The following is a 57,671-nucleotide window of genomic DNA, read 5'->3' on the forward strand; positions in this document are numbered from 1 at the left end:
ATTCATTTTTATAATCATTATCGCTACCAGAAACGATTAAACGGCTTGAGTCCTTTAGAATTCAGGGCTCAAGCCGCTTAATACATTTTTTATTATTTCCACTGTCTACTTGACGGGGTGCAGTTCATTTTAAAGTGAGTACCTGGTCTTTTTTTGGTTATTCGTCTATTAACTCTGGACTTTGAATAAAATGACTCTTTTATAAATTAGGATTTTCCCTGTGAAGTTGCCAATAAAGTTGAACTAGTTGGGTTTCATACATAAAATGCTAATTGTAAAAATACATACGTCTTTCTGGATCAATATGTATAGTATTTAGCTAAAGTACCATATAAACTTACCTTTTGAAGTAATTGTGCTAAGCGTGAATCCATTAATTTCCGCCTTTCTTTGCCATGTAGAAATAACATATGCTAATTAAATAGGTTTGGTATAGGAAGTGTTTTGCAAAAGGCTGAAACCTTTGGTAACACAGGGAGAGGACCTTTCAGTACCTTAATATTTAATATTACTCTTTTAATTTCAAGTTTGTCATAGGGCCCAAACTGCTTGTGTTTACATTGACTTCAACTTTTATCTCTAACTCGGGAAATATCGATGACATCTTTAATGTTTTTCCATGCTTTGTAATCTTCACGGTGAAGCACATCACTAAATCCTACAATATCTGCTTGATAATTCTTTTGAATTGTATTAAGTGTTTTTCAATCGCGCCGTTAATGGAACAACTAAGGTTACCTTTGCTGTATTTTCCTAAAAGTAATTACCTTACGCCCAGTTCAAAAATATTGTATTAGTTGAATGTATTTTTGAGAGTGAAGGGCAGAGAAAAGCATGTCCCCCAAACTTAACAGGCTACTGAGATGAACGAGAAAGATATGATTATTAAACAAGGGCTTAATGGTGAACAAGAACCCATTAAAAGAATCCAACTGGATGTTGGGTTCTCATAAATGCTATTAAATTTTATATAACCTTTTTCCCTAACCAATGAGCAGTTAACACAACTGGGAAAAATAAAATACCGAAAGGTAAACTTATTAAGATAATTTTCCAAGTAATGATTTCCTGAATAAACAATGATTTATATAAAACAAAACTGTATGGGAGTATGATTATTACCGATGTGATTGCTCCAGGAGTAATAGATCGAAATAATATAGATTGCCCGATATGGGAAAATGCATGGATGAAAAAAACTAATGTTATGGCTGTGAAAAAATAGATATTGATAGCTATCCCATTAATTAAATACTGGTTGGCCATAATCGTAGAGAGACTTACAAATAAAAAGATGAATAATACTGCAACAGCAAATTGTGCTGTAGACATGGAAAATTGCTTTACTATTCTATCAGCTATTTTTGCGGGCAATCTTTCATACAGTTTATTACGATTCTTCGTTAACCATTTTTCTACCATAATAATCTCCTCGAAGTCATGGATAATAAAAAAAATGGGAAACAACCAAATAAGTGTGTGAACATTGAATGACATTTCCATAGTTATACCTCGTTTTTGTTATTTCTTTTCATCTTTTTTTACTTCTAAATAGCAGTGTTACCACGAAAATAAAAATTACTAACCATAAAGAATAGAGAAAATTATTGAGCAGAGCCCAATTTCCATTTCTGAAATACTCCCAAGCTGTTGTAAATAAAAACAGGGTTACAAAGAAAGCAATATATATGTATTTTCCGAATAATGTCATTTTAAGCACCTCGATATGTATGTTTGTAAATTATAGTTGCAGTGATGTCACACGATACGCCGTTGAATGGCCAGTAGTTTAGTAAAAGTAGAATACTGAACAATCTGTGGTTTGCGTCAGAAAAATTTTGTGTAGCAAGAGACGCTTATTTTTTACTTGGAGAGCTGAAGTATTTGGAGCTGTAGTTAACAGCTCCTTTAATAATGAATTCTCTGCCCTCGTTTAAAATTCAAGACGCATAGTATGACTCGTATCTTTGAACCCATGTTTTTCATATAAAGCTATAGCGCCGGTGTTTTCAGACAATACGTTCAACTCCAAGTAATCCAAATTGCGTTTTTCTGCCCATTTTTTCGCTTCTAATAGTAAAGCTGAACCGATTCCTTGATTTTGATATTGGCTTCCAACAATTACATCAATAATAAAGGCATAATTATGATCGATCAGACATGAATATGGTGGAGTCGTTGATTCTTGAATTAACAAAAAGCCTACTACTCGGTTATTTATATCAGCTATTAAAATATCTGATTTTTTTTCATTAATTGTATTCTTAATAAACACTACATCTTGTTTGGCGGGTTTCAAATATTTTGGTTGTAGGGCTGACATTTCAAAAAAAGCTCTTCATATAAAACCTCGATTTGTTGAATGTCATCTAGAGTGGCAATCTTTATTTTCATTGTATACCTCCTAAGTGTTTTTATCGTAAAAAGAGTGAATTGCGCCATCAAGTAATATTTTACATTATTGGTTGATTTATAGATATGATACTTTGAATTTACTTCTTAATTGTTTGAGTTGAAAGTACTGAACAATTTGTGGAACGTAAGTATAAAAAACTAAAATCGGTTCTGATTTGAAAGTATAAATACATGGTAAATTATTAATAATATATTCTTTTGTGCATTTATTATAAAATATAGTAATATTTTCTATAAATGAAATTTTATTTATGATATACTATTTTTGTTTTACTTCGAAATTGGTAGCAATCAGTTGATGAATGAGGAGGGGAATGAACATCTTCATAAGGTGTGATATGTATGAGTAAACTGAAACATTTTTTTGGAAAGTTAAATCAGATTGATATGTTTTCACCGTATTTCTTTTTACCTTTTATATTAGTGCTATATTTTTTTACTAGCTTATTTGATTGGCATAAATTTGAACAGTATAGTGTTCGTGTATCCATATGGCCAGTCGTTATTTTAGCACTTGTCTGTTATTACATAGGTGTATATTTAATCGATAAACTCCAATGGACCATTCCAACATTTGGTCTGTCGTTCTTAGGGAAATATGTAATTCATTTTATAGTTGTATTAACATTGCTTGGGTTAGTCTCCTATTTAATGATGCTATTTAGTGGTAACTTAGGGATTACCGATGAAGCCAACCGCCGTAACCTGGACCCAAAATTAAACTTCTTTAGCCAATTATTATGGTTCGGGACTTTATTGCTCTTGTCTTATAAAATGATTTTGGAAAAGAATATGACATGGAAAAGGGCAATCGTCTATGGTTCGATTTTCGCTGTAGTGATGTTCCTGTTCTTATTAATGGGCTATCGAACACCATTAATCATTATGTTATTTACGGGTATCATTATTTTCCACTATGTGGTGAAACGGGTGAAGTTAACGTGGTTCTTAACAGCATTAGTCGTTATTGGGGTATCTTTCTCTATGTTCGGATTTATCCGTGTCCTAACAGAGGATTTATCAAAGGATTTTAATAATCGTGAACAGCCAAATGTGGAATTGTCAGCAGAAGAGGAAGAGAAGCTATTAACGGCTGAACAAAAGGTAAACATGACACCTAGTTGGATGCGTGCCATCAACGCGGAAAGTGTCACAAGTCATATCGTTTTGAGTAAGATTATCGAATATACACAAGATGAAGGGTACTTAAAAGGTGAAATGCATCAGGGGATTTTTAGTACGATTTTACCTGGCGAACAAATCTCACCTCGCATGAAGGTAACGGAGGTCGTAAACTCTATTAGTGTAAAAGGCGGTATATTTATTACGCGTGAAGGACGAACAACAACCCCAACCTTTATTGGACAATTGTTCTTAGATGGTGGTTATTTATTAGTAGCAATCGGCTTCTTGTTGTATGGTGTGTTAATTTCATTAATCTATAATAAAGTGAAGCAGGAAGGGATTCGCAGTTTCCACTCTGTCGCATACGCATTTACAATTACGTTGTTTACCGTATCGATGCATACTGGTTTACTGGATTTAATCTTTATTTTAATGCTGGGTTTCGTGATTATCGCATCTTCCATCATTAAAACAGATAATCGAAAACTTCAATACTAATGCACATGGGCTGTCCTAAAGTTGGTTAACACCTGCTTTTGGTGATAGTCCATTTTTTATAGAAAAAGATAAAGTAATATTTCAAAATATGTAAATATATTGAAACTTTTAGCTGGTTTAACCGTATATGTGAGTAAAGAAGCGAGGTGGAAACACATGCTCAAGCTCATAGTATTTAGTGTCATCATGTTTAGTGTATGGTTGTTAATCGATAAGTACTTATACAAGCGTTTTCAAATTCAAAAGCAAGCAAACATGATGGATAAAACGGTTCATCGTTTACAAATAATAGTTGAAATTGTGATTCTTTTGCTATTTATAATTGGCCTAATAGGCTATTTCTATTTTACAGAAGTAAGGGAATTTCCAATAGGCTCTTTCATCTTCTTAAGTGTGGCTATCTATGGATTTCGAGCAATTATGGAGTGGCAATTTAATCGTGCGTCGAAGCGGTACATTGTAATGTTGAGCACACTTGCTTATTTTGTTAGTTATCTAAGTATTTTGTCTGTATTCATGCAATCCTAATTTAGAATAAGAAGACTGGAGAAGGGTGATAAATGATAAGAAATTGGTATTATTTTAAGATAGCCATAGTTCTGTTATTCGTAGCTATATTGCTTGCGATACCCTATCCTGATGCTTTAAATAATATCAGTGATGTGGTCCTGCTCAATGTTCCGATTGTTACACTCGAAGCTTTTCAACTAAAGAGCATACTCGCTATCATTTTCCTTATCGGATGTTTTTATTGCATTAGAAGGTCATTAAAGAAACATTTCTTATTGATGTATATAACTGCGATTTTAAGCTTTGTCTTTATTCCATCTTTCTTTGTTTGTGTCTACCAGTATACATGGGCAACAGGCATTCAGGCGATATCGTTTGATGCCTATCGCAGTGAATGTACATATGACAAGTTGGATGAAGACACTTTACAAGGGGTTTGCCAATTGACGCTACGAAATTTAAGTAAGGAAGTTGTTACGTTTCAAGTAGAATTTAATGATGCCATCTACAAGGAAGAGATGATTTTCATGAATAATAATGCACCGTATGAGGTTACGCTTCACGGACAACAAAAAAAGGTAGTGAAAATTAGGAGCGTTTTGGATATGACACAAATGGAAAATCACATTTATGACGGTAAAATAGCCAATCTCAGTATTAAGATTTCAGCAGGTCATCAACAACGGAGGATATAACAGAGGACTGTATAGGAATAGATATTCAATAAGCTATACAAAACATTACATAGCGAAAGAGAAAACGAGGGCATAAGCGCTTATTATAATTGAACTTTCTAAAATGACTAATGATGCTTGGCGTGTATGCAAGAGTCATATCCCCGATGGATTTCAATAACTGGGCCAAATTAAAAGCCTTCTCCAAATTGTGGAGAAGGCCCATTTTTTATTGCGTGATACGATTGAAAAACGCATTTACTTTTTGCATATCTGATACATGCTGGTTACATTTGTCGCTATCCGCACAAATGTAATTACTATGGTTGGTAAATGTGCCAACGATTTGACCTTTAACAGAAGTTGTAAAGAGGCCAACATCAGAGTGACGGTTGCAAATAGCGCAAATACCACGAATCGTATTGTTTGCAAAAATTCCTTTAATGGCTTTTAGTTGCTCGTCTTGCTCAATGATTACATATTTTCGATGTGTACCAGGATCATCCCAAGCTAAATAGCAAATTTGCTGAAAATCCATATCATCCAAACTTGGTAACTTTAACTTTTTTTCTTTTTTGAACAAGCTTTTAATTGTACTAGCAGTGACAGGTTTGAACGGGATGACATAGACCTTTAAACTTTCTAAATAATCTTCACCTTGTTTACGGTCTGTTACGGAAAATAGCTGCTCAATCAGCTGAGCTTCGGCAGCAGTCATTGTCACCTTTGTTGTAATTTCTGTTTCTACAATACCGCGAACGGCAAGTATAACATTCTTATCCTGAGTTGTAGCAAGTGCCTGTAAGATTTTATTCATTTGTTGCTCGAGTAAATGATAGTTGGCAACCGATAAAAACGGCTGGTTTGTTTGTTTTTCCATGTGAAATCACTCCATTTAATATAGGCTTTTTGGTTGTGGCCTAAAGAGATCATCCATTTTGTGTTATCGAAGTTAACTTAATCTAGATCTCTTTGACCTGCAAAGATGTCGTTCTAGAGCAAGCATTACAAAAGAATGCGACCATTTCGATTCCTCCTAGTAAAGAAAACTACAATTATCTTAACATTTTAAGGAAACGAAATAAAGAAAGGAGTACTTGTATATGCGATTTTTGCGAAAAAATAAATATCTATCATTTTTTATCATTTTGTTTTTCACTCAGTTAGGTGGCAAGTATTATCAAACACAAGAGGTTTATCTCGTATCGAGCTTAGGAATGGCGCTGTGGATTATCGTGGTTTATGCCTTTGTAGATTGGGCATGGGATAGTAAGGATTATACAAAAAAACAAAAAGACATCAGTCGATAAAAATAAAAAATTGGGTGATAAATCATAAAAGATGGGTGATAAAACCAATAAATTGGGCGATAAATCCAAAATCTAAAGGGATTGTCAAAACATTATAAAAAAACCTTTTAATATATCGTTATATACGATATAATCGCTCTTGACGATATATTAAAGGAGTAATAAACAATGATACAAGATATTAATAACTATTTTACAACCATTTTCTATCATCTTCACACTACCCATGAGGATGTTATTTCGCATCAGAGCGTGCGCATATTACAAATGATTCAGAAGGAAGAGGAAGTGACAGTTCGACAAATTGCAGAGCTGTTGAATATTTCACAAAATACAGCGTCTGAGCATATAAAAAAACTAGAGCGCAATGGTTGGGTGCAAAAGGAGCGGGCAGTCGATGATCAGCGTAAGGTGAATCTTCACCTAACAGCAGATGGCCTAAATGTTGTAAAGAAAAACACTGAATTAGATGATAAGAAACTGCAACATGCACTTAATCATTTATCAGCTAGTGAACAACAAACAATCTTACAGGCATTTCGTTTATTAAGTGAGGTGTCGAAATAATGTATACACTGTTAAAAATTCTTAGCTCAGCGGCAATCATTGGCATCGTGACAGAGGTTGCAAGGAGATTCCCAACTTACGGAGGTATAATTGCAGCACTACCGCTTGTTAGTATTTTAAGTATTATTTGGCTTACCGTTCAAAGTGAATCAAGTGACCATATCCAGCGATTTACGGTTGGTGTTTTGGTCGGTCTCCCGGCAACGATGGTCATGCTTTTTGTTATTTACATGGCAATGAAGTCATCTGTTCATATTGTGTTCGCTATTGGACTTGGCATCGTTTCTTGGGCAGTGTTTTTAGGTATACAAAAAGCCATTGCAGGTGTCTTTCATATTTCAATTTAGAGTAGGAGATTATATATGACAGTTGTTGCTATTTGGCAGTTGGCTCAAAATAAAGTGTTACAGTTTTTTACGGATCATTGGGGGAGCACAGAGATGGTCATATCCAGTGGCATCTATGACTGTAGTAAGTTAGATGGCTTTGCTTACGTTAATGAGGATCAGATGATGATGGGACTAGTCACCTACAAGATGCGCGGGGAGGCATGTGAAATTATTTCACTTGATAGTATCGATGGTGGAAAAGGTATTGGTTCATTACTAGTACAAGCAGTAGAAAATATTGCGATCCAAAATGACTGTACAATGATGACACTTATAACGACCAACGATAACTTACATGCCTTAAGGTTCTATCAAAAAAGAGGATATCATTTAGTTGAGATCATACAAAATGCAGTAGAGCTAGCAAGGGCTTATAAACCAGAAATCCCAGTGGTTGGCGAACACGGAATTCCGATACGTGATGAAATACTATTAAAAAAAATATTGTAAACTGCTATAGCTATAACTGATTAGACAAGGAAAATTCAATTCCACTGGCAATGATTTGCCGCTATACTTGTTGTGAAGCAAGAAAGTGAGGAATTGAATGAAAAAAATACTATTTGTGTTGTTTTTTAGTTTGTTTGTGGTGGGTGCTATTTTAATCGTCTATCTAAAAAGTAATCCACCACTTGTCATCAATGGCTATACAAGCATTGATGACAACTCAACTGTTCGATTGATTGAAATTGAAAATAAGGGTATGCGGGAAATTCAGTTACAGAGTATTGTTGTAAATGAAAAGCTCCCAGAAAGTGTTGAATTGGTTATAAGTAAGTCTGAGCCATTTGAAGCGGAAACTAAAATAGAAGGCAACCCAAACTTTACATTTCATAAATTAAAACAAGTGAAGCTTTTTCCTAGTCAATACATAGATAGACAGGCAATCGGCAAGCAGCCACAGCACTATGCTTTAAAGCTTAATACTTCTGACATCCAAAAGATATCCATTCAGTATGAATATTTAAAAATGCCGTTTACAGTTACTGCTGAATTACAAGCTACCAAATAACAATACATGAATAAGCACTTTCATACAGCTGCTTTGAATCGCTACGATTTCTCCATTTGATGGATGACTATTGTTATGCTTTCTTCTTAAGTAAGGTATCTCGTTTTTTGTCACATCATTTATGGCCATGTCATATCTTAAGATTGTTTGGTGAAACAATACCATTATACCCAAAACATGGTAATCTATTGGTAATAGTAAATGGGATTATAGGAGGGGTCTAATGGCAATAGTCATTGTTGGCGTTGCGCTAATCATTTGTATTTTTGTTACGATTTTAGTTATTGTATTTAAGCTCTCAAAAGAGGACATTAAACTGCAAGTAGTAGCTACGTGTGAAGGAAAAAATGAGTTGGAACAGGCTGTTATAAAGATATATTTTACGTTTTCAATTGGAAAACTCGTCAGTCGAAAAAAAGAAATACTTGGAAGTATTGACTGGTCAGAAGGATGGATGCCAGTGAGCTATAATTTGAAAGAGCAGGGCGTCTATCAAGAGGAAAGATTACTCGTTTCGAAGGATGAAGATACGTATGCTACTTTTGAATTTGATGCCACTAACGCTGTAGATGCACAAGGGCAAGGTGAGGGTTATGTCGTTTTAGTATTAGAAAATCCTACAAATGTTACGAGCTTTCGAGCAGGCATTGTGCTCGCTGTAACCGCCAATATGGTGACCTACCAACTTTCTGAGTCTACCAGTTGGAACCACGAGTTTGTAGTAAATCATTAAGAGAGCAAAAATGCTATTCACAGGCTGAACCTTGTGAATAGCATTTTTCTTTATCGGAATAAAATGTAAAATATAGTTTTCTACGGAACTTATTAACACCGATTTCGTAGAATATACTAAAGAAAGGACTGTGTATCGCAAATTTATACGATATTTTAAAGCACAGAATTGGCAAATAGAAAACCCTAACGTAGGATTTAGAAAACAAGCGCTTGCTGAAAAGAAGGAAAAAGAATTTGGACATATTGACGGAAAAGCTAATCATAATCTCTTTATTCATCTTAATCATACATGCCATTGAAACACTAGCATATGCAGTGCGTTTATCTGGAGCTCGTGTGAAGTTATTGGCTTCTGCACTATCACTGTTTAATGTCATGGTAATGGTATCAAGGTTAGCGAATATGATGCAACAACCCTTTACAGGGAGTTTGATAGATAAAGCACCCGAGGAAAACACGTTTGCGTTTGTAGAGCAGCAATTTCGCATTATTATAGGCTCTGCTTCACTTGGAACTCTACTAGGTATTCTGTTGTTGCCGACGTTTGTAGCTATTTTTTCAAGGGCAATTATTCATTTGTCAGAGGAAAGAGGATCAATTCCTGCACTCATGAAAAAGGGCTTTAGTATAGAATATTTTAAGCGAGGCATAAAGCATATTCGTATTCCTAGTTTTTCATACGTAAAGGGAATGAGTTGGCGCGATATCCCGTTGAAATTATTTGTCATTAATATAGTGATTACAGCCATTTATACAATCGGGGTTTTATCAGCACTGTATGCTTCTTTATTGGTGCCTGAAAGAGAGACAACGGCGGTGATGGCTTCGGGGCTTATCAATGGGGTGGCAACGATGTTATTAATAGTATTCATTGACCCGAAAATTTCAATTCTTGCAGATGATGTAATCAATGAAAGAGGCAGTTATCTTAGTCTAAAAAGAGTTTCAGTAATGATGATGGGCTCTCGTTTGTTAGGAACGATGCTAGCACAAGTTTTATTTATTCCAGGTGCCAAGTATGTAGCATGGTTGACGCAATTTATGGTGTAAATCATAGTTTTTGATGATTCAATTTAAGGAGAAGTGACATGAACCAAGAATCTGATAACCGTCCAACAAATCATTATGATGAGCAGCTTCTCGCTATTGATGAACAAATGATTCGAAAGAGAATAATGGTGAAGGGAAATAATAACATATAGGGGTGTTCAAGAAAGAAGAAAGAAGTGAAAATCAAATGAAGAAATACTACTTCCTGCTTTTGATGATGTTTATTTTATCTGCATGTAGCGGGGTTCCTCAAGAGGTCCATTATGTGGCAAAAAGTGAGCATTGGAAAGCGATATATCACAGTAATACAAATGAAGGCTTACAGCTCATATATCTTGGCGATGGACAAGGACTTGGAGATTTACATATTAATATCGAAGCAGCAAACGAGGCTTTGGATCTTTCAGATACGCGTGTAAATCGCGATGGTAAAGTGATAATTCCTAAAAAAGATACTGCTAAACTTTTCAATGATAGTGCCTCCGAAACAATGATTCAAATTAGTTGGCAATCATATGAAGAAATTTTAGATATTCAAGAATAAATCGTGGGATTTATGCGAATCATGGTGAGAACATGAAACGACTTGAGATTGAGATTATTAGCTTTATAAATAAAGAAAAAAGTAGCTCAAAATGCAAGTACACTTTATTGACCATGAATTCTTTGATACTTATTTTTGTGTCTAAAGGCCTAAGTTTTTATTACCAAATAATAAGAATAACTAAATTGCTTTTTAAATACGCTATTACGAAACGATGCTGCTAAGAAAAAGTTTTTAATATAAGGGAAAATTCCAAAAAACTTAGCGTTACCAAAAAATAACAGATTTTTTGTTGCCATAAAAATAATTTTCAATTATTGACAAGTAATGGAGTGTCCGCTATAGTAAATATCAATTTCACGAAACATTGAAATCAGCGATGATAAGGACATGAGTTTTGATTGAACGATTCACAGAGAGGGAAGTCTAGGCTGAGAACTTCCTATTGCCGCATCAAACCTTACTACCTTGGAGCAGTGCTAGGAAACTTGCACCGTATTATGCGACGTTACAAGCATAGTCAATGAGCCACTAGCTAGCGTATCTAGTGGAAATTTGGGTGGAACCACGGGTAATCAACACATACTCGTCCCTTTGTGGGACGGATATGTGTTTTTTTATTTTATCTTTATTCAGCAAAAAAACATCACCTCTGCAAGTAAGAGATGAATAAAGATGAAACTTTTGTTCCACTGGTGTATAAATTTTTGCTGAACGACGATTAAAGCCTTGGGGCAATGTCACAATATCTTTTGTGCGCGAAAGCGAAGCGGCAGCTTGCAATTACGCCAAGGCAAATTAAAGAGAAAAGGAGAAAGAACATGTCAAATCAATCAATTAACATTCAGTTTCCAGATGGTCATCAACTACTATTTACTAAAGGTGTTACACTAACCGATATTGCACAAGCGATTAGTCCAGGACTACGTAAAAAAGCAATAGCAGGGAGAGTAAATGGAACCATTGTTGATTTGACGTGCCCGATATTGGAAGATGCACAAATCACACTATACGATGCTAGCTCAAAAGAAGGAATTGAGGTTATTCGTCACTCAACAGCTCATTTATTAGCACAGGCTTTTAAGCGTTTATTTCCAACAGCACAATTTGGTGTAGGGCCAGTCATCGAAAATGGGTTTTATTATGATATTAACATTGCCCATTCTCTTGTACCTAGTGATTTACAACAAATTGAAAAAATGATGAAGCAAATTGTCCAAGAAAATATGCAAATACATCGAAAAGAAGTTACGCGAGAAGAAGCGAAACGATTATTTGCGCATGATAAGTTAAAGCTGGAGCTTTTGGAGGATATTCCTGAAAACGACATCATATCGGTTTATGAACAAGGAGACTTTTATGATTTATGTCGTGGGCCCCATGTACCTTCAACAGGTAAATTACAACACTTTAAATTAATGCATGTTTCAGGTGCATATTGGCGTGGGGACAGCCAAAATCAAATGTTACAACGTATTTATGGCGTAGCGTTTGCTACAAAAGAGGAGATGAAGGATTACTTTGTTTTCTTAGAAGAAGCAGAAAAACGCAATCATCGTAAATTAGGAAAAGAACTCGAATTGTTTATGTTTTCGGAAGAAGCACCTGGTATGCCGTTTTACTTAGCCAATGGCCAAATCATTCGCAATGAATTGGAGTCCTTTTTACGCAATCTACAAACGATATATGACTATAAAGAAGTGCGTACACCATTGATGTTGAATCAGCGCTTATGGGAACAATCAGGACATTGGGATCACTATAAAGAAAATATGTATTTTACACAGGTAGATGAGCAAAGCTTTGCTTTAAAACCAATGAATTGTCCAGGACATATGCTGATTTTTAAAAATGACCGACATTCCTACAGAGATTTACCGATTCGTATGGCTGAATTTGGTCAGGTTCATCGACACGAGTTTAGTGGTGCTTTAAATGGACTTCTACGCGTACGATCATTCTGCCAAGACGATGCGCATATTTTTGTTACACCTCAACAAATAGAAGATGAAATAGCGCTTGCTCTTAAAATTATTGATCATGTCTATCAAGTATTTGGATTTCAATACGAAATTGAACTGTCGACGCGTCCAGATGACTTTATGGGCGATATAAAACTTTGGGATCAAGCTGAAGCGGCATTAGAAAATGTACTACATCACTTAGGATATCCTTTTAACGTAAATAAAGGGGACGGGGCATTTTATGGACCAAAAATTGATATTCATATTAAAGATGCCATTAAGCGAAGTCATCAATGCGCAACGGTACAACTAGATTTTCAAATGCCAGAAAAGTTTGATCTAACATATATTAATGAACAAAATGCAAAAGTACGACCGGTCGTTATTCATCGTGCTGTCTTTGGCTCAATTGATCGTTTTTTAGGTATTTTGATTGAACATTTTGGAGGTGCCTTCCCAACGTGGTTAGCACCCCAGCAAGTCAAAATAATCGGTGTAGCGGATTCGCATCAAGATTATGTACAACAAGTAATGAGAGCCTTACAACAGGAACAAATACGTGTTAGTGTAGATAATCGTCAAGAAAAACTTGGGAAAAAGATACGTGATGCGCAGATGAAGAAGATACCGCACATTCTAGTGCTTGGTGACAAAGAATGTAGCAATGAAAGTGTAACAGTCCGAAAATACGGTCAGTCAGATTTAGTTAATATCCCACTTCGGCAGTTCATAGCGGAGGTAAAGCAAGAAATTGTGCAAAAAGAGTTGCCTGGTCGTGATGAAGAATGACTCTGATAATCTATTTCAATCATAATACTTCTAGAAACACTTTTAAATGCATATTATAAACTATAGCGATTACAAGCTACCCACTTTTCATGGTCTACTTAGCATGTAAATAGGGATTATCCTAATGATGATAGTGGCTACCGCCAAGAAGTAAAGTGTTTGTTTCGGCATCTATGACAACAAATTTATGGAATTCTTCTTGGTCATGTTGATAAAAAGAGGCTAAAAAATATACTTGTCGATTCGGATGAATAAATGTGTGATTGGAAAGATCCATTCTATCATTTGCATGATTCGTTTTCATATGAAAAGCATGCGCCACATCCGGTACGTCTTTGAATAGTATTTTTTGTCGAATACTAAACGCAGCATGGTTATATTCCTCGTAGATGGTTCTATCTAATTGGTTATAAAAATCGTCTTCTTCAAGAAATGATTTAGTTTGGTTGACAGGATATTGTAAAGTTGGACTAGATGTTTCAACAGGTGCACAAATATTGTCTGTTGAAACTTCTGGTGTAGTTTGAGGTTGAAAAAACAAGTTCGAAACGACAACCAATGTTAGAAATATTACCTGCATGATTGTACCTCCTGTTTTAGCGTTAACAGTAGGTTTCCCTAATTCTTGTTATGTATACATTGATTTACATACTTGTATATGAGGGAAGTTGTTGGCTAGGAGGCTCTATAGTAGCCGTGTAAAAAATCGAATATTGTGATAATAAAACCAGCCATGCGAACGTATATTGTGACTGGTTTTATTGTAAATAAGTATGCAAAATTAAAGTTATTTATAAAAACTCCTCCTTTTACTTACGATGCTTGCTTTAAATATCTATTCAGTAATACATCTAATTCTTGACTATAATCAACAACCTTTGGATGAGTAAATCCTAAATCCTTTGCCTTTTTGTACATAATTCTTCTTTTAATTTCAATTTCAACCTTCAAGAATTGTTTAAGTAAAAAATTTACAAACATAATTTCCTCCTATGTTTTTCTCCATATTCATGAAATAAATTCTAGTGGCCTCGATTCAACTTTTTCATTGTATATCACTTAAATTAAAAAAAATGTCATATTGTGTATCGGAATAGAAATTCGTAAATTAGTCACATATAAGCGGCTTAATTCTTAGTAGGGAATAAAAATCAATAGAATACAATTAGTTCTTTTTAATTAATATATTTCTTTTTTAATGGTATTTTTTTATATTTTTTTAACTGATACTACTGTTTTTTAGCCTTTTAAGAATGAGGAGTTTTAGAAAACATTAAGAATACAATATGTAGAATTAATTACTTTTTTCCTATGTTTAATGTTAACTAAAAAAATGTTGAAAGTTAACAAAATTTATTCTGCTACATATCTTGTCAGAATTTATCAAATAACCTTTTATGTTGTTTATTGATTGAAAAACTTCTCTGTTTTGAGAGCGAAATTTTAAAAAGTAGATACAAGATTGTATATTTCTGTAATAAATGGGTTATAACAGGTTTTGGTCGATGTTGAATAATGCAAGGTGTAACGTATAGACATAGTGTTTGTGGATCGAGAACAATGTAACTCAATTTTTTCGCGATAAAACGATTCATGCTGTTTACGCAAGTCCTTATAGAGAGCTATTCAGAGGTTGAAGAAAAAGCGAAAGAGCATAATGGAACGTATACTAGCGGAAGGACAAATCAGTGATTTCGACGATGACATTTTCAGTTATATAGCAATCCTGCATATGCATTTGCAGGGGAGTCGAATAATATGGCAAAAGGATAAGCTGTGAATGGTTGGAACAAGTGATTTTAGCGCAACCAATTGAGCACATAGTTTTAGCATCACATAGCAATTATTATGGTTCTAATGATGTAATATATTGATTCGCATTTTGGTTATAAATTAGGAAAGAATTTGGGAGGGAGGCAGCTTGAAGTGGATATAGAACTGAAAGAACAAATTTTAAAACTTGAAGAACAATTAATGTATGCTAGAAAAAACGATTTTGAAAACATACTGTCCGATTATTATGTGGAGTTTGGTAGTTCAGGTATGAAGTATGATAAGGCTTTTTTAGATGAAAATCAGGCTTACATAAATTACTGTATTTAATTACAGATTTTACTGTTATACAATTAGCACCGAATATTATCCATTCCACCTATGGTACGAAGACAATTGCAAATGGTAAAAAATTTTAAGAAGTTCCATTTGGCTGTTCGAAAATGCTAGGGAATGATATAAAAATAAAACTAGGGATGTTGCATACGTGAGCTTATAATTTTTACATAGATAACGCACGCATTCAATTAGTTTTGAATGCGTGCGCTGTTGTTTCATCTACTTAATTCAGACCACTCTTCACGTAATAGACCAAATAACACAATATCATGAAATTTGCCGAAGCGGAAAAGCTCATGACGTAGGACGCCTTCTTTTGTAAAGCCGCATTTTTCGTAGGAGCGTATGGCTGATCCGTTAAAGCTGAATACTTGGAGTTTAATTTTGTTTATCGCGATGTAATCAAAGATAAATGTGATAAGGGTCCGCATAGCATCTGTCCCAAATCCTTTTCCTTGCCATCCTTCACCTATTGAAATCCCCACAAAACAAGTACTGTTTTTCCAATTAATTGCATAGACACCGCAGGAACCAATAAGCTGTTGAGAAGTTTTTTCAAAAATACCAAAGATGAATTCTTCTTTTTTGCCACTAATGCTTTGAAAGAATGAAGCATGGTCTTCAAATGTATTTGGAAATGGCATCTCATCGTTAGCAAGTAACAAAGTGCTATTTTCGCTCTCGATTTTTACAAATGTCTCAAGGTCAGACGAAGTCATTTGCTTTAAAGTAATCAATTGACCTTCAAGAAAATCCTTTAAATATTGTTCCATTGTATATTTTCCCTTGTTCAAGGGTTGCAGTAAAATTACATCCCTTGGATAATTTGATTGACAAAACAAACATCTACTGCACTTTTCACAATCATATTCACAACTCCTTAAAATAGCATAAACAAATACTAGCATATATAGAATTTTTTGAAAATATTATTATAGTTGAAATAGAAGCTAATAAAATAGGGAACTATTTTAAGTTTATTGCGTATAACAAATAAGAAGGAATTTTTATGTAAAAACCATTGAAAGGGATTCACCAGAAAAAGGAGGGTTTGAAATAGATTTTGTGAGAAACATGATGAACTTTGGCATTCGAATGATCAATGAATGTGATAAACACTGGATGGTATTTTTAATAGAAATTACTGTTTGTTACAACATAAAGAAGGGGATATAAAATGCGACAGTTTAATCGATATTTTAGTGAATTAATGCATTATTTACCAGAAAATGAACAGCTTCAATTACAACACACGACAGGAGCAAATGAAAAACAAATTAGCACCTTACTTGAAGTATTTCCACAATGTCCACAGGCGCTTATCAGTCTATTAAATGATGTGAACGGAACGTATTACTGTAAGCATGGCGAGCATACGATTTGTGTACTAGTCTTGGGCTCCGATTTATATGAATATCCTTATTATTTAAAGTCAATAGAGCAAATTATGAATGATTACCAAGTAGACAATCAGGATAGTATTTTAGATCGTTATAGTGAGTTTATAGATCAGATTGAAGTTGATGAACGTATCAATATTCATGTGCCTTTAAGAGAGCGATTATGTTTTTCAGATTGTATGAATAATGGCGGTACGTCGAGTTTATACATCGACTTTACTCCAAATGAAGGCGGAAAAGTGGGGCAAATAATTCGCTATGTACATGACCCTGATAGTTATGAGGTCATCGCACCTTCTTTTGACGTTTATCTACAGCAACTCATGGATGGGGCATACGAATTCACTGCTTTTTATGAGGACGAGCTTTGAGTAAATGTTCTGTGTTGAACAAAAATTAAAATGAATTACAGTATCTGATTGAAAAATAGATGCAATTTATTCTTAGAAAGAAGGGCTATAATGCAACTGAAATTTTATGAAGACACGGATAAGCAAATGATAGAACAGTACACGATTACCGAACAACAGCTTCGTTATACGAAGTCCCCTCAAGCTAGCATTGAACTAGCAAAAAACGAAACAAGCCGTCATGCAGTTTTAGCGATGAAAGAAGGAAAGCTCGTTACCTTTTTGGTGCTCCATGAAAAGGAAGGGGTAGTACCGTATTCGGCAAATACAGGTGCTATTTTAATCCGCTCATTTTCGACAGACTTTCATGAACAGGGGAAGGGCTACGCCAAAGAGGCATTACAATTATTACCTACTTTTGTACGAAAGTATTTTCCTGCTATAAATGAGCTTGTATTAGGCGTAGACTTGCCGAACATTGCGGCACAGGAATTGTATAAAAAATGTGGTTTTGTGGATGAGGGTGTACGCACCAAGAGTTTCGATGACGAGCTTATAGTAATGAGCTACAACCTTGGCGAAAAACAAAGTTGACTAAACATGAGGATGTTATGTGCAGGACTTCTTTTGGCTGTTATGCTGATAAAACATCAGTCGTTTGGTTTCGGCTATTAAGTAGGAGCCATGTTAGCTGGAACAGAATATTTTTAGCTTTTAAATTGTCCAAAGTGAGTAAGTATTAGTAGGATTGGAAGTGATAGACAATGAGACATCTGATGTATGCGACTATGGAGGATTTAGACGAATTAGTCACCATTGATCAACAGGTCATTGGTAGTACTAGTAGACGTGATTTCATACAAAAAGCGATTGCAGAAGGACGATGCATCATTCAAAAGACGCAACGTGCGATAGTTGGTTTTCTAATTTTCTCCACTGATTTTTTTGACTGTAGTTTTATTAATTTAGTGATTGTAAAACCCACTGAGCGGCGAAAAGGCATAGCAACCTCTTTATTAGCGTATTACGTCGAGAGGGCATCAACGCAAAAAGTATTTTCTTCCACAAATCAATCGAATACGACTATGCAAAAAGTATTTGCAACAGCAGGATTTATTAGGAGTGGCTATGTAGAAAATTTAGATGAAGATGACCCGGAAATTATCTACTTCAAATTAAGGTAGTGTAGAGTTATCAATAATAATGCTTCATCTAGAGTAGGTTTTAACCTTAAGTGGCAACCGCAAGCCCCACAGATGCAAAAAGCATCAGTGAAGCCTGCTTGGCACGCTACTAACGCTGATAAGAGAATATGGAAAATCAATTGTTCCGGTAGCAATCATGCACGGCATGATGAATGTATTTTATTTAAGTGCAGGGCAATTGTCCTTGTCCATGGATAGCCAAGAAGTGTTAAAAGCTACTGGACTATTGTTGGCTCTACTAGTATGTAGTTACTTTGTACGCCATAAATATGTCACAATTAACAATAAATATAAGGAATTATAGTTAAAAAATGGCACCTGTTTTAGCTGGTCGACGTTCCTGTTATAGGCGAAGTGATTGACAGCTTCTCCTATAAAAAGAATGTTGGGGGAATTTAATTGAGTACAGAACAGATTTTAAGTTTAAGTAGCAATGCGTTGTTTCTTGCATTTATCTTGCTATTAATTGCTATTTTACCGTTAGGGCTTGCTGTGAAATCGAAGGGTAAAATGTTTAAGCGTCTAGGACTTGTTCTTACATATATCGCTTTTGCTTTACAATTAAGCTATTTCATTTTAAGGTGGAATGCTGTCGAGCATGCACCAGTCAGTAATATGTATGAGTTTATGACGTTTTTTGGCATTATGCTTACTGGTAGTTTCTTAATCATTCATTATTTGTATAAACAAAGCGTTGTAGGTTTGTTTACCATTCCAGTTTCGTTAATCATTATTGGCTATGGGAGTGTGTTTGCCAAAGAGGTGACACCACTTGTACCTTCACTTCAAAGTCACTGGTTAACAATTCATGTTATGACCGTTGCATTTTCTAGTGCGATTTTATCTATCTCCTTTGCAACAGGCATCATTTACTTATTGAGAACGTTGGATGTTACCAAGAAATCAATCAGTACCTATGCATTAGAATTTGTGATGTATTGTTTAGTTGTTGTGATTGGCTTTATTGGCGTCTCCACGGTGTTCAACTTAACGACTGATGCAGTCAATATTCACTTTGAAAATGCGCAAGGGGACGGTGAAAAAGCAATTTATACAATGATGCCGCTTATCGTCAGTAAAGGTGCTACGACAGAAAGCGGGGAATCAATCGGCATGTTTAAGATCACAAATACTGTTGATGCGAAAAAGCTGAATTCCATCGTCTGGGCATTTATTGTAGGTACTATTTTATATAGTATTATTCGACTCGTCTCGAGAAAACCAATTTCGGTATTAATCAAACCATTAACAAACCGTGTGCAGCCGAATTTGATGGATGAAATTTCATATAGAGCGGTTGTCATTGGATTTCCCTTGTTTGCTCTTGGGGGACTATTATTTGCCATGATTTGGGCACAAATCGCTTGGAGTCGATACTGGGGCTGGGACCCGAAAGAGGTTTGGGCACTCATCACATTTTTATACTACGCAGCCTTTCTACATTTCCGACTCTCGAAGGGTTGGGAAGGAGAAAAAACGGCTTGGCTTGCGATTATCGGCTTTGGCATTATAGTCTTTAACCAAGTGTTTGTTAATTTAGTTATCGCTGGTTTGCATTCCTATGCGTAAAAGTTGCAGGAGGTATAGGGATGCGCTATTTTTAAAAGCTGAATGTGGTAAGCTCTCTTAGGTTTTTTGTTCTGTACGTCAATAGAATTACAATTGAATTATTATCGTATATTACGATTAACAAGGCTGGGACAGCAAAAATGTAGACACCCTCTTGGTGATCGTTCACATCATGGGTCTAGCTGCTGTAAGCTTGCTACTTGTATGTATAGACATGTAAATGGCTAGGGGATAGGAAAGCGAATGATTGGACAATGATTCTTTGGTTACCTTATTCACTATTATTAATCATCCTATTCGTCACTGCTTTTCAAGATAACAGATCAGAGAGATAGGCCAGCACCTGTACAAGGACTATTAGTAATGGCTCAACTCATATGCTACCCTGTCTATATTTGTATATTTTGAATATTCTGAGTGATGGTTCTAAGACTGATGTAGTACAGGGAGAAAAAAGTTAAAAGAGACATCCATATTTGGATGTCTCTTGGATTTTAAACTGTTAATTCTTTAAGGAGAATTAAAGTTTCACAACGTTAGTAGCTTGAGGGCCACGGTTGCCTTCTTCAACGCCGAATTCTACTTTTTGACCTTCTTCTAGTGTTTTGAAACCTTCAGATTGGATAGCAGAGAAGTGTACGAATACATCGTTTCCACCTTCTACTTCGATGAAGCCAAAACCTTTTTCTGCGTTAAACCATTTTACTGTACCTTGTGTCATTTGAAAAACCTCCAAAAATAAATTCAACAATCATATTCCTTCACACTGTAAAAAAAACACATAACCAAAGATCGCATGAAAACGTCACTTTCGCCTGCATGATTTCATTGTTTACGATGAAGCAATTTAATTATTGCTTTTATTATATAACAGATTTATACATTTATCCAGCATATTCCGTTTTTTAGTAAGAAAAATTTACATGGGATTGTTTACAAGTATAATATTGATAAAACATCCTGAAAAACAGGGTATTATTGTTACGTTTTCCTTCTTTCGAGCTAGTAAAAGATAACATTGTTTTCATGTCATTAGTCAATCCACGCCTTTTCCTTAGCGACAATTACGGCTTCAGCTCGTGATTCAACATGAAGTCTTACAAACAGTTTCGATAAATAATTTTCAACCGTCCGTTGTGTGACACCTAGTGCGGAGGCAATAGCTTTATTGGTGTATCCTTGTGCCACAAGCTGTAAAATCTCTTGTTCTTTGTCACTCAGTAAAACTTCCTGCCGCCTATTTGGTTGGTGTGAGCGACGCTGCACAAAGTCTAAAAAGTCAGCTGACAGTAAAATTTCCCCTCGAAGTGCAGCTTGAATGGTTTGAATAACTTGTTCTTTTGTAGCAAGTTTCGATAAAAGTCCATCCACTTTTTTTTCGACGAGTAGCTCGTAATAATCAGTCAGTTCGTAACCTGTATAGAGCAAAATTATCGCTTCGGGTTGCTTTTTTTTAATCATCTCTGAAAGGTGGATGCCATTGAGAGGCTTCATATTAATATCAATTAAAAAGAGCTGGAATGTTTGCATGTCCATTCTTGAAAGCACGGCAGCACTGTCTTGTTCTGTTTCGATTTGTACATTTACTAAATCCTGTAATAATGTTTTTGTGCCATCTAAAACAACAGGATGATCATCTACAATTAGGATGTTAATCATTTATTTTTTCGCCTTCCTCTTGTATTTTGATATTTATATGCATGCCTTCATTTGGTTTGGAGGTTATGGATATGTGACCGTTAAAGGCGCGAACACGTTCACGAATACCGTTGATACCCATGGAAGCTGAAGATTTCATTAAATCTTCGATATCACAGCCTATGCCGTTATCATCATAGTGCAGTTCAAAGCCATGCTCTATTGCAACAAGTCTCAGGGAAACTTCTGTAGCTTCCGCATGTTTAATAGCGTTATTGAGTAGTTCTTGAACAAGACGATAGACGACTAAGTGTAATGATAAATCTTGAAAATGGACACGTTCTATCTGTGTACTCAGTAAAAAGTTTGCCCGAATATTTACCTTTTGTACAAGTTTTTTTAGCGCAATTTGTAAACCAAAAGTATCGAGTAGGGGAGGGCTTAAATTTTCACAATACTCTCGTAAATCTTTGGTCGCATTCAGAAGTTGCTCTCGAATAGCTCGCACCTTCTCTCCTTGAATGGTTGATGAACCTGCGAGTACATCAAGCTCTCGGGCCAAATGGAGTTGCTCTTGTAAAATAGTGTCGTGTAATTCCTGTGCTAAAATGCTCTTTTCTTTTTCGATAATATTCCATAATAATTTATCTAACCAAGGTAACTGTGTTTCATTGGTCACTTTCATATGTTGAATATCAAGCACTAAATCCTCGATCAGCTTCAAACTATCCATAAACATAGAAACGTAAAGAGCGAGTAATTCTAACCAAAGCAGCTCTTCTTTTTGCAATGTATGGCTAATCAATAACACAATTTTTTCATCCGCTGTATCATATAAAAGTAGCTGTGTCGTCTGATTCCTTGTATTAATTTCACCGCGTGATAAAGGAACATGTTGTGAAATAGTTTCAATGGAAAATGCTGTTGTGCCAAGTTTTTCAGTTATTTCATATGTGAAGCGGGCCAGTAATTCCTGCTGATTTTTCGCCTTGCCCATTCTGTTCACCGCGGCATATAAATTATGTACATAATCGCCATTGGATGAAAATATAACTTTTCGATGTTTAAAATCAAGTTGCTCTTTTACATAGAAGCTTGCAAGATTTACTAAAAAAATGAGGGCAAAAATCGCCGTTAGCAAAGTGAATGAAAGTTGTTCCACTAAGAAAATAGAGATGCCAAGTGTCAAGATAAGCGCACTAAAAAATGCCAGTGCACAGTAATATCTGAATCGGGATAATTGGTACTCAATATCAAATAAACGCTCATTTACTTGAATGAAAATAAAAGAAAAAGGTATGAATAGTAAAAATAATGCAGTGAATTCTGCTGGTAAAATCGGCGGATAGTGTAAAATTTCTGGAACTACAAATAACAGTAAAAACGGTAGGAAAGGAATGATTAATGCGATGGCTATTAATCGTATTTTTACTGATTGTGTTCGGATATAGCTAGTGATTAATATAGCAAGTGCATAAAGAACAAGTATACCAAACAAACCTAGAATCACAATTGGTGTGATTTGATTAAAACGAGAATCAACGAATTCCATAAGATAACAGCATGTTAGTAATATGGGTAGTAAATAGAGCCATTTCGAATGGAAAGAGGGCCATTTTATATGGAGATAGTAGAAATAATGTTGCAAAAAATGAATGAACAGCACTAAGCAAAATACGATGCAATAGCCTATGACCATCTTGCCAATTATATCTCCTCTGCTAGAGGCACCAATACTTGTGTAAGCTAAAGAACACGTTAATAAAAATAGTGTAAGTAGGTTAGTGATTTGATTTTCTTTAGGACGTTTCCATAAAAAGATGGCCACGCCAAAGGACAGCAAAAAATATAACAGGGGAAAAACAATATGTACAAACAGCTCTTCTGGTATATCTGTATGCTTGATTTTAATGGAATGGATGACTCCATTTGCCTTTTTAATGGATAATTCTTTTGCGCTTCTAAAAATATGTGGTTTTCCCTCCATTATTTTTTCTTCAGCAAGTTGGCCATCGATGGTAAGTAAGATGTCCCCTTTTTCAATATTTTGTTGCTGTGCCCAATCCGTATAATAAGATTTTACAATGACTGGTTGACCGTTTGCTGTATCTACTAAAATTCCGATGAAGGGGGTTTGGATAGCAATTACAAGCACATAGATACCAAGGAGTAAGTAGGTGATAAAAATACTGCAGGTTAATTTGCTCATGTACATCTCTCTTTAATGTTTAATAAATTCATGTTCATTTCTCATTTCTCTAAAATTGTATGCTATATATTATGCGTAATTTTTGATAATTATGGAAGACCGAAAAGGCGATTTTCGGAAAACCACTAACAGTTTTTCGGAAAAGCGAAATGGTGTTTTCGGTCAAGTATATGCTAGTGTGTACATAGCAAACGTGACGGGAAGGGGGCGTAGTGTGAAAAAATATCGAATGTCATTTATTCTGTTTTTCCTCGTTGCTTTACTAGCGTATCCTACGATGACAACAGCCGAAACAAAGAAAATAGATGCTGTAGAAGTGGATATTTGCATTATTGGTGGTGACAATCATTTTGTCTACAAGATTCCCAAGCATTTACATAATGATACGACTTATTTTGAAATGAAGGATTACATAGAAACCTCCTTATCCAGCCATTGGAAGGTTGAGGATGCCCATTATGAAACAAATCAATCGAATGTGGCATATACATTTTTTATTGAGGATTTATTTCAAGAGAGACAAAATGGTCAACTAAAGATATCGATACCATACAGTATCTTAGTGGGAATGTTTGGTGAAGATGAAGGCATCCAATTACGCATTATGGCAAGTAAATTAACAAATTGGAAGGTCAATGCAAAAGAATGGACTTCGCTCGGTTTTGTTCAACCATTTACATTTTTAAGTGAACGTGAATATGTCTTTGAAGGTGCCGTCAACGAGCTATTACAACAGCGAGTGGGTCATTTAGATGGGTCCTTCGCGAAAGGACAAATGATACTCTATAGTGTTATCTATTTTAGTTTCATTCTTGTGCAAGTGGCAAGTTGTCTGTTTTTAGCAAGACGCTTAAAAAATCGAATCCTTCAGTTTCCCGAGGAGATTCAGCATTTTAGAAAGCTTAATTATATGTACCAGATAATACCGTTGATGATCATAACTGCGCAAATTGTATTTCTTCTAATGTCTGGATTATTGACAGCGTTTGGGCTCTACTTTAACCCAGGAATTGATTTGTTATTTATTGTTGGACCAGTTTTACTTAATATTATTGTGTTACCTATGTTTTTTGTGACGACAGAGCGTGAAATTTCCAAGGAACTGCGCAATAATTCGGTAGGCACGGGTATGTAATGAAAAAATTTTAACACAAGTTATTATGGCAAAAAAAAAATGCAGTTGGATGCACCTGACTTTTCCAATTCTAACAGGTGAAAGTTGCACACCGATTTTCCTTTTTTGGCGTTCAAATGAAGTTTTTGATGGTATAATGGTCAACAGCATATTTGAAGGAGCTGTTGACAATCATGACGCATCCAGAAACTGCGTATTTAGATTTATTACAACATATATTAGAGAATGGTGTAACAAAGGAAGATCGTACGGGAACCGGTACATACAGTGTATTTGGCTATCAAATGCGCTTTGATTTAAGTAAAGGCTTTCCACTTTTAACGACAAAGCGTGTGCCGTTTAAACTTGTTGCAAGTGAGCTACTGTGGTTCATTAAAGGGGATACTAATATCCGCTATCTATTACAACATAACAATCACATTTGGGATGAATGGGCTTTTAAAAAATGGGTACAATCAGATGAATACTCGGGCCCTGATATGACAGATTTCGGTCGTCGTTGCTTAGTTGATGAGGCGTTTAACGCTAGTTATCAAGCTGAACTAGCATCATTTTGTGAACGAGTACTAACTGATGATGATTTTGCTAGTAAATACGGGGAACTTGGCAATGTTTATGGCAAGCAGTGGCGTCATTGGACAACGTCAACTGGAGAAGACTTAGACCAACTGCAGGATGTGATTCATCAGATTAAGCATAATCCAGATTCACGTCGTATTATTGTGAATGCTTGGAATCCAGAGGATGTTATTAATGCTGGAACTAAGGGGAGTAAAGCTGCGTTGCCTCCTTGTCATGTCATGTTCCAATTTTATGTCGCAAATGGGAAGTTGAGTTGTCAGTTAATGCAACGTAGTCTTGATACATTGCTAGGCTGTCCGTTCAATATTGCTTCCTACGCATTACTTACGCATTTAATTGCTCATGAATGTGGGCTTGAAGTTGGCGAATTTATTCATAGTATTGGCGATGCACATATTTATGCAAATCATGTGGAGCAAGTGAAAGAACAGCTGTCACGTGAGCCAAAGGACCTACCAACCTTAAATATAAATTCAAATAAAACGTCAATTTTTGATATAGAACTTGAAGATCTTTCTATCGAGGGCTATGATCCACATCCAGCAATTAAAGCACCAATTGCCGTATAACTAAAAGCAGCAGCCCTGAAGGTTGCTGCTTTTTTGTAAACAGAATTTTTCTGTTTTAAAGTATTACATAAAGAAATACTAGGTCAAAATTATCCTTTTCTAAAATAGGCTAGTTGGCCGATGTTATGCAAAATGATTGACCTTAATATTAGATGTGGTATTTATAGGTTATTTTTCCAACTAAATGTGCAGAGGTGATTGTGGTGAGAAAAATTTTAAAGTGCCCCAAAGAAAAGAGGGGAGGGGGACAGAAACTGAGGGAAAAGACAGCTGAAGAACCTCCCTACGAAAAATTGGATATTTCACACAAACAATCTAACTTACCACACATTTCAACGAAACTATCGCAAGAGCAGGTACAAAAAATGATGCAGGTAGTTGAGGAGATTCGCCTTCACCGCCTAAAATAAACGCTATAAAAATAGGCACCTTCTAAGCTATAATAGCTATGGAGGTGTTTTTTTGATGAATGTGGTATTTGTTGAAACGTTATCAGGCACAGAGCTTTTACAGATGGTGTCACATGATATGGCTGGACTATTGGCTGCGGCACAAGGAGAGAGCGTGACGTTTCCGTTGGGGCATTTTAAATATGAATTTCATAATCTAGATTTTTATGAAGAAAACGGTGAAATAAGACAAGAACTAGTTATTTACGTTTCGAAAATATAAATGCAGCAAACCTAAAATTTCCGCAAGGTCACAAGGTATGTGCTAGTTGACAGTATATAAAAGTTTAATTTTGTACAGGCTTAGGAAGCAAAGTATTTGCTATTTTCTAAACCTGTAACTATAATAGTTACAACAGGTGGTGATAAGTATGGTGAACAGTCGTTTTTCGGTAGCGATCCATATACTTTCGCTCATTGCAACAACTTCAGATAAAAGTCAGCTTTCATCCGATTTTATCGCAGGTAGTGTTAATACAAATCCAGTTGTCGTACGTCGTATGATTGGCCTCTTGAAAAAAGCAGGACTACTCACATCACAATCAGGTTTAGCAGGCTACGAACTTCTAGTTGAACCCAAGGATTTGTCATTATTAACAATTTACCATGCGATTGATGGACCTGAGCAGCTTTTTGCTATTCACGATGAGCCGAATCCAGATTGTACTGTTGGTCGTAAAATTCAACGTACGTTGGAGGGCGTTTATACATCTGTTTGGGATGCAATGGAAGAACAGTTACAAGCACAGACTTTACAGGATGTACTAGATCAGCTTCGTTAATATAAACGAGGTCGATCTTACTGTATCTAACCTGTAACCGATTATGTTACAACTAATATTAGGAGGAATTTACGTATGAAAATTGCTGTAATTGGAGCAACTGGGAAAGCAGGACAAATAATAGTTGAGGAGGCATTACAACGCGGTCATGAGGTAACTGCTATTGTACGTTCTGCTTCAAAAGTGACAGCTAATATCCCTGTCATGGAAAAGGATATTTTTGAGCTAACACAAGAAGATGTAAAGGGCTTTGATGTAGTCGTGAATGCGTTTGGTGCCCCTTTTGGCGAAGAGGAATTACATGTGAAAGTGGGCCGTCATTTAATTAGTATTTTTTCTGGCGTTGCTACAAAATTATTTGTGGTCGGTGGTGCAGGAAGCCTCTTCGTAGATCCAGAGAAAACAGTACGTGTAATGGATACACCAGACTTCCCAGAAATGTTTTATGCAACTGCAAAAAATCAAGGGGAGAACTTAAAGGATTTACAAGCCTCAAATATTACTTGGACATTCTTAAGTCCATCTGCATTTTTCGACCCACAAGGTCCACGTACTGGTAGCTATACAGTAGGTATTGACCATCTATTGGTAAATGCCGCTGGAGAAAGCTATGTTAGTTATGGCGATTATGCGATTGCGTTAGTGGATGAAATCGAAAATCCACAACATATAAATAGTCGCTTTACTGTTACTTCAAATAAATAAACCTAAAAACCGAGCGTGTGAATTGCGCTCGGTTTTTTAGGTTTTTTTACCCCTCAGCAAAAAAATCTTGTTTTTACAGAAAATTGACTGTTTACATTCCGTCATTAATTAGCTACTATCAGTGTGAGTATACATAAAAGGAGACGACAATAATGTCCACAGTACGTATTGAAAAAGATTTTTTAGGTGAACGTACCTTACCAAGCGGTGTCTATTACGGGATTCAAACACTTCGAGCAACAGAAAACTTCCCGATAACAGGCTATACAATTCATCCAGCATTGATTAAAGCAATGGGAATTGTGAAAAAAGCTGCTGCATTAGGAAATATGGAGGTCCACCTGCTATCAAAGGACATTGGTGAAGCAATTGTCGATGCAGCACAAGAAGTAATTGATGGGAAATGGAATAGTGAATTTATCGTAGATCCAATCCAAGGTGGTGCGGGTACTTCGATTAATATGAATGCCAATGAAGTGATTGCGAATCGTGCATTAGAGATTATGGGGAAAGAAAAAGGGGACTATCAATCGATTAGCCCGAACAGTCATGTCAATATGTCACAATCGACAAATGATGCATTCCCAACAGCCATCCATATTGCCGTATTACATTTAGTGGATGAGCTTTTAGTGACAATGGAAAACATGCAAGCCGTGTTCCATCAAAAGGCTGAGCAATTTGCACATGTTATTAAAATGGGCCGCACGCATTTACAAGATGCTGTACCAATCCGTTTAGGACAAGAATTTGAAGCATATTGCCGTGTTATCAATCGTGATATTCAACGAATTCGTCAAACACGTCCAAATCTTTATGATGTGAATATGGGGGCAACTGCTGTAGGAACAGGCTTAAATGCATTCCCTGATTATATTAAATCAGTAGACCAACATCTTGCTGAAATTTCTGGTTTACCCCTGCAAGGTGCAACACATTTAGTGGATGCTACGCAAAATACAGATGCCTACACAGAAGTGTCAGGAGCATTAAAAATTTGTATGATTAATATGTCTAAAATCTCCAATGACCTTCGTTTAATGGCATCTGGACCACGTGCCGGTTTAGGTGAAATTATTTTACCAGCTCGTCAACCGGGGTCTTCCATTATGCCTGGTAAGGTAAACCCAGTTATGCCAGAGGTACTTAATCAGGTTGCGTTCCAAGTTATTGGGAATGACCATACGATTTGTCTGGCGTCTGAAGCGGGTCAATTAGAATTAAATGTTATGGAGCCTGTACTTGTCTTTAATCTTATTCAATCTATTAGTATTATGAATAATGTTTTCCGTGCATTTACGGAAAACTGCTTGAAGGATATTGAAGCGAACGAAGAGCGTATGAAGGAATATGTAGAAAAGAGCGTGGGTGTGCTAACAGCAGTGAACCCTCATATTGGCTATGAAATAGCGGCGCGTCTTGCACGTGAAGCGATTTTATCTGGACGTTCGATTCGTGAGCTTTGCATTGAGTCAGGTGTTTTAACGACGGACCAGTTGGATTTAATTTTAGACCCATATGAAATGACGCATCCTGGTATTGCAGGTGCAAGCATTATGAAATTAAAATAATCACTGTAATTGATTCCAGTTAGATAACATAAAAAGCATCTTTAAAAGAACTTTAGTATTGTTCTTTTGGAGGTGCTTTTTCGTATAAGAGAAACAACGTTATTATTTCACCCTGTATAATTAAATGTAACTGCTAGTATCAGCTACATTATTAATAGTTTTTGTGTTTCATAGTTGTCTCGTATTATGAAACAACCTCCAATTTCAAGGTGTTTCGAGTTACTACGATATATTCACCTGTTGATTTATTCATTACTTGAGACACTTCCTTGGTATGTGTTATCTTAAGCCAATCATTTTGTATATCCACCAATCATTTTACTTCCAAATCACTTTCACCATATTTTAAACCACTATAAGATAATTTCGTCATCTTCATCGTCATCGTTCTCCTTTTTTATAGTACCTATTTCTATTATAAGATACATTGTTGTAATTAACTAAAAAGCAACAATCTTAAGAAAACAGCGTTAAAGTAAGACGACAATATCCTTTTTTAATAAATATTTTTGCTATTCACGATTATATTATTTTTCTAAAATCCTTACATAAAGTGAAAAAGAAAACCATGTAATACATGGTACTATGAAATTTATGAAAAAATGAGTACTAAAAGATAAGGAGTTATTAAATGGTTAATAAAATAAGTACACAAGTGTTGGATCCAAACGATGTATTATATGCTTTGGATTTTAATCTAGCCATGATTGAATTTGATACGGACGGGAATATTCTTTGGGTAAATGAGCATTTTGCAAGTGCAGTAGGTTACTCCATTAAAGAACTACAGAAAATGCATCATAAAGAATTATGTGCAGATGAATTTCGAACAAGCATAAAATATAATGAGCTATGGAGAAACTTAATTAAAGGAACGAAGTTTCAAGAAAAAATACAAAGAATAGGAAAAAGAAAAAATAAAATTTGGCTTGAAGCAACGTATATTCCAATCGTCAATACCGAGGATAAGGTGACAGCCATTTTAAAGATTGCAACTGATATTACTGAACGCGAGAATCGTACGATTGAAACAGTCTCTAAACTGCAAGATATGTCCGTGGAATTAGGTGATATAGTTGTTGCGAACTCTAAAGTAAATATGGAGGCACTACAATCATTGATAGAGCAGACAGCTTTAATAAGCGATATCTCTCAAACAATAAAATATATTGCCTCTCAAACAAATTTATTGGCATTAAATGCGGCTATAGAGGCAGCGAGGGCTGGCGATCATGGAAGAGGATTTGCAGTGGTAGCTGACGAAGTTCGACGATTAGCCGTTAATTCTGATGAAGCTATCATAAAAGTTAACGAAAATGTTAAAAACATTTCTGAAGGAGTTATAAAAGTTAGTGAAGTTACTGAAAATTCACAAAAAATGGTAAAAGAGACTCAATCTAAAGTTAGTAAGGTCATGGATTCGTTTGGAACTTCGGTATTGCAATGAACGAAAAATATATTTAAATTCGCTGTACTGAAAAGGGTTTTGTTTTGTATAAATTATCCAATTTTAGACTATAAATAACTTCTGTATGACTTAGCGTTTTGTTTACACTAAAAGAAGTTTATCGTATTTTCAATGAGTTCATGCAATTAATAAATGGCATTACTAGGCCAGTGTTTGAGAACGCCATAAATCCTGTTGAAAGCGCATTATCTATATAAAGCCTACTATGTAGTGAACCACTGAAAAGGGACCTTATTTGTAACAACAAGGTCCCTTTTTATTATGGTGTCAGATATTGATTGTCATTCAAAAGTCGTGCTTTTTACTGTGTTTTTTAGGAATATTAATATAATGACTACATTGGAAATATAAATTATTGGAGGAATTTAGGATGAGTTTAGGCAAAAAAAGTATTCTTGGTTTTTCTGTGTTAAATGTCGTTATGATTGTACTTTTAATCATGGATTTAACAAATTTAACTTCATTAGATTGGCTATCTACATTATTAACTTTTGTAGGAATAGCAATAACATTGTCCTATATTCTTTATGTAAAACAGAAAATTATTACACCACTTAAACAATTGTCTACTGCCGCTCAAGCGATAGCAGAGGGGAACTTACAAGTAAAGCCATTTCAAGTGAAATCCAATGATGAAATTGCAGATTTAGCACAAGCATTTTTTATGATGAAAGATCAGATATTTACAATGACACAGAAAGTTGCTAAAAGTTCTACAAATCTATCTGCTAGCATGGAAGAACTTGCAGCAAGTACAAATGAAATTACGATTGCAGCAGATGAAGTAGACAAACAAATGGAAAAAACGACAGATGCCTTAAAACGAGTTGCACAGTCTGCCAATGAAAGTGCTATTTCTATGCAGGAAACTGCTAAAGGTGTGGAACGTATTACTGAAGCAACTCAGGATGTATTTGACCATGCAAAAGGAGCTAACGAAATTGCCGATAATGGTGTGCACATCTTACATATTGCGAAAGATCAAATGCAGTTTATCTCAAATTCTACTGAAAAAACGAGTGGTTTAATGCAGCAATTAACGGAAAAAATGCTAGATATTAAATCCATGACAGCTATGAATACCGATATAACAGACCAAACAAATTTACTTGCATTAAACGCAGCTATTGAAGCAGCGAGAGCAGGAGAGCACGGGAAAGGCTTTGCGGTAGTTGCAGAAGAGGTTCGTAAATTGGCTGAGCAATCGAAGCAATCGGCAAGCCAAATTGTCGAGTTAGTTGTAGCGATTGAAAACGATACAAAACAAGTAGCTACTTCGGTTGAAGAAGACTTAAAAAATGTACAGCAGGGTGTTTACGTCATTGATGAAGCGACTCAATCTTTTGGCACAATTTTACAACATGTAAGTAAAATGACGAATCAACTTGAGGATATTTCAGCAACAGCAGAGGAACTATCTGGTAGTGCGAAAGGCGTAACAGATTTAGTAATGATTATTGCAAGTGGTATGGACAAATTATCCGATTATACTAGCATAATCTTACATTCTGTGGATGAGCAAAGTGCTTCCATGCAGGCGGTTAATACAGTAATCAAAGATTTAAGTGTGCAGGCAGAAAATTTACAAACTCTTACACAGCAATTCAGCTAAAAGGCAAAAGATGAACGAACTATTGCATATTGTTAGGTTTGCTAGAGTTACAAATAAAGGTAGAGTTGGCAGCGAAAATGCTTGTTAATATACATTTTTTTAGTTTCCATAAAAAGTTAATTTTAGAGGAATTTTGTTACAGTTAAAATAGGGACTATTTTGAAAGAAGTCAATTCTTCTGCAAAATAGCCTCTTTTTTATTTTTTATTCGCAATACTTATAAATTGACAGAGTAATATAAATGTTGAATTTTTTGAATTAGTTTCTTATAATAGGTTAGCTGTTACCTCTCATAATGCACCTCACACTTTGCAACCCGCGTCTGCCGGGTCAAATCGTCATTTCTTTGTCTTATTCGCTTGTCCTTGCGAAATCATAAATTGTTTGACCAAACTAAAAAAGTAAATAAAGTAAGAAAGCTGGAAGTAGTTTTATTTTTATACAGAAAAAACTGCGGAAAAATTCAGATTTTAAGAAAGAGAGAGATTGGATTGAAGCTATCACCTGTGGAACAAGAAAAGCTACTTCTCCATTTAGCAGGAGAACTGGCGCTGAAAAGAAAAGCACGTGGATTAAAATTAAATTACCCTGAATCTGTAGCCCTTATTAGTAGTTATATTATGGAGGGTGCTAGAGATGGCAAAACCGTTGCTCAGTTAATGAGTGATGCGAAACAAGTGCTCACGGCGGAAGATGTAATGGAAGGCGTCGGTGACATGATTTCGGATGTTCAAGTGGAGTGTACATTCCCAGATGGTACAAAACTTGTAACAGTTCACCGTCCAATACTGTAAAGGGGGATTTGTGAATGATTCCTGGAGAAATTAGACCAGCACAAGGTGAGATTGACATGAATGTAGGACGCGCTACTAAAACAGTGATTGTAGCGAATACAGGCGATCGTCCGATTCAGGTAGGTTCACATTTTCATTTTATTGAAGTGAATAGATTCTTAGAGTTTGATAGACAAGAAGCAATTGGCATGCATTTAAATATTCCTTCCGGAACAGCTGTTCGTTTTGAACCAGGTGAGGAAAAAGAAGTTGAACTTGTTGAGTTTGGTGGCAAACGTCATATTTTTGGATTGAATAAATTAACAGAAGGCTCAACACATAATAAGGACGAGATTTTAGACAAAGCAATTGAAGGTGGCTTTAAAGGAGCTGAAGAAAAATGAAGGTAACGCACGAAGCATATGCAAAAATGTTTGGACCTACTGTTGGTGATAAGGTTCGCTTAGCAGATACTGAACTGTGGATTGAAATAGAGAAAGACTATACAACTTATGGTGACGAGGGAGTTTTCGGAGGTGGAAAATCACTTCGTGTATCAATGGGGCAAAATGGTAAAAACAAGAGAAGTGACGGTGTGCTAGACACGGTCATTACAAATGTAGTGATTATCGATCATACGGGTATTGTGAAGGCAGATATCGGCATTAAAGACGGTCGAATTATCGGTATCGGCAAAGCTGGAAATCCAAATGGGATGGACGGTGTTGATCAGGATATGATTATTGGGGTTGGTACGGAGGTTTATGCAGGAGAGGGCTTAATCGCAACTGCTGGTACTATTGACACACATATTCATTTCATTAGTCCAGATCAGGTAGAAACGGCTTTATTAGCCGGTACAACAACATTTATTGGTGGTGGAACAGGACCAGCTGCTGGCTCTAAAGCGACAAGCTTAACTGCTGGTGAATGGCATTTACATAGAATGCTACAAGCTGTCGAAAGTTTACCAATAAACGTTGGACTACTCGGAAAGGGTAGTGCCTCTGACCCTGAACCAATTGTTGAACAGGTTCGTGCCGGGGCAATTGGTATGAAAATACATGAAGATTGGGGTGCTACACCTGCAGCTCTTGACCAAAGCTTAACTGTTGCGGACGAGTATGATATTCAAGTGGCACTACACTCAGATACATTGAATGAGGCAGGCTTTGTAGAAGATACGATTAACGCAATAGATGGTCGTGTTATTCATATTTTCCATACAGAGGGTGCTGGTGGCGGACATGCGCCAGACCAATTAGTGATGGCATCATTACCTAATATTTTGCCAGCATCGACTAATCCAACGAAACCGTTTACTACAAATACAATTGATGAACATTTAGATATGCTCATGGTATGTCATCACTTAAAGCATGATGTTCCGGAAGATGTGGCTTTTGCGGATTCTCGTATTCGTCCAGAAACAATTGCGGCTGAGGATATTATGCAGGATTTAGGTATTTTAAGTATTATGTCCTCTGATTCTCAAGCGATGGGGCGTGTTGGAGAAGTTACATTACGTACATTCCAAACGGCAGACAAAATGAAAAAACAACGTGGTCCGTTGCCACAGGATGAAGGCAAAGATAACGATAATTACCGTGTGAAACGTTATATGGCCAAACTAAACATAAACCCAGCGATTGCGCACGGTATTAGTCATGAGGTTGGTTCATTGGAAGAAGGTAAACTAGCAGATATCGTGCTGTGGGAACCGGCATTTTTCGGCGTAAAAGCAGAAGTTGTACTTAAAGGTGGCATTGCAGTTTATGCGATTACAGGTGATCCCAATGCATCTATTCCTACGCCACAGCCTATGAAAGGTCGTCAGACGTTTGGCTTCTATGGACAAGGTCCTCAAAATTGTGCGATGACATTTTTGCCAAAGATTGCTGTGGAAGAAGGTTTACCAGAGAAACTAGGCTTAAAACGACAAATCGGTACAGTAAAAAATTGTCGAAATATTAGTAAAGCAGATATGAAACTTAACAACGCTACACCGCAAATTGATGTCAACCCAGAGACATATGAAGTGAAAATCGATGGGGAATTAGCAACTTGTGAGCCAGTAGATGTATTGCCGATGGCCCAAAGATATTTCTTATTCTAAACATTTTGCAATGTGAATTGTTAGAATATTGCAGGAAATATAGTTTCAGTTTACTTTTTAGAAATTTATCATTAAATAAGGGGTGCAAACAGCATGTTAATCGAGAAAATTATCGGAAATATCGCTCAAGAAGAAGAAATTGAAAGCAAGTTAACAGAATGGATCGAACTTGACTGGGAAGAGTTAAGCAAACGTATTCTTCGTACAGAAACAGATAAAGGGACGGATATCGCTTTGCGTTTAAGCGGTGAAGAACCGTTAAAATATGGGGATTTATTATTCGAAGACGGGCATCGACGTATTGCTATCCGGACAAAATTAGAACCTGTCATTGTCATCTATCCAGATAATATGGTGGAAATGGGCAAAGCTGCGTTTGAATTAGGTAATCGTCATACACCATGTTTAATTGAAAACGATGAAATTATTGTACGTGCCGACCATACAATTAATCCGTTATTAGACGAAGTAGGTGTCAAATATGAAACGACAGAGAGACGCTTCCAACAACCGTTCAAATACCGTGGACACGCTCACTGATTTCTCTTTGCTGCGTTTATTACAAATTCATGATTCCGCCTTTCCAATCGGCTCATATACACACTCATATGGAATGGAAACGTATATTCAGGAAGATTTGATTCGAACGAAAGAACAGTTAATTGAATTTTGTAGAACCTATTTATTCCACAACTTGGTTTATGGAGATGCATTAATTATTCAAGATGCGTTCCATGCAACAAAATCTAGCAATAAAGTGCGTCTTGCTGAGCTAGATGAGCTTTGTGGGGCAATTAAACTAGCAAAGGAATCAAGAGATGCTAGTGTGAACGTAGGCAAACAATTTATTCGAACTGTAGCTCCTTTAATTGACAGTCCTTTATTAGAGCAGTGGAAGCACAAGATAGACAAAGAAGATGTCAAGGGCCATTATGCAGTCCTTTATGGCATTTATAGTGAAGCACTTGGTGTCGATGTATATCACGCAGTCATGACATTTATGTATGCGTCGTTGAGTGGATTAGTTCAAAATGCAGTGCGTGCAGTGCCTTTTGGACAAAACACGGGCGTACAAGCTTTAAATGAACTGCTTATTTATGTAGAGCAAGCAGCACAAAAAGTGATGGATTTGACGATAGATGATTTATCTAATAATGCATTAGGAATTGAACTTGCATCTATGAAGCATGAATTTTTATTTTCAAGATTATTTATTTCTTAAGTAGGGAGTTGGAATTTTATGAAACCAATACGAATTGGCATTGGTGGACCAGTAGGGTCAGGAAAAACATCGTTAGTTGACCAATTAACGCGCGCTATGCATGAGCAATATAATGTGGCTGTCATTACCAACGATATTTATACTCGAGAAGACGCGCAATATTTAATAACGCATGGTGTACTAAATGAGGAACGCATCGTTGGTGTTGAAACAGGTGGATGTCCACATACAGCAATCAGAGAAGATGCATCGATGAACTTTGCAGCAATTGATGAACTAAATAAACGTTTCCCAGATTTAGATATTATTTTCTTAGAAAGTGGAGGCGATAATTTATCGGCTACATTTAGTCCTGAACTTGTTGATGGTTATATTTATGTAATTGATGTAGCAGAAGGTCAAGATATCCCACGTAAAGGTGGACCTGCCTTAACACGTTCAGATTTATTGCTTATCAATAAAACATCACTTGCTCCTCATGTTGGCGTGGATTTAGATGTGATGGATGTAGATGTAAAAAAAATGAGAGCCGGACGACCGTACATTTTTGCGGATGTTCGCTCACAAACAAATGTAGATAAAGTTGTAGCGTGGATACAGCACCAGATGTTATTAGAGGGTGCTGAAGCAGTTGACGCAAATGTCTAAGGAAGTAAAAGTAAATCATTTTGGAAAATTAGACATGGCATTTGAGCCTAGAAGAGGGTACACACGACTTGTTCATGTGTACCAACAACCTCCCTTGAAGGCAAGTCGAGAATTATATGAAGGTCAAAATCCGACAGCAACCGTTTTTATCATGGAATCTTCAGGCGGCATGGTAGCAGGGGATAGGAATGAAATTGATATAAAACTAGCTCCAAACAGTCAAGTTCGACTAAAGCAACAATCAGCTTTAAAAATTTATCCTTCTCATACAGGGGAACTTTGTACACAGTCCATTCATGTTAAATTGGGAGAAGGTGCGCGTTTAGAATGGATGCCAGAAGTGACTATTCCTTTCGAACGAGCAAAATTTCAGGTAGATACATCAATTCGAATGATGGCTAGTTCTACGTTAATTTGGGGAGAAATAATCGCCCCTGGCCGAGAAATGCGAGGAGAAATTTTTGATTTTCAGTCGTTTCGTTCGCAATACAAATTATATGTAGAAGATTCTTTAATAGCCTTTGATACGTTGCATTTAAAACCAAAGGAGATGGATTTTTCATCAATTGGCTTACTTGAAAAAGCTTTGTACGTTGGTTCATTATGGATTGTATCCCCGAATGTTGACAAACTTAATGTAAGAGATTTACAGGAAGTGATATATGCGGAAAGTGATATGCAGGCAAGTGTGACGAAGCTTAATGATCATGCTATTCATTGTAGATGGCTTTCGAAAGAGCAACGGACACTACATAAAGAGATAAACCGCATGTTTTCACATGTTTCAAATTTAATGTAAATACGTATGTTGATTTTTAAAGGAGATAGAGAGAATTGAAAAAGTTTTCATTATTTATAATGTTAACAGCTCTTGTTTTAAATCTTGTTGGCTGTGGAAAAGAGTCTACGCAAGCTGGAGAAAAACAAAAGTCTGCTGCGTCATCATCACAAGCGAATGAACTTATTTATGCCTCGGAGTCTGAGTTTGCAGGCTTAAACCCAATTTTAGAAGAAACAAATTTAGATGCTTTTTTATTTCGTGGATTACTGCGTTTTGATGAAAATAATTTACCAGTCAATGACATTGCAGAAAATGTGCAAATCTCCGATGATCAGTTGACATATACAGTGAACATAAAAAATGATGTGACATTCCATGATGGTCAAGTTTTAACGGTGGATGATGTCATTTTTACAATAGAAAGTATTGTAGACGATCACAATGCCTCGTTTTTAAAATCTGATTTTATTCACGTGGTAGCAATGGAGAAAGTGGATGAAACGACAATGAAAATAATGTTAGATGAGCCATTCACACCGATGTTGGATAAGTTAACAGTTCCGATATTACCGAAACACGCATTTGAGGGACAAGATATGCGCACAGCTTCCTTCAATGAAGAACCAATAGGAGCTGGTCCATTTATGTTCGACAAATGGGAACGTGGAACGAGTTTAACATTGAAAGCCTATTCTTCCTTCTTTGGTACAAAAGCTTCTCTAGAAAAAGTGATCTTTAAATTTATCCCAGATAGCAATGTTCGAGCGTTACAACTTAAATCCGGAGAAGTCGATATCGCTTTACTGGATCCTACACAAATTGCCGAGCTATCGCAAGTTGAGCATTTAAAAATGTATGAAGTAGATTCAGCGGATTACCGTGGAATTTTATTTAATATGCAATCAGAGCTTTGGAAAGATGTAAATATCCGAAAGGCTATTAGTTATGCGACAGATCGCGCAGGAATTGTAAAGGGTATTTTACAAGGTTTTGGTACAGAGGCATATTCGCCACTACAAAAGCATGCATTCGCCAATGAAAATATTGAGCAATATGCATACAATTTAGACAAAGCAATTGATTTACTTGAACAATCAGGTTGGAATTTAAATAATGATGGTTTCCGCTATAAAGATGGTCAAAAGCTTGGTTTTACCATTACCGTGCCTGTAACAGATAGTGTACGTGTCAATATGGCTAACTATGTTGCCGAGAGTTATAAAGCAGTAGGTGCTGATGTTGAAGTAGCTGCATTAGATTGGAGTAATATTGTGATTGAGGAAACAGATACGTTTATGGTTGGTTGGGGCAGTCCATATGATGCAGACCATCATACGTATAGCTTGTTTCATACCAATCAATCAAGCTTAACCAGTGCTGGCTACAATTATGGGAGCTATTCAAACGCAAAAGTGGATGCGCTATTAGAACAGGGTCGTGTAACGGTTGACCCTACTGAACGCAAAGCCATTTATATGGATTTACAAGAGGAATTAGCAGAAGATCCACCGTTTGCTTATTTTGCATATGTTGATGCAGTGTATGGTATCAATAAAAATATTAGTGGCGTGAAAGAACGTATATTGGGCCATCATGGCGCAGGCTTCTTATGGAATGTCGAGGAGTGGAAATGGCATGATCGCTAAGTGGATTGGGAAGCGCGTGATAATGGGGACAATTGTCCTCATTGTCGTGAGCTTCCTATCTTTTTTCATCTTGCATGCTGCGCCAGGAGATCCAGCTGCTGCTTACTATGGTGGAAATTTACAAACTTTAACGACTGCTGAAAAGGAAAGAATTGCACAAGCTTTCGGTTTAGATAAACCTGTGCTGGCTCAATACGCTATTTGGCTCAGAGAGGCTATCACAGGAAATTTAGGTTATTCTGCAAAAGAAGGAAGAGCGGTTTCAACCATTTTACTCGAGAAGTTGCCAAATACGTTACAGCTTGTTGGCATCACTTTAATGATATTAGCAATCATATCTACGTGGTTTGGTTTATTGGCTGGAATGAAAGAAGGTTCTCTACTAGATCGAGGATTGTCTATTTTTAGTATTGCTAGCTCGGCTGTTCCTTCTTTTTGGTTAGGCATATTATTAATGATGATCTTTTCAGTGCAGTTAGGTTGGTTCCCCTCCTCCGGCATGAGTGATGTACGAGGGGGAGGGGGTATTGCCGATAGATTACACCATATCTTCCTACCAGTAGCAGTTCTTGTACTTTCTCATGTCGGCATATTCGCGCGATTTTTACAGGACTGCGTTAAGAGTGAAAGTAAGAGCTATTATGTTCAGGTTGCTCGTGCTAATGGTGTTGCAGAACAAGAAATTAGAAAAAATATTTTGCGTAATGCATTTATCCCATATGTAAATTATGTAGGGGTTACGATTCCGTCATTTTTTGGCGGTTCAATCGTTGTAGAGTCACTATTTGGCTGGTCTGGTTTAGGACAGCTACTCGTCAAATCGGTGATGGTGAAAGATTTCCCATTATTAATGGGTGGAGTGCTAATTATCGGTGTGGTCGTTGTTGTTAGTCTTTTTATTATTGATGTCTTAATGGTTGTTATTAATCCTAAGTTAAGAAGGGGTGTGCTGCGCTGTTGAAATCGCGAAAAATGCTCTTTTTCTGGCTTATAATACTTGCTATTATTTTTGTTTCGACTGCTTTTTCATCATTTTTAGCGCCATACGAGCCAAATTCGATGGATATGAATAGTATTTATGCAGCCCCAAGTGGTGATCATTTGCTAGGTACGGATCAGCTAGGTCGTGATGTACTTTCGCGCTTACTTGTAGGAGGGAAAGTGACCCTTTTGATAGCGGTAGTATCTGTTGTGATTTCCACCATCATTGGGTTTATATTTGGCGGAATTAGTGGATATTTCGGGGGAGTGCTAGACATAGTCATGATGCGATTACTAGAAGCGTTTTTAACCATCCCATCACTTGTCATCGTGCTTGCGTTTCAAGCTATCATGCGAGGGAGTGTGTGGAATATGGCAGTCATTATGGGCTTGACAGGATGGTTTGTCACGGCACGTATTGTTCGCTCTGAATTTATGCGACTAAAGGATTCAGAATTTGTCCACATGGCTGTGATGTTCCGTACACCTATGTGGAAAATATTGTTCGGCCATTTGTTGCGCAATAGTTTCCCGGCTATTTTTGTCGTGACGTTATTTAACTTTGCTGGTGCTATTTTCACGGAAGTATCGCTTAGTTTTTTAGGAATCGGAGTGCCTCCAGCAACGCCGTCTTGGGGGACCATGTTATATTCAGCCCAAACAGATTTACTTGTTGGTGCATGGTGGATTGGACTATTTCCGGGGCTTATAATTTTCTTCACAATCTTATGTCTTCAATTTATCGGGGAGGCATTGAAGAAGCAAGGAGGTGAGCGTTCTCATGCTTAGCATTGATGGGTTATCTGTTTCATTGAACGGAAGACAACTTATCAATAATGTAACGTTTACAGTACCTAAAGGCCGTATTACGTCAATTATTGGGGAGAGTGGTAGTGGGAAAAGTATGACGGTATCTGCCATCCTTGGCTTATTACCTGTGCATGCACAGACGTCGGGAGCTATTTCTTTAAATGACAAAAATTTAGTCGAAATGTCCCCAAAAGACAAAGTGGAGCTACGCAAAATGCATTTCTTTACGGTCTTTCAAGATGCTGCAAATAGCTTTTCCCCCTCTACAAAAATGAAGCACCAATTATTTATCTTTACAGGGCATAAACAAGGACATTCGAAAATGGAATTTTATCAAAAAATGCGTGTGATTTTACAGGATTTAGATTTAACGGATGACATTATGGAACGCTATCCCTTCGAGCTCTCGGGTGGCATGCTGCAGCGGTGTATGCTTGCTTGTGCATTATATACTGAGCCCACTTTATTAATTGCTGATGAACCAACATCTGCCCTTGATATGCTCATTCAAAAGGATTTTATAGATTTGCTGAAAAAACTCAATGACGAAAAAGGGACTACTATATTACTCATCACACACGATTTGGACATCGCTGCTTCGGTCGCGCATGCAGTAGTGGTCATGAAAAAAGGTGAGGTCGTTGAAACGGGTCAGGTAAGCGATGTATTTGATAAGCCGCAACATCCATATACAAAGTTACTGTTAGAAAATCATTTTTAGGGGGAAATGTCATTGTTGCTGCAAGTTGAAAATGTTAGTAAAAGCTTTCATAAGGGGCAGCAAGTACTACAGCACGTGAACGTTTATGTTGGACATGGTGAAATCGTTGGACTGGTTGGTGAAAGTGGAAGCGGGAAAAGTACACTTGCTAAAATCATAATGCAGTTGGAAAGGGCCAACCAAGGTCACATTTATTTTAATGACGTGGAGATTACAAAGAAAAATTGTTCGTCATTTTATGAACACTGTCAGTTGATCTTCCAAAACGCGACTGCCGCTTTAAACCCAATGTGGACTGTAAAAGAATCATTATTGGAGCCATTACAGTATAAAAAAACAGTGACCAACAACGATTTGCATGCCATGCTCGATAAGGTAAAGCTACCAGTCGCTGTGTTAAATTGTTTGCCAAATGAGCTAAGTGGTGGAGAAAGGCAAAGAGTTAATTTGTTAAGATCCCTGTTAGTAGAGCCCAAATTGTTAGTGTGCGACGAAATTGTTTCCAGCTTAGACCGATTAACGCAACGGGAAATCATTGATTTATTAATCACACTAAATAAAGAACAGCACATGGCTATTTTATTTATTTCCCATGATTTAAAGGCTGTTTCCTATTTATGCGAACGCTTGTATGTCATGAAGGATGGAAAAATAGTCGATGAAGGTAAAAAAGAGCAGGGTGTTTTTCAATTGACCAACAGCTATGCCCAAAAGCTGTTTCAAGCGATGGGATGATAGATTTTTGCAGGGGACAAGCTATGATTGGACAAAGCGTTCTTCCTTAAAGAGTAGTTACTTCATGTTTATTTCCACTTTAGCTAAATTATTGTATAGCGCATTAAACAATCAACGATTAGCTTCGATAGCTTGACCGTTTTTGCATCTACAAAAGGCTAAATTAATGGAGTAGCTTTAGCGCCAAGGTATTGACGTTATAATTGAATGGGGTGATAGCGTTTGAAAAGCGTAAACATACAACTTGACCACAATAACTCGATTGAAATAACGCAGATAGATGATACTTTATTCGAAGTTCGCCTTAGTATGGATGGAAGTATTAGTATGTACTATATGACGCGGGCTCAACTAGAAAACCTTGAACAGCTAGGTGTTGATAGTCGTATTGAGATGATTCGCGCTGGGTTACTTCATGAATAATTGATTGCAGCTGAACAAAATTAATGCGAGGTGTTCCTTGATGACAAATAATAGAATGAATCCGAAAGTTGATGAATTTATAAGTCAAGCAAAAAAGTGGAGGGAAGAATTTGAGACGTTGAGAGATATCGTTCTAGCGTGTGAGCTGATCGAAGAAATAAAGTGGAAACATCCTTGTTACATGTTTGACAATAAAAACATAGTTCTAATACATGGATTTAAAGACTATTGTGCACTTTTGTTTCATAAAGGTGCCTTGTTAAAGAATTCCCATGGCATTCTCATTCAACAAACAGAAAATGTACAGGCGGCACGCCAGATTCGGTTTACCAATGTGCGGGAAATCGTTGAAATGGAAGCCATCTTGAAAGACTATATTCTTGAAGCCATTGAAGTAGAAAAGGCCGGTTTGGAAGTGAATTATAAACAGAATACCGAAATTATCTTTCCTGAAGAGCTTCAAAATAAATTCAATGAGTTCCCTGCACTGGAAACAGCCTTTGAAGCATTGACACCGGGTCGGCAAAGGACATACATTCTTTATTTTTCTCAACCCAAACAATCCAAAACTCGAGTGGCAAGGGTTGAAAAATATATACAGCAAATTCTCGATGGAAAGGGATTAAATGATTAGTTCATTTGATAGAAAATATCATTAATCAAACTAGAGGATATTGTTTTTGCTGCAAAGCTATTTTTTTAACGAACTGGGGCAATGTTAACTCTACACTCTACGACACAAAAAAATAATTTGGAATATTTTGTTATAATTGACATTAGAAATACACTTCTTTACAATTAATATTAGTAATCTATAAGGAATGTGACTTAGTCCATTTTCCTTCACAACTGAATAGCGTGTAGTAATAGGTGTAAATTGAAAATCAATTTACTAAAAGGGAAGTCGGTGTAAGTCCGACACTGTCCCGCAACTGTAAATGTGAGCGTCTTTTTTGAATACCACTGTCTATAGACGGGAAGGGGAAAGATGCGTTGACCATAAGTCAGGAGACCTGCCTATTACGAGTACACACCAAAACCCTACGAGGAATAGGAGGTGGCATGTTGACAAAACAGAATGTTCTGTTCGTCACAGTACGTCAAACGCCCATAGTAAAAGAAAGTATTCGGTATCGAACCGATTTTTTTCTATATGGGCGATGTTTGATGCTGCGTGATGAATGATATGTATAAGGTGTTAGAGCCATTGCGACGGATTTCCTCTTAAATATTAAGAAGAAATTCGTTTTTTTAGTGGTCGTATACCTGTCGTTTTGAAAATATGTACGAAAAGAGGAATGCACGTATGACGAATATTCATGTATGTACAGCACAGGAAAAGCAGCAATCAACGATGAAAATTTGTAAGCATCCACGCACAGAAGTAGGAAAGCAGACGAAGACAAGAATCGTTATCGAATCACTTGTCGATCAGTTTTTAGCAACAGGACTTATTCGCAACGAACAACTGTTTGATCGAATTTTATATAACAAAGAAATTATTTGGATTCAAAATGAAGACTATGATGGACATCTATTTGCCAAGGCGAGTGTGGCAGAAGAGTTAAAAACAAGAAAGAATGGCTTTATGATGTATATGCCGACCAATCCAATTGTTTATGAAGTGAACGGAGAAGCATATCATTTAATTACACGTATCGATTCGGTTCGTGCAAAACCAAATTTAGAAAGGCTTCACTTGAACCCGAAGCCCATTTTAAGCGCGGCACGTGTAAATGATCTATTGTGCTCGATGGTCATGCGTTTTTATGAGACGTATTTGGCAGATTTAGCGTTAGTCGTTGCGACAAAAAGAGAGTCTACTAAATTAACGAATCTAAAAAAATACGTAGAGCACGAATATGCGCAATTTATGCAAGCTGTAAAAGCACTGAATGATTACCATTTAAATTGGCACCCGCGTGGCAATGGTCATGAATTATTGCTCCAAACTATCGATAATTTACAATTATTAAAGAGTAAGCCAGGTACAGTGCTCATTGATTTTTCGAATAATCATGGCTATGTCATTGTGGAACCTGCGTATGTACTCGTTGAACAGTCAACGAGTACAGCGCATGCTTTATAATCGCCAGTCCTCCATTTATTGTGGAGGACTTATTTTTGTAGAAAATTTAAAAAGCTTTATAATCCGCTGAATTGTTTATAAAAAAGTTTATTAGAATCATTGTAGCTATTGGCATACTGGGGCATGAAGCCTTTTTATTGGGTTTCACTTTATTTTATGCAATGCATGGCAGCTTGTGCTTCCTGCCAGGGAACAGAGTAGCCTTTCCCTTTAGCGCAAAATATACTAGAGGATGTATATTCAGGATCGGCCTGTTTATCGTAGCCGATTTGAGTAATAATTTCCGCTGTATTATGGCAAACATCATAGCCATCAAATTGTAGCGACAATGAGCCTTTGCCATTTGTATACGCAGCAAAGACTGTACTATAGCCCATAAATGTAGCAACAGGTGCACGCCCCGTTAATATTACCTGTTGTTCAGTCAAAATTGGTGCATCGAATGTGCCGGCAGCTTGTTGAATATCGGTCATCATACGGCCAATAAAATCGTTAGGCGCCTTTAGCTTGAAGCGGTAATAGGGTTCAAGTAATAGATTTTCAGCTTGTTCAAGGCCTTGACGCAGTGCGCGGAATGTCGCTTCTCGGAAATCGCCGCCATCGGTATGCTTAATATGGGCTCTTCCTGTTAGAAGGGTGAACTGAATATCTGTGACAGGGAAGCCTGTTAAAAGTCCATGATGTTCACGCTCGAATAGGTGCTTTTCAATAAGTCGTTGATGACCGACAGATAAATCATCAGCGTGACAAGCATTGACAAACGTATTGCCAACTCCGCGTGTAGTTGGTGCCATACGTAAATGCACCTCAGCATAATGCTTTAAAGGTTCAAAATGACCATAGCCAGTTACTGTTGATGCAATTGTTTCCATGTATAAAATTTGTGGTTCACCAAATGTAATTGTCAGTGAAAAGCGATCTTTTAGCACTTCACTCAAAACCTCAAGCTGAATAACGCCCATTATATGTACGTGTATTTCCTGAAATTTCTCGTGCCATACAACACGTAACGAGGGCTCCTCCGCTTCAAGTAAACGGAAGATTTTCAGCACTTCCTTAATATGTTGTTGTCCTACATATTGCACCTTCGCTTGTAATGTTGGTATGAGTTCATATGGTTGGGGTCTTAACGAACTGCCCAGTATATCCCCAACATTTGCCTGATTAAGCCCCTTTACTGCAAATATTTCCCCAGCACTTACTACTTGCACCGTTTCAAAGCGATGTCCATTATATAAGCGTATTTCCGTCACTTTTTCAGACGCCTCACCAAATGTAAATTCATCACGCACATGCAGCGTGCCTTGTATTGCTTTCATAAATGTTAAGCGCTGTTGCCCGTCATGACGAATTTTAAAGACCTCTCCTTGAAACGCCTCTTCTTTTTTATAATAAGTTTCAGTCAGGAGGGAAAGTTGCATCAAAAATTCCTTGATGCCAATATCTTTTAAGGCGGACCCGCTAAAGCATGGGAAGGCTAACTCTTCCTGAATCATTGTTTGCAATCGAGTTAGACAAGTGTGGTTTTCCAGCGTTTCAGCAAGGAAAGCATCGAGTAACTGTTCATCGCGTTCAGCGAGCCATTCCTTAACAGGAGTTGATATAGTATCTATGTGAAGCGGTTGCTCTATTAACAAAACGTCAGTAGAGCATTCCTTTTGAAGTTGCGCCATGACTGCTTCGACGTCGGCACCATCACGATCAATTTTATTGATAAAGAACATAGTTGGTACATGGTATTGGCGTAGTAACTGCCACACTGTTTCAGTATGGCCCTGAACCCCCTCGACAGCACTAACGACAATAATGGCATAGTCCATGACTCGAATCGCACGTTCCATTTCAGGGGAGAAATCAACATGCCCGGGTGTATCGATAAGTGTGTATGTATCTTGGCCAATTTGCATGCGGGCTTGTTCAGCAAATATAGTAATGCCCCGAGCACGTTCAATCGCATGATTATCTAAAAAAGTATCCTGGTGATCGACACGTCCACGAGCTTGAATGCTATTTGTATGATAAAGTAACTGCTCCGAGAATGTCGTTTTCCCTGCATCCACATGAGCTAGTACGCCAATTGTTTTGTACATAAAAATCCTCATTTCCATCGTTCATTTCTCTTTATTGTAACAGAATTAATATAAAAAGATTTCATGTAAAATAGTTAGTGTTTATGTTTGAATAGTGCTAGATTATTAACTATTTTTATTATTGGCTATTTTTGTGTGATTGCTATCAAATTTCACTTCTGCTAGTCTTTCAAGTAGAATAAAATAAAAAATATGTAATGGTGCAAATGGCTTAAGTCATTTGCTTAAAAGGGAAATCGGTGCAAATCCGATGCTGTCCCGCAACTGTAAATGGGGAGTCTAGACAACATGCCACTGTAGGAAACTATGGGAAGGTGTATAGATGATGAGCCTAAGCCAGGATACCTGCCAATATGTACAAAATTTACATAGGACCACGAGGATGGTTGTAGTGATTGGTTGAAGAACCTTGGTTAATTCACTATGATATCCTCTTGGAAACAAGAGGGTTTTTTTATATTCTTTTATCTAAATTGCCTTCCAACATGCGCAGGACACTAAATAGCCAAGAAGTCCCTGATTTCTTACTATAACAAATGACACACAAAGGAGAAAACTAAACATGAACAAGTGGAAAGGCATATGGCTTATTCTTACAATTGCGTTGTTAAGCATTTTGGGTGCTTGCAGCAGTAAAGATCAACAAGAATCGGCTGCGCAAAGTGAAAAGGTAGTACCAGCACAAGCCGAGACTACGGAAATTACGATTGACAATAATGATACGACGCAAGTTTATACGGAAGCACCTAAAAAGGCGATTACTTTAAATCAGCATGTCACTGAAATAATGCTGGCTCTAGGCCTAGAAGATTCAATGGTAGGTACAGCTTATTTAGATGATAAAATTTATGAACCGTTACAAGCTGCATATGATAAGGTACCAGTATTAGCAGAACAATATCCGTCAAAAGAACAAGTAATTGATACAGAAGCCGATTTTTTATATGCAGGATGGAAAAGCGGTTTTGGAGAGAAAGGTGTTGGAACACCAGAAGAATTAGAGACACTTGGTATTCATACATATTTACATACATCCTCAAGTATAACGAATCCAACACTGGACGATATTTTTACCGATATTCGTAATATCGCATCCATTTTTCGAGTAGTGGATCGTGGGGAAGCTTTAATTGCGCAAATGACGAAAGAGGTAAAGTCTGTACGAGAAAAATTACCACAGGATCAGGAAGCGCTACGTGTCCTTGTTTATGATAGTGGAGAAAAGGAAGTCTTTACAGCTGCACAAAACTTTATGAATGAGCTTGTTACAGTTGCCGGTGGTCAGAATATCTTTGGCGATGTGGCATCCGGTTGGACAACTGTATCAAAAGAAGATGCAGTAGAACGTAATCCTGAAGTCATTGTTGTTATTGATTACGGTGCTACAACAGCCGAGGAGAAAATCAACTTCCTAAAAAATGATCCAGCGTTAAAAGAAACAGCCGCTGTAAGGAATGCGCGTTTTGTAATTTTACCGCTATCGGCAGCATCAGAAGGGGTACGTGCTGCAGAAGCGATTCATATTTTAGCGCAAGGGTTCTATCCAGAGAATTTCTAACTCTTGTGCATCATATACACGTAAATGGAAATGTAAATCTAAAGTAATTCGTAATAACAAAGGGCTAGCAATTTGCTAGCTCTTTTTCAAAGGGGAAGAGATTAGTGAACGCATTTCGTAATAATATTCCTGAAAAAACATTTGCAACACTCAATGAGAACGGGGAATTTACACGTCTAGCCGTAAGTCCTGGTATTATTAATAAACACTATACACCAGCGCAATTTCAAAAAATTGCAGAAGTTGTTGGTGAGCATGGAACCATTAAATATTCAGCCTCGTACAGTATCCTTTTGTCCGTACCTAGCAATGGAGTAGAGCAGGCAATAAAGTCATTACAAGAAGTTGGCTTGTATATTGCAAAACAAGGTTCGGTAGTTGCGATGAAGGCCTGTGATTTTTGTGATGGTGATAAAATGGAGGCTGCTGCAACTACGGAACAATTATACAATGCATTGGAAGGTATAGACGTTCCTAAAAGAATACGCTTAAATGTAAATGGTTGTGCATCTGCTTGCTATAATGCGGTTTATGACGATATTGGAGTCGTTTATCAGAAGGACAGTTTTGACATCTATTTAGGTGCAGTACCAATGGGTGCTCATGCACAGGCGGGTGCATTATTTGCTAAACGAGTACCGATGCAACATATAACAGGCTTTCTACATCAAATTATTACTTTGTATAAAGAACATGGACGCCAGGAAGAACCGTTTTTTAAATTTTACCGTAGAACAAAAACCGCTGTATTTTGGCAAGCACTAAAAAACGAGTGACTCAAAAGAGCCACCCGTTTTTTTAAGTAAGTTTTTGAATAAATACAACCTTTAAATAATTGAACTCAGGAAATTCACGTGGTACGCGGAAATCCTTTGGTAGGCCGAATTCTTCCACAATTTTATAGCGAGTATTTGTTTCTTTGAAAGCTAGGTCAATAAAGCCTTTAAATTTTTTCATGCCAAAGCTTGCATTATTCGTTGATGCGACAATGATACCATTTTTCTCTGTAATAGCGATGGCATCCATTAGTAATTTAGGATAGTCTTTGGCAGTTGAAAAGGTTATTTGCTTCGTACGTGCAAAGCTAGGTGGATCTAAAACAACAAGATCAAATTTTAAATGATGGCGCTGTGCATATTTAAAATATTGAAATACATCCATCACTTTAATGTCTTGTGCCTCGTAGTCAATGTTATTGACACTAAATTGCTCTATTGTTTTCGCTACACTACGTTTGGCTACGTCTACACTAGTTGTTTTCATTGCTCCTCCAAGAGCCGCTGCAACTGAGAATGCCCCTGTATATGAGAATGTATTCAACATACTTTTATGTTGAGAATAACGCTCACGAATAGTAAGTCGCACTTCACGTTGATCGAGGAAAATACCTGTCATTGCACCATCATTTAAATTAACAGCGTAATTCATGCCGTTTTCCTTCACAATGATTGGAAACTCGCCAGGCGTACCCATCACGAAATCGTCCTGTTCCATATATTGCCCTTTACTATCAAAACGCTTTTTCTCATATACGGCTTTATAGTTTACTGTCTCTGTAAGTGCCTCGTAGACCGCTTCTTTAAATGAATAGATGCCTGCACTGTACCAACTCACCAGATAATAGCCATCAAAAAAGTCAATTGTTAGTCCACCAATACCATCACCTTCACCATTAAAGACCCTGAAGGCAGTAGTATTTCCATTATTAAAGAAAGCTTCACGATTTTGAATGGCTTTTTTAATTTTTTTGACAAAAAACGCTATATCTATTTCTTCATTAGCGTCAGGCGTTAATATCCAGCCGATACCTTTATTTTGTATACCATAATAGCCTGTACCAATAAAACGGTTATGGATATCAGTGATTCGCAATAGGGCTCCTTCTTCTTGAGGAAGTTTACGTACGTCAACCGCTTCTTTTGAAATAAGCGGATAGCCTTTTTTTAATGGTCCAGCAAATTGATTGTTAATTTGTAATGCAATAGTTTGTGTCATGTTGTCATCCTTTAAAAACATTTTGCTCTATTATCTCATTGTTTGGTAGTGTTAGACAAACTTATTTCATAAATGCAGCGATTTTTTCAACAGTATCAATAGTAGCTACTTCGAAAAACTCCATTTTGCTGAAGTAACTATGGATCAGTCCAGCCATTTTTACATGTTTGACAATTACACCCGCAGCGGCTAATTTTTGTGCATAGGCAAGGCCTTCATCAAAGAGTACATCTGCTTCTGCCGCTATGATGATTGTCTTAGGTAAGACGCTCACATCTTCAAGAAGCAGTGGAGATACAAGTGGATTTGTATAGTTATCAACCTCTGTATAATGACTAGCAAACCATTTCATTCCTAATTTGTCTAAGCCAAAGTGTTCACCAAAAGTAGCGTAAGAAGTAGTAGTAAAATCAATATTTGTGACTGGATAAATAAGTGCCTGGGCTGAAATTTTGGGTCCATTTAAGACGGCAGCTAAATAGGCGACAACCGTTGCTAAATTACCACCAGCGCTATCTCCTGCAACTGTCATACGCGATGCATCCCCACCAAAAGTTACTATGTGTTCATATACCCAAAGTAAGCCATCATAAGCATCAAGCAGTGGTGTTGGAAAGGAATATTCAGGGGCTAAACGGTAATCTACTGATACGACGATTGCTTGTGCTTTTTCAGCGAGTAATTGGCAACCTGCATCAGCGGACTCTAAATCACCAAATACCCAGCCTCCACCGTGGTAATACACAATAACGGGTAATAATTTGCCAACAACAGGTGTATAAATACGTACATTAATTTCTGCTCCATCACGCACCGTTATTCGTTTATCGATAATCGAAGCAAGTTGTGGGACGCGAGTAGATTGCCATTTGGGGACAGCTCGAATAGCTCTTGCTTGTTGGGGCGTTATTTCATAATAATGCTTACCCGAATCAGTTGCATTGATATAGCTTACAGCTTCATTCGTTAACCATGTCATGCTTATCAGTCCTTTATCTTTACGTTTGTTAATCTTATTATAAACTATTCGTATAATTTTACTAGGATTTAATAACGAAAAAGAAAATAAATTTATTATTGAGCTGAAATAATGCGGTTGTATAGCAAAAATATGTTTATAATATAATGAACTAGTTAACTAGGAGGGAACAAAATGATTTCTTTAATTGTAGCACATGATGAAAAGTACGTAATTGGTTACGAAAATGGTATGCCGTGGCATCTCCCAGGCGATTTACAATACTTTAAGGAAAAAACAATGGGCAAGCCTATGATCATGGGACGCAAAACGTTTGAATCCATAGGCAGACCGCTTCCGGGGCGTCGCAATATTGTCATCAGCCGTGACGAAAGTTATCATGCTGACGGTATTGAAACAGTAACAAGTTTACAGGCAGCTATCGATCTTGCAGGGGATGTACCAGAAATTATGATCATTGGTGGCGAACAAATTTTCCGCTTATCCATGCCAATAACAGATCGAATATACGTCACAAAAATTAATCATACGTTTAATGGGGATACATACTTCCCGAAATATGAAGAGGACTTTATGGAAGTTTCGTCACAACAACCGGAGACAGCACCAGAAGGATACACGTTTCAATATCAGATTTTTGAACGAAAAGCTCAAATTCATTAATCATTCGTATACAGTGCTAGTCAGTCATAATCAAGGTGGGGCTGTCTAAAATGTCCTTTAAAACAATAAAATATGACCTTCGTATATGGTAAAAATCCGCTTCGCTTTCCCACAAGCAATGCATGAGCCACTAACGCTCCCTGCTGGTCTCATGCTCTTGCTTTTTCCTACTCCTGTACTACGTTTCAATCACGTTTTCGTTGCAAATACGATACGCAGGGGTCTACGCGGATTTTTACGTTTACATCCAAAAAACTGCCTACTTGGATATAGCTAAGCAAGTTGTTTTTACTTTTGGGACAGCCCATTTTACTATAGGTAAAAATAGATACAGGCATACATGGAACCACAACCTGCTAAAACAAAGAGGTGCCAGATTGTATGGTTGTAGGGAAGGGAGCGCCATGCGTAAAAAATAGCACCAACTGTATAAAAAAGACCACCAGCTAATAATAGGGAGAAGCCATGATTCCCTAAGTACAAATAAAGGGGCTTTATGGCAAATATAATGAGCCAGCCCATACCGATGTAAAACAGTAGAGACAAAATTTCAAAGCGATTGATAAAAAAGCATTTAAAGAGTACGCCCAGAATGGCAAGTGTCCATATAATACAAAGTAACGTAACGCCTAAGCTGCCACCAATAGCGAGTAATAGAAAAGGTGTATAGGTGCCTGCGATTAAAATATAGATAGAAGAATGGTCGAGGATGGCAAAAAAGTACTTGTATTTTTCAGGCATACTATGGAGTAGAGTCGACATTAAAAATAAGATGATGACGGAAGCACCAAATACACTAAAAGTTACAATATGCATGGCACTGCCATGTCGAACACCTGCTAAAATCAGGACAATGAGGGCAGGAATACTAGCTATAAAACCGACGCCGTGGGTAATAGCGTTCCAGAGCTCTTCTTTCCACGTTTTATAGTCAAATGAATTCATCATTGTGAACACGTCCTTTCGTTACTATTACTATACCCCGATAACTTACGTTCGACTATTTACATTTGTCATATCTTTCATGTCAAAAGTGTCATACCGATTTTCTAACTTTTTAAGAGGCAATTATTAGACAAATTCAACTAAAAAAAGCTATAGTATCAAAGGTAAAGTCCTCGAAAAAGACTAGGAATTGACATGTCAAATGACAAATGTCATGTTTACATATTGAAACATTAGTCTATATAATAATTTTAATGAAGTAAAAGGATGTGTCAAAGTGGGACGAATTCATATTGTAACGGACTCAACTTGCGATTTAACTAAAGAAGAAGTAGCACAACACGGTATACATATTGTGCCGTTAACGATCCAAATTGATGGGAAAACGTATATAGACGGCGTAAATTTAGAGCCACAACCATTTTTAGGCTTAATGAAGGAAGCCAAAGATTTACCAAAAAGCTCGCAACCTGCACCAGGGAAATTTAAAGAATTATATGATGATCTGGGTAAAGATGGCGATCAAATCATTTCAATTCATATGACAGGTGGCATGAGTGGTACTGTAGAGTCTGCTCGACAAGCTGCTCAAATGACAGATGCAAATGTCACAGTTATCGATTCACGCTTTATCGCAATTGGACTTGCCATTCAATTAAGAGAAGCGATAAAAATGCGCGATGCGGGAGCTACAGTTGAACAAATCGTCGCACGCCTTGACCAAGTACGAGACAATACTCATTTATATGTAATTGTTGATACGCTCGAAAATCTTATTAAAGGTGGACGTATCGGTAAAGGAACAGGCTTTATTGGTTCGCTGCTCAATATTAAAGTTATTGCGAACTTAGAAGGTGGGGCCTATAACCCTGTGTCAAAAGTACGTAGTCATAAACAAGTAGTGAATTTCTTATTTAAGCAATTCCAAGCAGATACAGCTGGTAAAACCGTGAAGGCGGTTGGGATTTCCCATGCTGATGGTTTGACAACTATGGGTGGACCATTAAAAGAATTAATAGAAAGCACAGGTTTTGATGAAGTAGAAATTGCTTTTACATCACCAATTATTTCTACACATACTGGTCCAGGTGCGATTGGATTTATTTATTTTTCAGAATAATAGTCAAGAGCTGCTACATAAATAATTGTAGTGGCTTTTTATTTACTTTCAAGAAGTATGCCAATGCCTACAGAAATATGGAGAGGGCGTCATAGTAGTTATAGGGTGAATAGGAAATTTGTGCGGTGATGACAGTCTGTTATCTGAGGCAAATTTTTTAAAAGACGAATAAGCAAAAACTTGGAGTTCTAAAACGGAAGATAAGGGGAAAAATGTGGTTTTAGTGGGATGAAACAGATGAATTTATTTCTAAAGCGAAGCATAGTCGCTTTTCATTGCAGCGTGAACTATCTATAATAGTAGTAACAGTAAAAGATGGAAGGTGGTCAAATGGACATCTGGCGAGTAATTTTGTCATGTTTGATCGTCTTAGTACTAAGTGGTTGTGCTATTTCAATAGATGAACCGAATCCGCAGACTGAACCAGTAGGTGATCAGGCAGCGACGGAGCAAGATATGAGACAGGATGAGCAACAAACAGAAGACGAGGCTGAACCCTCTAGCAATATGTTGACGCAAATTTTTGAACATTTTTTTGAACCTTCACCAGAGGATTTACGGCAAATTGATGATGAAAATGCAAAGCAACTACATTACTTGGCACTAGGTGATTCTTTAACAGATGGTGTTGGTGATGAGTATAGTCAAGACGGTTATGTTGGAAGATTAGCAGATTCCTTACTCACTTGGCCTTCGATTTCAGAAGTTGAAGTTGATAATCGAGGAAAAAGGGGAAGACGTAGTGATCAGCTATTAAAATTAGTGAAAAAAGGGCATTATGATGAAGAGTTGCAACAAGCACAACTCATTTCACTGACAATGGGTGGCAATGATGTGATGAAGGTTGTCAAACAGGATCTATTTAATTTAAAACGAGATGCGTTTGATGCTGAATTACAGGCCTATGAAAAACGTTATAGTAAAATTATTGATGGTATTCGTGCAAAAAACCCAACAGTACCTTTACTACTTGTTGGCTTTTATAATCCATTCTCTATTGTCACAAATGAGGCCAATGAGTTTGATACAATTATTACGGAGTGGAATAACGTAATTGAAAGGGTAGCTAGTAAGGATTCAAATGCATGCTATGTATCAGTGGAAGATTTGTTCGATTCGAACGAAGAACTCGTATATCATACGGATTTCTTTCATCCGAACGCAAAAGGTTATGAAAAAATGAAAGAGCGAATTTTAGAAGCAATGGGGCAATGCAAAATGGAAAAGAAGATTAACAAGGAAATAGGCTTCGAGGAGTGACAAAATGAATAAATGGAAATTCGCATTTTTCGCGTTAGCGGGAACGGTACTTTTTGCGATCCTCCTCGTCGTTTATTTAGCTACGAAACCAGTAGATGGAGTAAATTTAGCGAAGAGTTCAGAAAGTGAAGAAATAAAAGGGAATGTACTAGTCGTTCAAACCACAACCAAAGAATTTGAGTCGATATCGAAGAAGTATTTAAAAGATACGGCTATGGGTTCACCGTTACCAATTGATTTCACAATTGGCGATGACATTCAACTAAAGAGTAAATTGACTGTATTTTATACAGAAATCCCAATTACGATGAATTTTGAGCCGATTGTGGATGAGAAAGGCAATATTATATTAAAGCAAACAGAGATGAATGTCGGCCTATTGAATATTCCACCGGAGACGACGATGAAAATTATGCGTGATTCGGTGGAATTCCCTTCATGGATAACAGTGAATCCAAATAAAGCGGAAATTTACATTGATTTATCACGTGTAAATATTGCTACTGGATCACGTGTTCGCGCAAAGGAATTAGACTTACCAAACGATAAGATTTTACTGGAAATTATCGTTCCTGGTCAATAAGGAGTGAAAACAATGGCAATGCAATATGCAACGTTTGCGGGTGGCTGTTTTTGGTGCATGGTCAAGCCATTCGATGAGACACTAGGTATAGAATCCGTGATTTCTGGCTACACAGGGGGACATGTTGAAAACCCAACATATGAACAAGTGTGCTCTGAAACAACAGGTCATCTAGAAGCTGTTCAGATTATGTTCGATGATGAGCTTTATTCGTACGAGCAACTACTGTCAACATTTTGGGCATTAATCGACCCTACAGATGCTGGGGGGCAATTTTATGATCGTGGAGAGTCTTACACAACGGCGATTTTTTATCATGATGAAGAACAACGTGAATTGGCAGAACGCTCAAAGGCTGATTTAGCAGCATCAGGGAAATTTAATAAACCGATTGCTGTGAGAATTTTACCGGCAAGTACATTTTATGCAGCAGAAAATTACCATCAATATTATTATAAAAAAAATCCAATGCACTATGAACGTTATGCAGTCGGTTCTGGTCGCAAAGCGTTTCAAGAGCAACACTGGGGGCACAGAAAATGACCAAAGAACAACGTTTAAAAGAACTAACAGATATGCAGTACTATGTGACACA

The 57,671-nt window shown here is 36.9% G+C and carries 62 protein-coding genes, 3 pseudogenes and 2 riboswitches (1 of these 67 running past the window's edge); of the genes and pseudogenes, 50 read left to right on the forward strand and 15 right to left on the reverse strand.

Annotated elements, in window-relative coordinates:
- Positions 1–81 carry an IS3 family transposase gene (locus C9J35_RS24905; RefSeq protein WP_369122291.1) on the forward strand — a complete coding sequence of 27 codons (81 nt, stop codon included), beginning with the start codon at positions 1–3 and terminating at the stop codon, positions 79–81.
- A gap of 485 nt (positions 82–566) precedes the next feature.
- Here the strand turns inward: C9J35_RS24905 and C9J35_RS24910 are convergent.
- From C9J35_RS24910 to C9J35_RS17460, 3 genes and pseudogenes are all read right to left on the reverse strand, one after another.
- Positions 567–692, reverse strand: a pseudogene (locus tag C9J35_RS24910) (Ger(x)C family spore germination C-terminal domain-containing protein); the annotation flags it as partial.
- Between the two features lie 274 nt (positions 693–966).
- Positions 967–1,503 carry an HXXEE domain-containing protein gene (locus tag C9J35_RS17450; RefSeq protein WP_167396002.1) on the reverse strand — a complete coding sequence of 179 codons (537 nt, stop codon included), beginning with the start codon at positions 1,501–1,503 and terminating at the stop codon, positions 967–969.
- A 430-nt stretch (positions 1,504–1,933) separates the two neighbouring features.
- Positions 1,934–2,323, reverse strand: a complete 390-nt coding sequence (locus tag C9J35_RS17460; RefSeq protein ID WP_235616351.1) for a GNAT family N-acetyltransferase — start codon at positions 2,321–2,323, stop codon at positions 1,934–1,936.
- A gap of 434 nt (positions 2,324–2,757) precedes the next feature.
- Here C9J35_RS17460 and C9J35_RS17465 point away from each other — a divergent pair, with 434 nt between their 5' ends.
- The 3 genes from C9J35_RS17465 to C9J35_RS17475 all read left to right on the forward strand — a co-directional run bounded on the left by C9J35_RS17465 (position 2,758) and on the right by C9J35_RS17475 (position 5,243).
- Entirely contained in the window at positions 2,758–4,038 is a 1,281-nt protein-coding gene (locus C9J35_RS17465) for an oligosaccharide repeat unit polymerase (RefSeq protein ID WP_107925572.1), read from the forward strand.
- 156 nt (positions 4,039–4,194) lie between these two features.
- Positions 4,195–4,566, forward strand: a complete 372-nt coding sequence (locus C9J35_RS17470) for a DUF4181 domain-containing protein (protein ID WP_054768356.1) — start codon at positions 4,195–4,197, stop codon at positions 4,564–4,566.
- Between the two features lie 32 nt (positions 4,567–4,598).
- A complete protein-coding gene (locus tag C9J35_RS17475) occupies positions 4,599–5,243 on the forward strand; it encodes a hypothetical protein (RefSeq protein WP_107925574.1) in 645 nt (214 codons plus the stop codon).
- A 208-nt stretch (positions 5,244–5,451) separates the two neighbouring features.
- Here C9J35_RS17475 and C9J35_RS17480 read toward each other — a convergent pair whose 3' ends face one another.
- Positions 5,452–6,102, reverse strand: a complete 651-nt coding sequence (locus C9J35_RS17480) for a FusB/FusC family EF-G-binding protein (RefSeq protein WP_107925576.1) — start codon at positions 6,100–6,102, stop codon at positions 5,452–5,454.
- A 223-nt stretch (positions 6,103–6,325) separates the two neighbouring features.
- Here C9J35_RS17480 and C9J35_RS17485 point away from each other — a divergent pair, with 223 nt between their 5' ends.
- The 9 genes from C9J35_RS17485 to thrS all read left to right on the forward strand — a co-directional run bounded on the left by C9J35_RS17485 (position 6,326) and on the right by thrS (position 13,582).
- Positions 6,326–6,532 (forward strand): hypothetical protein, encoded by a 207-nt coding sequence (locus C9J35_RS17485; RefSeq protein WP_107925578.1) that lies wholly within the window; start codon positions 6,326–6,328, stop codon positions 6,530–6,532.
- Between the two features lie 168 nt (positions 6,533–6,700).
- Positions 6,701–7,099, forward strand: a complete 399-nt coding sequence (locus C9J35_RS17490) for a MarR family winged helix-turn-helix transcriptional regulator (protein WP_054768358.1) — start codon at positions 6,701–6,703, stop codon at positions 7,097–7,099.
- Positions 7,099–7,446, forward strand: a complete 348-nt coding sequence (locus tag C9J35_RS17495) for a DUF3147 family protein (RefSeq protein WP_054768359.1) — start codon at positions 7,099–7,101, stop codon at positions 7,444–7,446. Before C9J35_RS17490 ends, C9J35_RS17495 begins: the two co-directional genes overlap by 1 nt.
- A gap of 15 nt (positions 7,447–7,461) precedes the next feature.
- The gene (locus tag C9J35_RS17500) at positions 7,462–7,938 is read left to right on the forward strand and encodes a GNAT family N-acetyltransferase (RefSeq protein WP_107925580.1); all 477 of its coding nucleotides are present in this window, start codon (positions 7,462–7,464) and stop codon (positions 7,936–7,938) included.
- Positions 7,939–8,035: 97 nt separating this feature from the next.
- On the forward strand, positions 8,036–8,500 hold the full coding sequence (locus C9J35_RS17505; protein WP_107925582.1) for a hypothetical protein: 465 nt from the start codon (positions 8,036–8,038) through the stop codon (positions 8,498–8,500).
- A 223-nt stretch (positions 8,501–8,723) separates the two neighbouring features.
- Entirely contained in the window at positions 8,724–9,233 is a 510-nt protein-coding gene (locus C9J35_RS17510) for a hypothetical protein (protein ID WP_107925584.1), read from the forward strand.
- 236 nt (positions 9,234–9,469) lie between these two features.
- Positions 9,470–10,285, forward strand: coding sequence for a lipid II flippase Amj family protein (locus C9J35_RS17515; RefSeq protein WP_193767205.1), 816 nt, complete (start codon positions 9,470–9,472; stop codon positions 10,283–10,285).
- 187 nt (positions 10,286–10,472) lie between these two features.
- Positions 10,473–10,829 (forward strand): membrane lipoprotein lipid attachment site-containing protein, encoded by a 357-nt coding sequence (locus C9J35_RS17520; protein WP_153062969.1) that lies wholly within the window; start codon positions 10,473–10,475, stop codon positions 10,827–10,829.
- An 821-nt stretch (positions 10,830–11,650) separates the two neighbouring features.
- A complete protein-coding gene (thrS, locus tag C9J35_RS17525) occupies positions 11,651–13,582 on the forward strand; it encodes a threonine--tRNA ligase (protein WP_107925588.1) in 1,932 nt (643 codons plus the stop codon).
- 121 nt (positions 13,583–13,703) lie between these two features.
- On the opposite strand, the gene C9J35_RS17530 is transcribed toward thrS, so the two are convergent.
- Together C9J35_RS17530 and C9J35_RS17535 are read right to left on the reverse strand one after the other, a co-directional pair.
- On the reverse strand, positions 13,704–14,162 hold the full coding sequence (locus C9J35_RS17530; protein WP_107925590.1) for a hypothetical protein: 459 nt from the start codon (positions 14,160–14,162) through the stop codon (positions 13,704–13,706).
- Positions 14,163–14,395: 233 nt separating this feature from the next.
- Entirely contained in the window at positions 14,396–14,563 is a 168-nt protein-coding gene (locus C9J35_RS17535; RefSeq protein ID WP_054768363.1) for an aspartyl-phosphate phosphatase Spo0E family protein, read from the reverse strand.
- A gap of 945 nt (positions 14,564–15,508) precedes the next feature.
- On the opposite strand from C9J35_RS17535, the gene C9J35_RS24295 reads away from it, so the two are divergent.
- Positions 15,509–15,685 carry a hypothetical protein gene (locus tag C9J35_RS24295; RefSeq protein ID WP_235616352.1) on the forward strand — a complete coding sequence of 59 codons (177 nt, stop codon included), beginning with the start codon at positions 15,509–15,511 and terminating at the stop codon, positions 15,683–15,685.
- 224 nt (positions 15,686–15,909) lie between these two features.
- Here the strand turns inward: C9J35_RS24295 and C9J35_RS17545 are convergent, their stop codons facing one another.
- The gene (locus C9J35_RS17545) at positions 15,910–16,467 is read right to left on the reverse strand and encodes a GNAT family N-acetyltransferase (protein WP_107925592.1); all 558 of its coding nucleotides are present in this window, start codon (positions 16,465–16,467) and stop codon (positions 15,910–15,912) included.
- A gap of 404 nt (positions 16,468–16,871) precedes the next feature.
- On the opposite strand from C9J35_RS17545, the gene C9J35_RS17550 reads away from it, so the two are divergent.
- The 4 genes from C9J35_RS17550 to ccsB all read left to right on the forward strand — a co-directional run bounded on the left by C9J35_RS17550 (position 16,872) and on the right by ccsB (position 20,218).
- A complete protein-coding gene (locus tag C9J35_RS17550) occupies positions 16,872–17,465 on the forward strand; it encodes an SMI1/KNR4 family protein (RefSeq protein WP_054768364.1) in 594 nt (197 codons plus the stop codon).
- A 90-nt stretch (positions 17,466–17,555) separates the two neighbouring features.
- Positions 17,556–18,038, forward strand: a complete 483-nt coding sequence (locus C9J35_RS17555; RefSeq protein ID WP_107925594.1) for a GNAT family N-acetyltransferase — start codon at positions 17,556–17,558, stop codon at positions 18,036–18,038.
- Between the two features lie 170 nt (positions 18,039–18,208).
- The gene (locus tag C9J35_RS17560) at positions 18,209–18,628 is read left to right on the forward strand and encodes a GNAT family N-acetyltransferase (protein WP_107925596.1); all 420 of its coding nucleotides are present in this window, start codon (positions 18,209–18,211) and stop codon (positions 18,626–18,628) included.
- A gap of 420 nt (positions 18,629–19,048) precedes the next feature.
- Positions 19,049–20,218, forward strand: coding sequence for a c-type cytochrome biogenesis protein CcsB (gene ccsB / locus C9J35_RS17565; RefSeq protein ID WP_107925598.1), 1,170 nt, complete (start codon positions 19,049–19,051; stop codon positions 20,216–20,218).
- A 520-nt stretch (positions 20,219–20,738) separates the two neighbouring features.
- Here ccsB and C9J35_RS17570 read toward each other — a convergent pair.
- The 3 genes from C9J35_RS17570 to C9J35_RS17580 all read right to left on the reverse strand — a co-directional run bounded on the left by C9J35_RS17570 (position 20,739) and on the right by C9J35_RS17580 (position 24,065).
- Entirely contained in the window at positions 20,739–20,939 is a 201-nt protein-coding gene (locus C9J35_RS17570) for a cold-shock protein (protein WP_010859201.1), read from the reverse strand.
- A 311-nt stretch (positions 20,940–21,250) separates the two neighbouring features.
- A complete protein-coding gene (locus C9J35_RS17575; RefSeq protein ID WP_107925600.1) occupies positions 21,251–21,877 on the reverse strand; it encodes a response regulator transcription factor in 627 nt (208 codons plus the stop codon).
- The gene (locus C9J35_RS17580; RefSeq protein ID WP_107925602.1) at positions 21,870–24,065 is read right to left on the reverse strand and encodes a sensor histidine kinase; all 2,196 of its coding nucleotides are present in this window, start codon (positions 24,063–24,065) and stop codon (positions 21,870–21,872) included. The genes C9J35_RS17575 and C9J35_RS17580 overlap by 8 nt, the downstream gene beginning before the upstream one ends.
- Before the next feature lie 214 nt (positions 24,066–24,279).
- Between C9J35_RS17580 and C9J35_RS17585 the strand changes: the two genes are divergently transcribed.
- From C9J35_RS17585 to aspA, 6 genes are all read left to right on the forward strand, one after another.
- Entirely contained in the window at positions 24,280–25,200 is a 921-nt protein-coding gene (locus tag C9J35_RS17585; protein WP_107925604.1) for a hypothetical protein, read from the forward strand.
- Positions 25,201–25,373: 173 nt separating this feature from the next.
- Positions 25,374–26,351, forward strand: coding sequence for a thymidylate synthase (locus tag C9J35_RS17590; protein WP_107925606.1), 978 nt, complete (start codon positions 25,374–25,376; stop codon positions 26,349–26,351).
- A 465-nt stretch (positions 26,352–26,816) separates the two neighbouring features.
- Positions 26,817–27,023: a hypothetical protein gene (locus C9J35_RS17600; RefSeq protein WP_054768377.1), complete on the forward strand. Its 207-nt coding sequence runs from the start codon at positions 26,817–26,819 to the stop codon at positions 27,021–27,023.
- A 148-nt stretch (positions 27,024–27,171) separates the two neighbouring features.
- Complete coding sequence (locus C9J35_RS17605; protein ID WP_054768366.1) at positions 27,172–27,582, forward strand: Rrf2 family transcriptional regulator; 411 nt, start codon at positions 27,172–27,174, stop codon at positions 27,580–27,582.
- A gap of 75 nt (positions 27,583–27,657) precedes the next feature.
- Entirely contained in the window at positions 27,658–28,287 is a 630-nt protein-coding gene (locus tag C9J35_RS17610; protein WP_107925608.1) for an NAD(P)-dependent oxidoreductase, read from the forward strand.
- Between the two features lie 152 nt (positions 28,288–28,439).
- On the forward strand, positions 28,440–29,858 hold the full coding sequence (gene aspA / locus C9J35_RS17615) for an aspartate ammonia-lyase (RefSeq protein WP_107925610.1): 1,419 nt from the start codon (positions 28,440–28,442) through the stop codon (positions 29,856–29,858).
- A 184-nt stretch (positions 29,859–30,042) separates the two neighbouring features.
- Here aspA and C9J35_RS24755 read toward each other — a convergent pair.
- A pseudogene (locus C9J35_RS24755) lies at positions 30,043–30,231 on the reverse strand (hypothetical protein).
- A gap of 330 nt (positions 30,232–30,561) precedes the next feature.
- Between C9J35_RS24755 and C9J35_RS25115 the strand changes: the two are divergent.
- The 18 genes and pseudogenes from C9J35_RS25115 to C9J35_RS17705 form a co-directional block, all read left to right on the forward strand.
- Positions 30,562–30,864 (forward strand): annotated as a pseudogene (locus C9J35_RS25115) (PAS domain S-box protein); the annotation flags it as partial.
- A 45-nt stretch (positions 30,865–30,909) separates the two neighbouring features.
- Positions 30,910–31,305 carry a methyl-accepting chemotaxis protein gene (locus tag C9J35_RS25120; RefSeq protein ID WP_235616358.1) on the forward strand — a complete coding sequence of 132 codons (396 nt, stop codon included), beginning with the start codon at positions 30,910–30,912 and terminating at the stop codon, positions 31,303–31,305.
- A gap of 391 nt (positions 31,306–31,696) precedes the next feature.
- Positions 31,697–32,938, forward strand: coding sequence for a methyl-accepting chemotaxis protein (locus tag C9J35_RS17630; RefSeq protein ID WP_107925612.1), 1,242 nt, complete (start codon positions 31,697–31,699; stop codon positions 32,936–32,938).
- Between the two features lie 491 nt (positions 32,939–33,429).
- Complete coding sequence (ureA, locus tag C9J35_RS17635) at positions 33,430–33,732, forward strand: urease subunit gamma (protein ID WP_107925614.1); 303 nt, start codon at positions 33,430–33,432, stop codon at positions 33,730–33,732.
- 14 nt (positions 33,733–33,746) lie between these two features.
- Entirely contained in the window at positions 33,747–34,115 is a 369-nt protein-coding gene (locus C9J35_RS17640; protein WP_054768367.1) for an urease subunit beta, read from the forward strand.
- Positions 34,112–35,827 (forward strand): urease subunit alpha, encoded by a 1,716-nt coding sequence (ureC, locus tag C9J35_RS17645; RefSeq protein WP_107925616.1) that lies wholly within the window; start codon positions 34,112–34,114, stop codon positions 35,825–35,827. Before C9J35_RS17640 ends, ureC begins: the two co-directional genes overlap by 4 nt.
- A gap of 93 nt (positions 35,828–35,920) precedes the next feature.
- The gene (locus tag C9J35_RS17650; protein WP_054768368.1) at positions 35,921–36,367 is read left to right on the forward strand and encodes an urease accessory protein UreE; all 447 of its coding nucleotides are present in this window, start codon (positions 35,921–35,923) and stop codon (positions 36,365–36,367) included.
- Positions 36,309–37,049: an urease accessory protein UreF gene (locus tag C9J35_RS17655; protein ID WP_235616353.1), complete on the forward strand. Its 741-nt coding sequence runs from the start codon at positions 36,309–36,311 to the stop codon at positions 37,047–37,049. The genes C9J35_RS17650 and C9J35_RS17655 overlap by 59 nt, the downstream gene beginning before the upstream one ends.
- An 18-nt stretch (positions 37,050–37,067) precedes the next feature.
- Positions 37,068–37,697 carry an urease accessory protein UreG gene (ureG, locus tag C9J35_RS17660; protein ID WP_054768369.1) on the forward strand — a complete coding sequence of 210 codons (630 nt, stop codon included), beginning with the start codon at positions 37,068–37,070 and terminating at the stop codon, positions 37,695–37,697.
- A complete protein-coding gene (locus C9J35_RS17665; protein ID WP_054768379.1) occupies positions 37,690–38,496 on the forward strand; it encodes an urease accessory protein UreD in 807 nt (268 codons plus the stop codon). The genes ureG and C9J35_RS17665 overlap by 8 nt, the downstream gene beginning before the upstream one ends.
- Positions 38,497–38,531: 35 nt before the next feature.
- Positions 38,532–40,124 carry an ABC transporter substrate-binding protein gene (locus tag C9J35_RS17670; protein WP_235616354.1) on the forward strand — a complete coding sequence of 531 codons (1,593 nt, stop codon included), beginning with the start codon at positions 38,532–38,534 and terminating at the stop codon, positions 40,122–40,124.
- Positions 40,114–41,085 carry an ABC transporter permease gene (locus C9J35_RS17675; protein ID WP_107925618.1) on the forward strand — a complete coding sequence of 324 codons (972 nt, stop codon included), beginning with the start codon at positions 40,114–40,116 and terminating at the stop codon, positions 41,083–41,085. Before C9J35_RS17670 ends, C9J35_RS17675 begins: the two co-directional genes overlap by 11 nt.
- Positions 41,082–41,894: an ABC transporter permease gene (locus C9J35_RS17680; protein ID WP_235616355.1), complete on the forward strand. Its 813-nt coding sequence runs from the start codon at positions 41,082–41,084 to the stop codon at positions 41,892–41,894. The genes C9J35_RS17675 and C9J35_RS17680 overlap by 4 nt, the downstream gene beginning before the upstream one ends.
- Positions 41,887–42,636 (forward strand): ATP-binding cassette domain-containing protein, encoded by a 750-nt coding sequence (locus C9J35_RS17685; protein ID WP_107925620.1) that lies wholly within the window; start codon positions 41,887–41,889, stop codon positions 42,634–42,636. The genes C9J35_RS17680 and C9J35_RS17685 overlap by 8 nt, the downstream gene beginning before the upstream one ends.
- 12 nt (positions 42,637–42,648) lie before the next feature.
- A complete protein-coding gene (locus tag C9J35_RS17690) occupies positions 42,649–43,371 on the forward strand; it encodes an ABC transporter ATP-binding protein (RefSeq protein WP_107925621.1) in 723 nt (240 codons plus the stop codon).
- Between the two features lie 222 nt (positions 43,372–43,593).
- Complete coding sequence (locus C9J35_RS17695) at positions 43,594–43,794, forward strand: hypothetical protein (protein WP_054768370.1); 201 nt, start codon at positions 43,594–43,596, stop codon at positions 43,792–43,794.
- Positions 43,795–43,834: 40 nt separating this feature from the next.
- Complete coding sequence (locus tag C9J35_RS17700) at positions 43,835–44,428, forward strand: YdeI/OmpD-associated family protein (RefSeq protein ID WP_107925624.1); 594 nt, start codon at positions 43,835–43,837, stop codon at positions 44,426–44,428.
- 217 nt (positions 44,429–44,645) lie between these two features.
- Positions 44,646–44,829: riboswitch (cobalamin riboswitch) on the forward strand.
- Between the two features lie 271 nt (positions 44,830–45,100).
- The gene (locus C9J35_RS17705; protein ID WP_054768371.1) at positions 45,101–45,883 is read left to right on the forward strand and encodes a hypothetical protein; all 783 of its coding nucleotides are present in this window, start codon (positions 45,101–45,103) and stop codon (positions 45,881–45,883) included.
- A gap of 149 nt (positions 45,884–46,032) precedes the next feature.
- Here the strand turns inward: C9J35_RS17705 and C9J35_RS17710 are convergent, their stop codons facing one another.
- Complete coding sequence (locus C9J35_RS17710; protein WP_107925658.1) at positions 46,033–47,973, reverse strand: elongation factor G; 1,941 nt, start codon at positions 47,971–47,973, stop codon at positions 46,033–46,035.
- A gap of 181 nt (positions 47,974–48,154) precedes the next feature.
- Positions 48,155–48,340, forward strand: a riboswitch (cobalamin riboswitch).
- 195 nt (positions 48,341–48,535) lie between these two features.
- Here C9J35_RS17710 and C9J35_RS17715 point away from each other — a divergent pair.
- Positions 48,536–49,531: an ABC transporter substrate-binding protein gene (locus tag C9J35_RS17715; protein WP_107925626.1), complete on the forward strand. Its 996-nt coding sequence runs from the start codon at positions 48,536–48,538 to the stop codon at positions 49,529–49,531.
- Positions 49,532–49,635: 104 nt separating this feature from the next.
- On the forward strand, positions 49,636–50,307 hold the full coding sequence (locus tag C9J35_RS17720; RefSeq protein WP_107925628.1) for a nitrite/sulfite reductase domain-containing protein: 672 nt from the start codon (positions 49,636–49,638) through the stop codon (positions 50,305–50,307).
- 22 nt (positions 50,308–50,329) lie between these two features.
- Here the strand turns inward: C9J35_RS17720 and C9J35_RS17725 are convergent, their stop codons facing one another.
- Positions 50,330–51,526 carry a class I SAM-dependent rRNA methyltransferase gene (locus C9J35_RS17725; protein WP_107925630.1) on the reverse strand — a complete coding sequence of 399 codons (1,197 nt, stop codon included), beginning with the start codon at positions 51,524–51,526 and terminating at the stop codon, positions 50,330–50,332.
- Between the two features lie 61 nt (positions 51,527–51,587).
- Positions 51,588–52,505 (reverse strand): alpha/beta hydrolase, encoded by a 918-nt coding sequence (locus C9J35_RS17730; protein WP_107925632.1) that lies wholly within the window; start codon positions 52,503–52,505, stop codon positions 51,588–51,590.
- Positions 52,506–52,679: 174 nt separating this feature from the next.
- Between C9J35_RS17730 and C9J35_RS17735 the strand changes: the two genes are divergently transcribed.
- Positions 52,680–53,168: a dihydrofolate reductase gene (locus C9J35_RS17735; RefSeq protein ID WP_054768373.1), complete on the forward strand. Its 489-nt coding sequence runs from the start codon at positions 52,680–52,682 to the stop codon at positions 53,166–53,168.
- 312 nt (positions 53,169–53,480) lie between these two features.
- Here C9J35_RS17735 and trhA read toward each other — a convergent pair whose 3' ends face one another.
- On the reverse strand, positions 53,481–54,116 hold the full coding sequence (trhA, locus tag C9J35_RS17740) for a PAQR family membrane homeostasis protein TrhA (RefSeq protein ID WP_107925634.1): 636 nt from the start codon (positions 54,114–54,116) through the stop codon (positions 53,481–53,483).
- A 274-nt stretch (positions 54,117–54,390) separates the two neighbouring features.
- Between trhA and C9J35_RS17745 the strand changes: the two genes are divergently transcribed.
- From C9J35_RS17745 to msrB, 5 genes are all read left to right on the forward strand, one after another.
- Entirely contained in the window at positions 54,391–55,233 is an 843-nt protein-coding gene (locus C9J35_RS17745) for a DegV family protein (protein WP_054768374.1), read from the forward strand.
- Positions 55,234–55,563: 330 nt separating this feature from the next.
- Positions 55,564–56,493 carry a GDSL-type esterase/lipase family protein gene (locus C9J35_RS17750; RefSeq protein WP_235616357.1) on the forward strand — a complete coding sequence of 310 codons (930 nt, stop codon included), beginning with the start codon at positions 55,564–55,566 and terminating at the stop codon, positions 56,491–56,493.
- 4 nt (positions 56,494–56,497) lie between these two features.
- Entirely contained in the window at positions 56,498–57,076 is a 579-nt protein-coding gene (locus C9J35_RS17755; protein ID WP_054768375.1) for a YpmS family protein, read from the forward strand.
- 12 nt (positions 57,077–57,088) lie between these two features.
- Positions 57,089–57,619 (forward strand): peptide-methionine (S)-S-oxide reductase MsrA, encoded by a 531-nt coding sequence (msrA, locus tag C9J35_RS17760; protein WP_107925638.1) that lies wholly within the window; start codon positions 57,089–57,091, stop codon positions 57,617–57,619.
- A protein-coding gene (msrB, locus tag C9J35_RS17765) for a peptide-methionine (R)-S-oxide reductase MsrB (protein ID WP_107925640.1) crosses the window boundary here: on the forward strand, positions 57,616–57,671 show its start. The gene runs 373 nt beyond the window's last position; 56 of the gene's 429 nt are visible here — the first part of the coding sequence; its start codon is at positions 57,616–57,618; the stop codon falls past the right edge of the window. Before msrA ends, msrB begins: the two co-directional genes overlap by 4 nt.

The sequence above is a fragment of the Lysinibacillus parviboronicapiens genome (assembly GCF_003049575.1).
Taxonomy (GTDB): domain Bacteria; phylum Bacillota; class Bacilli; order Bacillales_A; family Planococcaceae; genus Lysinibacillus; species Lysinibacillus parviboronicapiens.

Coding starts and splice junctions, on each gene's coding strand:
- aspA (WP_107925610.1), top strand. CDS start 28,440: ATGTCCACAGTACGTATTGAAAAAGATTTTTTAGGTGAACGTACCTTA.
- C9J35_RS17580 (WP_107925602.1), bottom strand. CDS start 24,065: ATGAGCAAATTAACCTGCAGTATTTTTATCACCTACTTACTCCTTGGT.
- C9J35_RS17590 (WP_107925606.1), top strand. CDS start 25,374: ATGACGCATCCAGAAACTGCGTATTTAGATTTATTACAACATATATTA.
- C9J35_RS17655 (WP_235616353.1), top strand. CDS start 36,309: ATGAAACGACAGAGAGACGCTTCCAACAACCGTTCAAATACCGTGGAC.
- C9J35_RS25120 (WP_235616358.1), top strand. CDS start 30,910: ATGTCCGTGGAATTAGGTGATATAGTTGTTGCGAACTCTAAAGTAAAT.
- C9J35_RS17470 (WP_054768356.1), top strand. CDS start 4,195: ATGCTCAAGCTCATAGTATTTAGTGTCATCATGTTTAGTGTATGGTTG.
- C9J35_RS17555 (WP_107925594.1), top strand. CDS start 17,556: ATGCAACTGAAATTTTATGAAGACACGGATAAGCAAATGATAGAACAG.
- C9J35_RS17725 (WP_107925630.1), bottom strand. CDS start 51,526: ATGACACAAACTATTGCATTACAAATTAACAATCAATTTGCTGGACCA.
- C9J35_RS17755 (WP_054768375.1), top strand. CDS start 56,498: ATGAATAAATGGAAATTCGCATTTTTCGCGTTAGCGGGAACGGTACTT.
- C9J35_RS17605 (WP_054768366.1), top strand. CDS start 27,172: ATGGTGAACAGTCGTTTTTCGGTAGCGATCCATATACTTTCGCTCATT.
- C9J35_RS17600 (WP_054768377.1), top strand. CDS start 26,817: ATGAATGTGGTATTTGTTGAAACGTTATCAGGCACAGAGCTTTTACAG.
- C9J35_RS17575 (WP_107925600.1), bottom strand. CDS start 21,877: ATGATTAACATCCTAATTGTAGATGATCATCCTGTTGTTTTAGATGGC.
- thrS (WP_107925588.1), top strand. CDS start 11,651: ATGTCAAATCAATCAATTAACATTCAGTTTCCAGATGGTCATCAACTA.
- C9J35_RS17485 (WP_107925578.1), top strand. CDS start 6,326: ATGCGATTTTTGCGAAAAAATAAATATCTATCATTTTTTATCATTTTG.
- C9J35_RS17510 (WP_107925584.1), top strand. CDS start 8,724: ATGGCAATAGTCATTGTTGGCGTTGCGCTAATCATTTGTATTTTTGTT.
- C9J35_RS17490 (WP_054768358.1), top strand. CDS start 6,701: ATGATACAAGATATTAATAACTATTTTACAACCATTTTCTATCATCTT.
- C9J35_RS17650 (WP_054768368.1), top strand. CDS start 35,921: ATGTTAATCGAGAAAATTATCGGAAATATCGCTCAAGAAGAAGAAATT.
- C9J35_RS17665 (WP_054768379.1), top strand. CDS start 37,690: ATGTCTAAGGAAGTAAAAGTAAATCATTTTGGAAAATTAGACATGGCA.
- trhA (WP_107925634.1), bottom strand. CDS start 54,116: ATGATGAATTCATTTGACTATAAAACGTGGAAAGAAGAGCTCTGGAAC.
- C9J35_RS17700 (WP_107925624.1), top strand. CDS start 43,835: ATGACAAATAATAGAATGAATCCGAAAGTTGATGAATTTATAAGTCAA.
- msrA (WP_107925638.1), top strand. CDS start 57,089: ATGGCAATGCAATATGCAACGTTTGCGGGTGGCTGTTTTTGGTGCATG.
- C9J35_RS17550 (WP_054768364.1), top strand. CDS start 16,872: ATGCGACAGTTTAATCGATATTTTAGTGAATTAATGCATTATTTACCA.
- C9J35_RS17685 (WP_107925620.1), top strand. CDS start 41,887: ATGCTTAGCATTGATGGGTTATCTGTTTCATTGAACGGAAGACAACTT.
- C9J35_RS17730 (WP_107925632.1), bottom strand. CDS start 52,505: ATGACATGGTTAACGAATGAAGCTGTAAGCTATATCAATGCAACTGAT.
- C9J35_RS17500 (WP_107925580.1), top strand. CDS start 7,462: ATGACAGTTGTTGCTATTTGGCAGTTGGCTCAAAATAAAGTGTTACAG.
- C9J35_RS17505 (WP_107925582.1), top strand. CDS start 8,036: ATGAAAAAAATACTATTTGTGTTGTTTTTTAGTTTGTTTGTGGTGGGT.
- C9J35_RS17705 (WP_054768371.1), top strand. CDS start 45,101: ATGACGAATATTCATGTATGTACAGCACAGGAAAAGCAGCAATCAACG.
- C9J35_RS17710 (WP_107925658.1), bottom strand. CDS start 47,973: ATGTACAAAACAATTGGCGTACTAGCTCATGTGGATGCAGGGAAAACG.
- C9J35_RS17450 (WP_167396002.1), bottom strand. CDS start 1,503: ATGGAAATGTCATTCAATGTTCACACACTTATTTGGTTGTTTCCCATT.
- C9J35_RS17570 (WP_010859201.1), bottom strand. CDS start 20,939: ATGACACAAGGTACAGTAAAATGGTTTAACGCAGAAAAAGGTTTTGGC.
- C9J35_RS17560 (WP_107925596.1), top strand. CDS start 18,209: ATGAGACATCTGATGTATGCGACTATGGAGGATTTAGACGAATTAGTC.
- C9J35_RS17750 (WP_235616357.1), top strand. CDS start 55,564: ATGGACATCTGGCGAGTAATTTTGTCATGTTTGATCGTCTTAGTACTA.
- C9J35_RS17610 (WP_107925608.1), top strand. CDS start 27,658: ATGAAAATTGCTGTAATTGGAGCAACTGGGAAAGCAGGACAAATAATA.
- C9J35_RS17465 (WP_107925572.1), top strand. CDS start 2,758: ATGAGTAAACTGAAACATTTTTTTGGAAAGTTAAATCAGATTGATATG.
- C9J35_RS17640 (WP_054768367.1), top strand. CDS start 33,747: ATGATTCCTGGAGAAATTAGACCAGCACAAGGTGAGATTGACATGAAT.
- C9J35_RS17535 (WP_054768363.1), bottom strand. CDS start 14,563: ATGTTTGTAAATTTTTTACTTAAACAATTCTTGAAGGTTGAAATTGAA.
- C9J35_RS17475 (WP_107925574.1), top strand. CDS start 4,599: ATGATAAGAAATTGGTATTATTTTAAGATAGCCATAGTTCTGTTATTC.
- C9J35_RS17460 (WP_235616351.1), bottom strand. CDS start 2,323: ATGTCAGCCCTACAACCAAAATATTTGAAACCCGCCAAACAAGATGTA.
- C9J35_RS17520 (WP_153062969.1), top strand. CDS start 10,473: ATGAAGAAATACTACTTCCTGCTTTTGATGATGTTTATTTTATCTGCA.
- ureG (WP_054768369.1), top strand. CDS start 37,068: ATGAAACCAATACGAATTGGCATTGGTGGACCAGTAGGGTCAGGAAAA.
- C9J35_RS17495 (WP_054768359.1), top strand. CDS start 7,099: ATGTATACACTGTTAAAAATTCTTAGCTCAGCGGCAATCATTGGCATC.
- C9J35_RS17735 (WP_054768373.1), top strand. CDS start 52,680: ATGATTTCTTTAATTGTAGCACATGATGAAAAGTACGTAATTGGTTAC.
- C9J35_RS17715 (WP_107925626.1), top strand. CDS start 48,536: ATGAACAAGTGGAAAGGCATATGGCTTATTCTTACAATTGCGTTGTTA.
- C9J35_RS17480 (WP_107925576.1), bottom strand. CDS start 6,102: ATGGAAAAACAAACAAACCAGCCGTTTTTATCGGTTGCCAACTATCAT.
- ureC (WP_107925616.1), top strand. CDS start 34,112: ATGAAGGTAACGCACGAAGCATATGCAAAAATGTTTGGACCTACTGTT.
- C9J35_RS17545 (WP_107925592.1), bottom strand. CDS start 16,467: ATGGAACAATATTTAAAGGATTTTCTTGAAGGTCAATTGATTACTTTA.
- C9J35_RS17630 (WP_107925612.1), top strand. CDS start 31,697: ATGAGTTTAGGCAAAAAAAGTATTCTTGGTTTTTCTGTGTTAAATGTC.
- C9J35_RS17530 (WP_107925590.1), bottom strand. CDS start 14,162: ATGCAGGTAATATTTCTAACATTGGTTGTCGTTTCGAACTTGTTTTTT.
- C9J35_RS17675 (WP_107925618.1), top strand. CDS start 40,114: ATGATCGCTAAGTGGATTGGGAAGCGCGTGATAATGGGGACAATTGTC.